Source organism: Pseudomonas sp. DWP2-2, assembly GCF_049897065.1.
Taxonomy (GTDB): Bacteria; Pseudomonadota; Gammaproteobacteria; order Pseudomonadales; family Pseudomonadaceae; genus Aquipseudomonas; species Aquipseudomonas paracarnis.
This window is the reverse complement of the sequence record NZ_JAFCVN010000013.1, coordinates 110,464-154,253: the sequence shown is the minus strand read 5'-3', so window position 1 is coordinate 154,253 and position 43,790 is coordinate 110,464. Positions and strand designations below refer to the sequence as shown.

The window sequence follows — 43,790 nt, the reverse complement described above, 5'->3', positions numbered from 1 at the left end:
CAACGCAAATGGGTGGTCAAGTGGGGTGCAATTTCGCAGTTTTTGAGTGTGAGCGCGTCAATCAGCGGTTAAAGGGGATTAAGGTCTGAGATGCAAGGCGGTGTAGTTCGGACGCTTACCATCCACAAGGCGAAGGGAAAGCAATTCGATGGCGTAATTTTGGTTCGGGAGGCAAGACGGAGCGGGGCGGTTGTGGAGTCATCGTTTATTTGGCGCGACGATCTTCCACCTTACCCTAAAAGTCGCAAAGTGCTTCGGGTTGCGCTGACGCGGGCGCGAACCCATGTGGTTATCTTAGATCCCCAGTGGCCACCTTGTCCCCTGCTTAAAGGCCATCGGTTATAAGCAATCGTTGATGGATACTGCCCGATCTGGCTCCGAAGCGTAGCCGGTAGTCAGGTTGACGTTCGGCCGCCGAAGACTGCGACGGGCCTGCTTTTAATGCAAGGCTAGTTCACAGAATCGCCCAAATAGCCTGTATAGGTCTCAGGTGCCGAAAGAGTTGGTAATGGTGGAGCCGTTGCTTTTGTTAGAGAAACTTCCTTCACTTTTGCTCGACTCGCTGCTCTCTCCTCCTTTCTTTTTGCTCGCTTTTGCGCTTCCTCAAACTCCTGCATGGGATTTTTGATGAAGTGCTGCTCGTACGTCCTCAAAAGCCCCTTGTCTTTGCTAGCGACCGCTTGTGCTAATACATATTCTGCATCACGAAGCTGAATTAGGAATTTATGGCTCTCAGCCTGCCTGGCGCTTACCAGAGATAAGGCTCGTTCAGAGAAGCGGCCACTGGTCCAAAGTTCAAACCTCAGATCCATTCCAGCCCACTCCGAATGTGTCTTAGCGAATGCCCTAAGCACAGGAATCCTTTTATCGAGCCATTTGTTTATTTCATCATCATCAAGTGTGGTGACTGGATGAATTCCTTTGCATTCGATGAAGACGACTTCGTGATTTCTTCGGACTGCCAATACGTCAATTTCGGCTTTATCGCCCAGCAAGTTTTTGACGATTCGGTTCATTTCCTGCTCATAACCAGGAAGGGTGAATTTAGCGATCTGGGCAACGGCGAACTCAAAAAGGCTACCTCTCAAGGTAGAGGCGGCACCTTCAATGCGAGAAAGGTCATCGAAAATTTTCTCCAATGCCTCGGGGTTTTGGGTCAGCTTTGCTGTATCCGTCAGTATCGCGCATAGGTTTTTTAAGGCTTTGGCTACGTCTCGACCAAACAGGCTTTCAGTCGTAGCCGGAATAATCCCCTCTTTTTTGAGTAACGCAAAAGCCTCTGCTTCGTACTCTTCCGCCACAAATATCTGAAGGCACTTACCCACTTTCGGCAGGCTTCTAAGTGTTATGCACTTGCGAACAAACGCGCCAATGTGTTCGAGAGAAACTCTGCCATTCAACGCTAAATCACAAACCAGAAAGCCAGGTTTTACGCCGACAATTGCTTGTCCTCGCATTGGGAATAAATACGACGGCCCTGCCAAATCCCAGTTAAACGTTCCGACCTTAGGCAGATTCGTGGTGTCTTCATCTTCTCGTGTCTCGACTGAGTCATAGCTGACCATGCCCAGATTCCGGGACCAGTCTTTAACTGCCAATAACGTGATTTTTTCCGCGATGAGTCGGCTCTTCATTTTTGCCCAGAGCGACGTTGCGTCCAGGATGTGTTCAACGTCGCATCGTATGATGCAGCTCTCTCCACCTGGAACCGTGATTTCTTTCACTAGGGTCGCTTTGATCAGTCTCTCAAGCAGGCTCTCGGATGAGATGTGTTTTTTCTGGGCTACCGGGGCTCCGCAGGCAATCAGAAAGTGGCCGCGAGGCATGATGTTGTCGCGCAACTCCAATGCGTTGAGAGCAGTGAAGTATGAGCTTCCAGTTTTCTTGAGTGCGACCATTAAGTTTTGAAAGAAAAAGGGGGAGCCGTAATTTTTCTCCAAATACAGGAATCGGGCTCTGTGTGGAAAAATGATATGGCTCAGCTTGCTCATTCCCTCGCAGCCTCGTTCAACCCGTTTCCTGGCAGCGGTCGCATTCAGACCGTGCCGTTGCTCAAGTAGCTTCGACAAGTCGCTGCTTAGCATTGGGCCATCGCGTTTGAGGATTTCTGCGATTGAGTTCGCTGCCATCATGATTCTCCTGGATGTCACACTGCGCTATTTATATCCCTTGTAAACAAGGTGCAGTAGCTGTTTCGCGGCCTTGCTCATTTGCAGAGGTAAAATAAGGCTTTCAAGCCTGGTCGATTCTGATTTTTGCCTGAAATGTCACAATGCGAAATATCAGTCACCCTAAGCGATCAAACGGGGGGCGACTTACATCGCGTAGACACCCTACTACTTTTTTCCCAATCAGAGCGAATTTCGATGTAGGTCTAAGAGCCTGGAGTAGAAGCCATGTGGGCTCATTCGGCGAAGTCGGTTTAATGAAAACAACGAAGATCAGGCCGGCTTGATACCCCATTCGCTGGGAGGAAGAGTCAAAAACGCAGAAGGTCTGCGGGGCGAAGCATACGTTTCCCGTCGAATGCCTCGTTTCAACTGCCAAAACCAGGGCTGCCCGTGAGCGTGCAGCAGTGAAAAGGATCAGGGGTATCTCCTAGTCCACATCCTCATCTTTGCCAGGGATCATTTCTACCCTTACATCGCGAACCGCTTTTGCAAGAAGGGCCTCGAAGCTCGTGCTTGGATCCCGATGCAGATAGCACTGGAGCACAAGTGACAGCGGGGAGATACCCATGATTTCAGCTAGATCGTCTATCACCTTCAGGCTAGGGGAGCGAAGTCCACGCTCCAGTAGGCTGATGTACTCCCTGCTAACCCTCGGTGGGAAGTCGTTCTGGGCCAAATTGGCCTGATGCCGCATATCCCTCAGAGCCAGCGCAAATGCGTCGTTTAGCTCGCGCATGCGGCTACTCCTGAAAAAGGAGTATGTAGCCACATTGAGCTAGCGTTCGCAGCGTACTATAGTACGCCGATAGTAAACGCTTGGAGAGATAATATGTTCGAAACCCACGCGCAAGCGCGATTGCAGAATCCGCTTTTCGCTTTGGAGGAAGGAACGCATCGTTGGGCCTACATCTCACAGACGGCGAATCATGAGTGGTTTTTCTTGACCTACGAAACGTTCGACGGGGAGTTTTCCTCGCAGCAGCAATTCATGATCCCTGCCGTCCGCCACCTATTGGGTTTGGCCTATAGGGATACACCCGAGGAATTTATTCGGGAAATTCAGCTTGTGTCCCCGCCATGGTTGAACGAGAAACGCAGGTGGTTGATGGAGCCGATTCGAGCGATCCATTCGGTCGGTGAGCAGTATTGCTACGAGCTGATGAATGGACAGATTTACCCGTCCGCGCTACTTCGGCATCCCAGAGAAACGTTGTGGTCCAAGGTAGATAGGGCAAATGAATAATTTCATTGAAAGACGCCTCGCTACTAATCACCGAACCCTTCTTTTTCAGCGAGACGGCCCTGAGACGGAAATGTTCGGGTTTGAATGCCTCGACGGTTGGTCGGATCTGATCGAAGGCAGTCTGCTGCTAATCCAGCGATATGCAGAGTTGAGAGCGCTCGACGTGAATATTTCACAAGCGAAAGAAAAGTTCGGTCAGCTCCGGATTTATCAACGTGGGGGCGACGCTAGCGTCGGTATGGCTCTAGAAATCACCGAACTGGTTTCGGGTTGCGTATGCGAGCTGTGCAGCATGCCTGGAGAAGTGATGGCGTTTGAAGGTTGGCTTCTTGCTCGGTGTGAGAAACATCGCGGGACACAGGCTTTAGAACAAATAGACCCTAGGATCGCTGACCAACATTACGTTGCCAGCTATGCGCGAACCGTAGCGTTAATTTTGTCATTCTTCGGAGCGAGCGCCGTACATTGGGTGCAACAGCCAAGCATTGCTTTTGCCGGTCGGCGGCCTTACGAAGTGCTCAATACGAGCGAGGGGTGCGAGGCGGTCTACACGCTTCTGAAGCGACTCGAATATGGCGTTGGGGTGTGATCCTCATGAATGTTATCGCCAACTCAAGAGTAGTGATGGCTGATCACCCAAATCTTGAAGAGCACCTGCGTCGCGAACTGGCGTGGGAGTTTGGTCAAGGGCTAGTCGACTTGAAACACGTACGGAGTCTCGTATCGTCTCCGCTGTTGATGTCGTTTTGCGTAAGAGCCTTCACTCATCCAATGCTTGCAAGCGCCGGGGACACGTATTTGGATACGCGAACGTTGCTCGCGGATTGGCCTCTGAAAACGCGTGCGATATCGTTATGCGAATTTACCCGGTTGGAGGGGATGTTGGCGTTTGTCGATGAATACAGCCTCAGCGATGCATCATTGATAAAGCTCCAAGTCTGGCCATATAGCCCGCAAAGCCTTGATGGTTTCGCGATGGCCATCGCTGTGGCGCTCAGCTACACGCCTTCCGAATTGATGCAGGAATCGAGAATTTCGCTGGCGATAGATGAGTTGGTCGGTGAATGGGGCTATTACGCCGATGGGTTCTGAAGGTTTCGAGGGATAGACGAACGTTGCTGGTGCAATGGGCAGGACAGATATGGAAAGCAAAACTCACGTCAGAATTCACGCCCGACTGATGCCATTTTTTCCCATGCCTCGTCTAGATTGTCCTCCGGAGTTTCTGCCAGCAGGCGTTCAAGCGAAAGCTTTGTACCTTGGGACGGACCATTAGAAACCTCGTGCCCGACGGTTATAGGTTGCTCTGCCAATGCATCTTCGATTGGAGTCAGCTGCTTTTTTCGTGTCATTTTTCTTGCTCCAAAACTCGTCCGTAAGAGTTTAGTGTTTGAGCGGAGGGGAGGGCGTCAAGGTGACAGGTGGCTGGATCCGCCTGCATTACCAATAGGGTTGCAGTCGAGTCCCCCCGATTTAACACTGCGCCTCCAGCAGCGCCTCACGTGTTCTCTTTTTGAGCCGTCGGTATCCGCCAGGTAGCCATGAAGCATAGGAACAGAAGCCCGCACATCACACCGATAAGTACCGAAGCTCCAAAGCTTTCCAAAACAAAAGCTGAGGCGATGGGGCCGCACGCTTGGGCAACAAGGACAGGCCTTGCGAGCAGTCCCATGCGTGCGCCATATCCTTGAGGTCCAAAAAGCGCCAATGGAAGAGTACCGCGAGCGATGGTGAGGATGCCGTTACCCGCACCGTAAAGTGCAATTGCTACGAAGGCCAGCCAAGGCAGGCCTGAGATCAGCAATCCAAGTCCGACGAAGCATAGCAACACTCCCGCTCGTGCGGACCAAGTTGGGTGGAGATTCCTTCCAATGGAAAACTCCGCAACCCGCGCCACCACTTGCGAGGGTCCGATCACCATGCCGAGCGCCAAGGCCATAGCGTTCGCGATCCCCAACTGCTTGAGAATATTGAGCAGGTGTACCGAGATACCAGATACCACCAGTGCCAGTGCCGTTAGCATGCCGCCAATCAAGAAAAACAGATAATTGGAGGTCTTTGGGCGAAGCGCAGCCCCCCCTAGTGATTTGGTTATAACGGGGTGGGGCGGTTGTTTTGTGCTTCCAGGAATCAACAGCGCATGAATAGGGAATCCGATTAGCAGATGAGTCGCAGCGATAGCAAAGCAGGCGCCCCTCCAACCGATCCAACTCTCCAGTCCCGCTATCACCGGCCAGCCTATGGTGCTTGCGAAGCCGCCTAAAAGGGTCAGTCCGGTAATGGAGGTTCGAGCCTCTTCGCCGAAAAGTCGTCCCAGGGTTGAGAAGGCTGCGTCGTATAGACCCGCCGCCATGGCGACGCCGATCAGCGTCCAGGCGAGGTAGTACGTGGCAAGGTTTCCCGCCAGCCCCATCAGTAACATGCCAAGAGCCAGGAGCAGTGAGCTGGCAGCCAGGATAGAGCGTCCGCCATGACGATCAATCTGACGACCAACTGCCGGCGAGGAAGCTCCCGCTATCAGCATTCCCCAAGACAGACCACCCACTGCGCTGGTAATGGACCACCCGGTTTCTTTGGCTATAGGAGTCGCAAGCACTGCCGGCAAGTAATAGGTCGTAGCCCAGGCAATAATCTGGGTGAAACCCATTGCCCATACGAGCCTGGAGCGATTGATCGGAGAATGAATCTGCTGTGGAAATGACACGACCGATGCGCTCATTTTTAGTTGTTAGTAACAACAAGCTAGCGCCTTCTTCTGGCTATCGTCAATCTAAGTTCGTTGTTGACGCCTCCGAGATTCGAGGATTACTGTTGCAGCTAACAACTAATTTGTGACGGTTATGACGAAGCTTAAAAACGATCAGCTGACTCAGGATTCCGAGGACTTGCATGAGGCGCTGAACCAGCTGGTTCGCGTCTATCAGTTCCGTGATCGCGACCGGATCTGCTGTTACGACGTATCGGTAACCCAATGCTATGCCGTCGAGACGCTTGTCAAAAGGGGCGCGCTGCGCCTTCAGGTCTTGGCGGAAGAAATGTTCTTGGACAAAAGCACGGCAAGCCGAGTGATCGATACCTTAGAGCGTAAAGGGTATGTGTCTCGCGTTGAGGATGATGAAGATCGACGTGCAGTCCGAATCCAGGCAACGGATTCTGGACGGGAGCTATACGAGAAAATCAGAGCTGACCTGATTGCTGAGGAGCGAGCGATGATCGAGAACATCTCGGCTGAAGCCAGGCAAGGAGCACTGAGTTTGCTTAGGCAGATTACGCGGGCCACGGAGATTCGCTGCGGGCTCGTGAGTGAGTGTTGCCCAGCCGTGAAGAGCAAGGATTGAAAGGGAAAACTTCCTTTTAGAAGCAATGTTGTTACTACCAACCGAGTGGGGCTCGAATAATGCTAACAATGCAAACGCTGATGCGATTTCGTTTAGCTGAACGCTTAGATGCTACCAAAATGGCAGCCATCTACAACCAAGGTATTGAGGATCGTAGCTCTACGTTTGAAACAACTCCTGTATGTGCATCAGACATGTTTGATCGCATTAACTCAGTAGAACGCTACCCGGTAGTGGTCATGGTTGATGTGGCTGATCAGGTTGTTGGATGGGCTGGACTCAGTAGTTATCGCACCCGAGCCTGTTACGACGGCGTTGCAGATTTCTCCATTTATGTAGATCGCGATGTTCGCGGCTACGGGTTCGGCAAACAGTTGCTTCAGGCATTGCTGGACGAAGCCGAAGCTCGCGGATTCTGGAAGGTTCTTTCGCGTATTTTTACCTTCAATCACGCCAGTCTTGCACTGTGTGAAGCCTGCGGTTTTCGTCAGGTGGGGGTGTATGAAAAGCACGCCTGCCTGGAAGGGCGCTGGCTTGACTGTACGATTGTCGAACGCCTGTTTCCGGTCAATCAGCCAGTCTGAAAAAGGAATGGACCATGGTGAACAACGATCTTCCCGTTGCCATAATCGGAGCAGGGCCGGTGGGCCTGGCGACAGCCGTTCACCTATTGGCCCGAGGGATCACACCGTTGATTTTCGACGCTGGTCCGAAAGCTGGGTCCAGCATCGAAGAATGGGCGCATGTGAAGATGTTTTCTCCGTGGCAGTTCAATGTGGACAAGGAGGCGGCCAAACTTTTGCTGGCCGATGGCTGGATTCCACCACCGGAGAACGAGTATCCAACGGGTCGTGAACTGCTGGACCGGTTTGTTCGACCTCTCGCAGACCTCGAACAGATCAAGCGTCACTTGCAGCTCAATACCCGTGTTCTGGCAGCCACTCGCATCGGTCAGGATGTGATGAAGACCCAGGGCAGATCGGCTGCCCCTTTTTTGCTACGCGTCGCAGGACCAACGGGTGAACAGGATGTGCTGGCCAGCGCTCTCATCGATGCCTCGGGCACGTACCTGACGCCGAACTGGATGGGTGCCCATGGTATCCCTGCCTTGGGCGAGATCGAGCATGCAGCGCACATCGCGTACGGCATCCCGGAGGTATTGAGTCGTGCCCGGAATCGCTATGCCAACAAAAGAGTGCTGGTAGTAGGTGGTGGTCACTCCGCGTTTAACACCCTCCAGGATCTGGTACGGCTGACTCAGGAGGCACCGCAAACCAAAGTGCTATGGGCAATCCGGGGTAATTCTCTTGAGCGCATTCTGGGCGGTGGTGCGAATGATCAATTGGAAGAGCGCGGAAAGCTCGGCCTGAAGATTCGCCAATTGCTGAATGACGGCGTGATCGAGCTGTTCAAAAGCGTCGCTATCGATCAGGTAGTAGGCAATGCCCAAGGGTTGGTCGTGAAGGCGGGAGGCCAGTTATTTCCACCTGTGGACGAAATCATTGTGGCGACTGGATTCCGCCCAGACCTGAGTCTGCTCGCCGAGCTGCGTATCTCACTTGACCCAACAACCCAAAGTGCAGTGTTGCTCGCTTCAATGATCGACCCCAACCAGCACAGCTGCGGTACGGTCAGGCCTCACGGCGCAGTAGAACTTTCCCATCCAGAGGAAGGTTTCTTCATTGTGAGGATGAAGAGCTATGGCCGGGCGCCTACGTTTTTGTTAATGACGGGGTATGAACAGGTACGGTCTGTTGTCGCGGCGTTGGCGGGTGATTGGGAGGCGGCCAAAAGGGTTGAGCTGATCCTTCCGGCAACTGGCATTTGCAACTCGGATTTCGATGAGGCTGATGATCGCCTTGAAGCTTCGGCTAGTCAGACATCTTGTTGCGCGACGGCGGGAACATTTCCTGAGGCCGCACCTCTTACCTCGCCGGGTTGTTGCAAAGCCTAGAGCACTGCCGCCTAACCCGCCCTCGACGTCCGGGGCAGGTTAGGGGCGCCCTTCTTATTTCTTCTGCTTGTCCAGGTAGTCCTTGAACCAAGGAACGACCTTTTTCTGCTTGCGCGACAGACTCATTACAAAAACCATATATACCGCCGCAGATATTTGTAGATAACTGGAAAGCGAGTTACGTGACTGACGCGGCAATATAGGGCTTTCATTGAAGCTGGACGGCGGAATCCAAACGTTTTTATGGATTACTGTGCCATTAGCTCTTTACCTGGTATACGGAAAATCATATATTCGTTATACCGTATATGAGCTGAGATTTCACAATGACCAGCAAAGCCCGTGTCCTGTTCGTCTGTACCGCCAATGCGGCCCGCTCTCCGTTGGCCCAAGCGTTGCTGAGGCATACCGATTCGGAGCATTTCGAGGCGTTCAGCGCCGGCACAACTCCGACTCAGGTCGATCCACGCACCTTCGAGGCACTCTCCCACATCGGTGTGAGCACGGAGGGATTACGTAGCAAGTCGATAGACGAGTTCCGTGGTGAGCGTTTCGATTACGTCATCACCTTGTGTGATAAAGCCGCAGCGGAATGCCTGTCCTTACCTGGAGCCGAGGAGGCATTGGCCTGGAGTTTTGACGACCCGGTTACCAGCACCAAACCCGATGCCTTCCGTCACACCCTTCACGAAATTCATGAGCGCATCAAGATGTTCGTCTTGGTCAAAAACAAACACTGAGAAAACGATATGGCTGACCATCTGACACCGACCACTGTTTTCAAATGCCTTGCTGACGACACTCGGGTCCGCACGATGATGCTCATCACCCGTGAAGGAGAGCTTTGTGTTTGCGAGCTGACCTGCGCGTTGAACGAGAGTCAGCCAAAAATCTCCAGGCACCTAGCGCAACTGCGTACTTGCGGCCTGTTGTCGGACCGTCGGCAAGGCCAATGGGTGTATTACCGACTGCACCCGAATCTTCCTGATTGGGTTCATCAAGTGCTGACCACCGTGCTGAAAAGCAACAAGCACTGGTTGAGCCCTGATGCCAAACGCCTTGATGAAATGGGTGACCGTCCTGAACGGGCAGCCGTGTGCTGTGAAAGCAAAATCGCCTGATTCCGCCTTCGACTACGAGATCGCTCGATGAAAATCCTGTTCCTGTGCACTGCCAATAGCTGCCGCAGCATCCTTTGTGAAGCAGTCTTCAATCACTTGGCGCCGGAAGGTATGAAAGCCTACAGCGCGGGCAGTCAGCCGAAAGGCGAAGTACATCCGCTGAGTCTCAAGACGTTAGAAAGCGCTGGTATTTCGACGGAGGGATTGATCAGTAAGTCCAGCGATGTCCATGTGAACTTGGCTCCTGATTTCGTCATCACGGTGTGCGACAAGGCTGCCGGTGAGGCCTGCCCGGTATTTTTCGGACCGGCCACGAAGGCGCACTGGGGGTTGGCTGACCCGTCGGAATACCACGGGACTCAAGAAGAGATCGGGGCGGCTTTTGAGGCCACTTTGGAGCAGATCAGAACCCGTATTGAAGCCTTTCTGGCTTTACCGCTTTCCCAGCTGAGTGCCGAACAGCTCAAGGCAGAGCTGGCCCTGATTGGCACGCTGTAATCACAGGAGCATTGATCATGAGTAAAAGCCGCCTTTCGTTCCTCGACCGTTATCTGACGCTGTGGATTTTTCTCGCCATGGCCTTGGGGATCGGTCTGGGGAGCCTGTTCGAAGGCTGGCCGCAGTGGCTCAACAGTCTTTCCGTGGGCACAACCAACATACCCATCGCTATCGGCTTGATCGTGATGATGTATCCGCCTCTGGCCAAGGTTCGTTATGAGGAACTGCCGGAGGTCTTCAAGGACAAGCGCATCCTCGTTTTGTCCTTGGTCCAGAACTGGGTCATCGGCCCGGTGTTGATGTTCGCACTGGCGATCATCTTCCTTCGGGACCAGCCGGAATACATGACCGGCCTGATCCTGATCGGCTTGGCTCGTTGCATCGCGATGGTGCTGGTCTGGAACCAGATCGCGGGTGGCAACAATCAGTACGTCGCCGGGCTGGTTGCGTTCAACAGCATCTTCCAGATCCTGTTTTTCAGTGTGTATGCCTGGATTTTCCTGGGGCTGTTGCCGCCGCTGTTCGGGCTGGAAGGCAGCGTGATTGAGACCAGCTTTGTCAGCATTGCCGAGTCGGTCCTGATCTACCTGGGTGTGCCGTTCCTGGCTGGCTTCCTGACTCGCAAAATCCTTATCGCCCGTAAAGGTGAAGTCTGGTTTAAGGAGCGCTTCATTCCCAAGATCAGCCCGCTGACGCTGGTGGCACTGCTGTTGACCATCGTGGCCATGTTCAGCCTCAAGGGCGACGTGGTGCTGCAATTACCATTGGATGTATTGCGCATCGCGATTCCTCTGACGATCTATTTCGTCGTGATGTTTTTCATCAGCTTCTGGTTGGGCAAGCTGCTCAAAGCTGATTACCCACGCACCACCGCACTGGCTTTCACCGCCGCAAGCAACAACTTTGAACTGGCGATTGCCGTGGCCATTGCCAACTTCGGCCTCGCTTCCCCAGTGGCCTTCGCCACGGTTATCGGCCCGCTGGTGGAAGTGCCGGTACTGATTTCTCTGGTCGGTGTTGCCCTTTGGTTGAAACGCCGCTGGTTCGATGAATCCAAGAGCGCCGTAGCGCAGGACAAAGACTATGTTTGATGACCACATCCCCCAGCTCGATACTGACCTGATTGATCTTCCTTCGACAGATAAGCTCGGTATCGAAAAGACCTCCATCCACAAACCGCGCATTTTGCTGCTGTACGGATCGACGCGTGAACGCTCTTTCAGTCGTTTGCTGGTCGAGGAAGCAGCTCGGTTGCTGGAGCACTTCGGCGCCGAGACGCGGATTTTCAACCCGTCAGGCTTACCGCTGCCAGATGACGCACCAGACGATCACCCGCGTGTGAAGGAACTGCGTGACTTGGTGTTGTGGTCCGAGGGGCAGGTCTGGTGCTCTCCAGAGCGTCACGGAAATATGAGCGCAGTTTTCAAAGCGCAGATTGATTGGGTGCCTCTCGCAATGGGCGCGGTACGCCCGACTCAAGGCAAAACCCTCGCCGTTATGCAGGTCTGCGGCGGCTCACAGTCGTTCAACGTCGTTAATCAGCTGCGAGTGCTGGGACGGTGGATGCGCATGTTCACCATTCCCAACCAATCGTCCGTACCGAAGGCCTACATGGAATTCGACGATAACGGCCGGATGAAACCTTCTCCATTCTACGACCGCGTCGTGGATGTGATGGAAGAGTTGGTGAAATTCACGCTGTTGCTTCGTGACCGTCAGGACTATCTGGTGGATCGTTATTCCGAGCGCAAAGAGTCAGCGGAAGAACTCATGAAACGTGTCAATCAGCGCTCCATCTGAGGATTTTTTACCGTGCTACAACACCCATATTCCGTACTGCCCTTGGCACAGTTCGATGGCCAATTGATTTTCACCCCGTGTCCAGGCACGAAGGGCACCCTGCCTTTCGAGGCGCTGCAAACCCTCAAAGATGCAGGGGCTTCAGTGTTGCTGACGCTGATGCCAACCGAGGAGCTGCTTCAGAACGAGATCGACCTTCTGCCCGAAGAATGTCAGCTGCTCGGCATCGAGTGGTTCCACTTGCCAGTAGAGGACGATCAGGCTCCAGGCGACGCATTTAAAACCGCATGGGAGCAGCACCATCCGCGACTCAAGCAACTACTGACCGAAGGGAAAACCATCGCCATTCATTGCAAGGGCGGCTCGGGCCGTACCGGGTTGGTCGCCGCTCAGTTGTTGATCGAAAGTGGTGTGCCATTCAGCGATGCCATTCGCGACGTTCAGTCGTTACGTCCACGCGCCATTCAGCATCCTGCCCATATCGAATACATCGGCCAGTTCGACACCCAGTCGAACTCCCACTGACTACAGATACAGAGCACAACAACATGACTATCAAAGTTGGCATCAATGGTTTTGGCCGGATCGGTCGCCTCGCTCTGCGAGCATCCTGGAGCTGGCCAGAGTTTGAGTTCGTACAGATCAACGATCCAGCGGGTGACGCGGCAACGCACGCGCATTTGATCAACTTCGACTCGGTGCATGGTCGTTGGCACAACGAAGCCAGTGCAGAAGGCGATCATGTGGTGATTGGCGGCAAGCGCATCAAGGTGACCGCGAACAAAGCGATTGCGGACACCGACTGGTCGGATTGCGATCTGGTGATCGAGGCCAGCGGCAAGATGAAAACCGTCGCTGTGCTTCAGGCTTACCTCGACCAAGGCGTAAAGCGTGTGGTGGTCTGCGCTCCGGTGAAGGAAAAAGGCGCGCTGAACGTCGTCATGGGCGTCAATCATCAGCTGTTCAATGCGGCGGAACATCGCATCGTCACCGCTGCTTCGTGCACCACCAACTGTCTGGCGCCAGTGGTGAAAGTCATCCACGAAAAGCTGGGCATTCGCCACGGTTCGATCACCACCATCCACGACCTGACCAACACCCAAAGCATTCTCGATCAGCCGCACAAGGATCTGCGCCGTGCGCGTGCTTCGGGGATGAGTTTGATTCCGACCAGCACCGGCTCGGCCACCGCCATCGCCGAAATTTTCCCAGAGCTGCGTGGGCGACTGAATGGTCACGCCGTACGCGTGCCGCTAGCCAACGCTTCGCTGACTGACTGTGTCTTTGAAGTCGAGCGCGCCACGACCGTCGAAGAAGTGAACCAGTTCCTCAAGGACGCTTCCGAGAACGAGCTGAAAGACATCCTCGGTTTCGAGACGCGTCCATTGGTGTCCATCGACTATCGCACAGATCCACGCTCATCGATCATCGATGCGCTGTCGACCATGGTCATCAACGGTACACAGGTCAAACTCTATGCCTGGTACGACAACGAGTGGGGCTATGCCAACCGCACCGTCGAACTGGCCAAAATGGTCGGTCTGGCAGTTTAAGGAGCGGTCATGAAAGCGTTGTCAGCCCTCGCGCCGGAAGTGCGGCAGTACCTACTCGTTACGGGCAACTACTGGGCCTTCACTCTCACCGATGGTGCTCTGCGCATGTTGGTGGTGCTGCACTTTCACGCATTGGGCTACAGCCCACTTCAAATCGCGGCGTTGTTTCTGTTCTACGAACTCTTTGGCGTGATCACCAACCTGGTGGGCGGTTATCTCGGTGCTCGGCTGGGTCTGAACCGAACCATGAACATCGGGCTGGGCATTCAGGTTGCGGCGCTGCTGATGCTGACCGTCCCGGTAGCCTGGTTAACCATCCCGTGGGTGATGGGCGCTCAGGCGCTGTCGGGGATTGCCAAAGACCTGAACAAGATGAGCGCCAAAAGCTCCATTAAGCTTCTGGTTCCGGATGGGCAACAGGGCAAGCTCTACAAGTGGGTGGCGATCCTCACTGGCTCGAAGAACGCACTCAAGGGCGTCGGTTTCTTTCTTGGCGGAGCCTTGCTGGCCTTGATCGGCTTCAAAGGCGCCTTGCTGTCCATGGCGGGTGTCCTGGCGCTGATCTGGATCAGCAGCTTGATTCTGTTGAAGAAGGACCTGGGCAAGGCCAAAGCCAAGCCAAAATTTCGCGACATCCTGTCCAAGAGCCGGGCGATCAATATCCTCTCAGCGGCCCGAATGTTCCTGTTCGGCGCCCGCGATGTCTGGTTTGTGGTGGCCTTGCCGGTGTACCTGAGCAGCGTCTTCGGCTGGGACTTCTGGGAGGTTGGCGGCTTCCTTGCGGCCTGGGTGATTGGCTACGGCATTGTGCAATCCTTCGCGCCTAACATCACCGGAAAGAAACATGGGCACGTACCGGATGGTCGTGCTGCATTTTTGTGGGCACTTGCACTGGCAGGTCTGCCGGCGGCAATCGCTCTCGGGCTGAACACTGGGCTGTCGCAGCAGATGGTGCTACTCGGCGGATTAATGGTCTTTGGCGCGCTGTTCGCGGTGAATTCGTCGCTGCACAGCTATCTGATCGTGTCCTACGCTAAGGAAGACGGCGTTTCGCTGGACGTGGGGTTTTATTACATGTCCAACGCTATGGGACGACTGATCGGCACGGTGCTCTCCGGTTGGGTGTATCAGCTGTATGGGCTGAGTGCGTGCTTGTGGATATCGAGCGCATTCGTGCTGTTCGCAGCTTTGATTTCGATAGCCCTGCCTCGGCATGCAAATCACTGAAATAGTCCCTTGGTCTATTTCTGGCAACACCAGATGCCGCCATTCTGCTGTCTTTACATTGTGACGAAATGCTTCGTCAGTTAACTGCGACTCGACAGCGATTCAATGATGCGACATTGCTCTATAACACCCCCCTGACAGCAAACGCTCAGTCGTGTCAGTTCGGCTTCTAAACCGCGTAAGTCTTGAATGCGCATTCGCACCTGTTCTAATTGACCTTGAACTTTCGCATCCACGGCGGCGCAGGAAGCATCGCGTCGATCAGCAAGGCCCAACAGGTCACGAATGTCATCCACGCTGAACCCCAGCGCTCGGCTGCGGCGAATAAACAACAACCGATTGCGCTCTTCGTCCGTGTAAAAGCGGTAGCCCGATGAAGACCTTCCAGCAGAAGGCAGCAGCCCCGACTGTTCGTAATAGCGGATGGTTACGGCTTTGGTATCGGTCAGCTTCGCCAAGGCACCGATCGTGTACGTGGGCGCATTCATTTCTCTTGACCTTATAGTTGCTAGAACCCTCATTGTACTCGCGCTAGGCGACAAGCAAATCCATGCTCAGCCTCCGAACGCTACATAGGGCTCTGATTCGATGACAACCACACATCAAGTACGTCGGTCCGAAGCATGGCCGCTTCTGCTCTGCGCATGGCTGCTTGCCCTTATAGCAACGCTTTCAGTGTTGTTTGTTGGGGAGATTATGGGGCAAGTGCCCTGTGTGCTCTGCTGGTTCCAACGTGCATTCATGTTCCCCCTCGTTCTGGTGCTGGGCGTAGCTTGCTACCTGTCGGACGCGGGTGTCTGGCGTTATGCGATGCCATTAGCCGTTATGGGCTGGTTCATCGCGCTGTATCACAATCTGCTGTATTTCGGACTGATCCCTGAAAGCATCAAGCCCTGTGGGGCCGGTCCATCCTGCTCTGGCGCGGACATGACTATCCTCAGTGGGGTTCCGTTGCCACTGTTATCGCTCGGTGTGTTCAGCATTCTGATCATTCTTTTTGCCTTCATCCGTCGGAGATTCACCGTATGAGCAGACGCACTGTCGTCCTCGCCATCAGCGTGCTAGCCATTGTTGGCTTTGCCGCCGCCGCTTTTTTTTTTAACCGCGCCGTCACGGTTCCTCAGGCCACGGCACCCGTGCCGCAAAACAGCGCGCTGGAACGGTTCAACTCTCCAAGTTTCGGCCCAGCCAACGCGCCGGTGACTATTGTCGAGTTCTTCGACCCATCGTGTGAAAGCTGCCGTGCTTTCTACCCTATCGTGAAAAAGATGATGTCCCAGCACCCTGCCGATACCCGCTTGGTGTTGCGCTATGTGAGGCTTCACGTAGGGTCAGAAGAAGCTATTCGCATTCTTGAGACTGCCCGTAAACAAGGCGTATTTGTGCCGGTACTTGAAGCAGTCCTGGCGGCCCAACCGCAGTGGCATGATGATGCGCGAGCTTCAGCCGCATGGGATGCAGCGGCTCAGGCAGGCCTGGACGTAAACAAGGCCCGTGAGGACATGATGTCGCCTGATATCACCGCCACGATAGAAAGAGATGCCGTTGATGCCAAAACCGTAGGCGTAAGCGGAACACCAACATTTTTCGTCAATGGCAAGCCACTGACCAATTTCGGTGCTCAGCAGCTCTATGATCTGATCTGGAGCGAGGTCAATCAGTCACGTTGAACAGGAATGGTCGCGCTGGGAAATGCTTCAAAGCATCGAATCAGCGCTTGACCTTATAGTGGCTATAGGGTGTTCACTCTCACCATGAATAGTGGAGAGCGTTCTCATGAAAACCTGTTGCGATGACAAGCAAGCACCCGAAAATCACACCGGCGTGGACGTTTTTGATCCTGTCGCGTCCAAGAGCTGCTGTGCGACTTCCGCAACATCGGGTGAGAGCGAGACAGTTCGAGATCAAGCCACCAGTTGCTGTTCTCCAAAGACCTTAGACGTGAATCCAGCGCTTTCAACGACCAAAAGTGCGGACTGCTGCTCTGCTGGTGGGAATCTCGGCAAGACAAGCTGCGCCACTACAGCTCCGACATTTTCTTTACATGCACTTTCCGAACCGATCAAGCCCGCCACTTCGGTTGTTAACGATGCGTGCTGTTCGCCGTCTGGAGTGGGTGGCCCAAGCGCGTGTGCACCCAAAGTGTTATCAGCCGCTGCCAGCGACACGACTCGCTTCAGTAGTTTCCGGATTGGACAAATGTGCTGTCCTACCGAGCAAGGGATGATTGAAGGCAAGCTTGCGAAGATGGGCGGAATTCAGAAACTGGAATTCAACATGATGAACCGCACTTTAGGTGTCTGGCACGAACTGCCGGACACCTTAGGTATTGAAGCGGTGGTGTCATCGCTTGGCATGCACGCTGAACCGCTGACTGCTGAGGGCAAGGTAGCGAACGCGGATACACCGCAAGCCCAGTCTGACGTTGCATCACCGCGTAAAAGCAGTTGGTGGCCACTAGCGCTGTCCGGTGTTGCAGCGGTAGGCGCGGAAGTCTTGCACTTCACCCAGTCAGCCCCGGAATGGGTGATTGCTGCCGTCGCCTTATTCGCCATCACACTCTGCGGGCCCACGACGTACAAGAAAGGTTGGATCTCGCTTAAAAACCTTAACCTGAACATCAATGCCTTGATGAGCATTGCGGTGACGGGAGCAGTGCTGATCGGACAGTGGCCAGAAGCGGCGATGGTCATGTTTTTGTTTACCGTTGCCGAATTGGTCGAGGCCAAGTCGCTGGATCGTGCGCGCAATGCGATCAAGGGTCTGATGGACTTGACCCCGGAGCGCGCAACCGTGCGCCAGTCAGACGGCAGCTGGCTGGAAGTCGATGTGAAAACCGTCGAGATCGGTTCCTTGGTTCGAGTACGCCCCGGCGAACGTATCGGCCTGGATGGCGATGTCGCCTCCGGCAACTCTACCGTCAACCAGGCACCTATCACGGGCGAGAGCCTGCCCATCGAGAAAACTGTCGATGATCCTGTGTATGCCGGCTCCATCAATGGGTCGGGGTCCTTCGAGTACCGCGTGACGGCTGAGGCTAGCAACACGACGCTGGCTCGGATCATTCATGCAGTTGAAGAAGCCCAAGGTTCGAGGGCCCCGATCCAACGGGTCGTCGATAAGTTCGCCAAGGTCTACACGCCGGCGGTGTTCTTCTTCGCCGTCGCTATTGCGGTAGTACCGCCACTGCTTATGGGCGGATTATGGACTGACTGGATCTATCGAGCGTTGGTGCTTCTGGTAGTAGCCTGTCCTTGCGCGCTGGTGATCTCGACCCCAGTCACCATTGTAAGTGGCCTGGCGGCGGCGGCGCGAAAGGGCATCCTGATCAAGGGGGGGGTGTACCTGGAAAACGGTCGCAAGATCACCCATCTGGCCCTGGATAAAACCGGGACAATTACCCACGGCAAACCTGTACAAACCGATTTCCTGCCCTTGGCTGATGGAGTTCCCGGAGATTATCGCATTGCCGCCGCGAGCCTTGCCCAACGCTCGGATCATCCGGTTTCGCAGGCCATTGCCAAACAAACGGCCCAGCAATCGTTGCATTTGCGCGAAGTGGAAAACTTTGAAGCGCTACTGGGTCGCGGCGTCCGCGGCGTAATTGAGGGCAAGCGCTACCAATTGGGTAACCACCGTTTGTTGGAAGAGTTGGGGTTCTGCACGCCGGACACCGAGGTAGCCCTGGACCACCTTGAGCGGCAAGGGAAAACTGTAGTCATTCTGTCCGATGACACACGGGCGCTGGCATTGTTTGCAGTCGCCGATACGGTAAAGGACACCAGCCGGGTCGCAATCGAGGAACTTCACGCATTAGGTGTGAAGACGTTGATGTTGACGGGTGACAACCCACATACCGCACAGGCGATCGCCACGCAGGTAGGCATCGACGAGGCCAAAGGCAACCTCCTGCCGATCGATAAGCTTAAAGCCATCGAAGCCTTGATCGAACATCATGGCACCGTCGGTATGGTGGGCGATGGCATAAACGATGCCCCGGCGCTTGCTCGATCCGATGTAGGCTTCGCCATGGGCGCTGCTGGCACCGACACGGCGATCGAGACCGCTGACGTGGCAATCATGGACGATGATTTGCGTAAAATTCCTGCATTTATTCGCCTATCCCGCCAGACCGGAGCGGTGCTTACGCAAAATATTGCGCTCGCGCTGGGCATTAAAGTCATCTTCTTAGCCGTCACGCTCACCGGCCATGCCACGATGTGGATGGCTGTATTCGCGGATATGGGGGTGAGCCTGTTAGTCGTCCTGAATGGCCTGCGCTTGCTGCGTAATTGAGATGGACTTGAACCACCAGTTGCGAGCGGCTATCGACGAATCCTTTCTGAATGCCAGGCATGCCTTGGGGGCAAATTCCCCTCAGCGGGCTTATCCGTGGCTGGAAAGGGCTCACGTCCTTACTCAGCGAATCCCTCCGCTCCATGCTTACAGCCATTGGCTAATGTTTCTGGCTGGTTGGGAGGAGAGGGACTTTCGAGAGATGCTTGGTCAAGCGGCGCGCATTCCGGCTGCTTTACTGTTCTCCAAGATTTGGGTGCCTGAGGGTAATAACGGCCGGGCAAGAGTCAGCGCCTTTCAACCGATGCCGCTATCAGATGAACTGAAACGGTTACTACGGGACAGCCAATGAACACCTACTCAATGACCACTCGTGCTCCGATGCCTGGGCTTTGGTGGGGAATCGCAGCTACCTTGGCGTTGATCGATCAGGGGCTGAAGTTCACTATCGAGCACCTCTATGAGCTGGGCACCTCGGTCGCCGTAAGCTCATTCTTCAACATAGTGCATGCCCGTAATACTGGCGCCGCGTTCAGCTTCTTGGCTGACGCTGGAGGCTGGCAGCGTTACTTTTTTGTTGTCATTGCGCTGGCCGTAGCATTGACGCTCATGGTGATACTTCGACGGCAACGTCCCTGGAGCGAAGCCTTGGGCTATTGTCTCGTCTTGGGTGGTGCCGTGGGAAATCTCATCGATCGATCTGTACGAGGTTTTGTCGTGGACTATCTGGATTTTCACTATCAAGTCTGGCACTGGCCAGCGTTCAATGTCGCGGATATCGCCATCGTTGGCGGAGTATCGCTTTTATTGATCACGGGCGTAATAAGCCCAGCTCCCTCAAGTAAGCGCTGACGATGGAGCGCCACCTTCCAGTTGGGTCCGTCAGGTGGTCTGGTCGCGCATGGCTAACGACTGGGCTGGCGGTCTTCGCTGGCCGTGCTGGTCATCAGGATTGGCATCACCATCAGGCTCATCAGATAACGATAGGTCTGGACGCGCCCATAACAGTTGAGTGCCTGCAAAGTCAGCACACCGAGTTCGCAGTGTTTATTCCTGCCGGAGTTCGGCATCGAATCAGCGGAGCCCTCATTGTTTCAATCTACTTAGATGTTTTGGCAGAAGAGGCTCAGGTTTTGCCGAAGAGTATGTGGCCGACTTCAATCGAGATCGCTCCTGCTGACGCCGCAGAAATTGCGAACTCCCTGACGGGAGGCACGGGAGACACTCGGTTCGCAGTGCGAAAAGCTCTACAGATAGGTGATGTACTTCCCGCCGAAGATCAGCGCCTCGCGGTAGTCAGCACGGCCATTTACCAGGGTAAGGTACGACGCGAAGAGTTGGCCACATTGGTCCACCTGTCCCCAACTCGATTCTCGCATTGGTTCGTGGAGCAGACGGGTTTGCCGCTGCGTAGCTATGCGAAGTGGCTAAGGCTGACCCAGGCAGTTCGGTATCTGGCGTGCGGGCAACCTATCACCACTGCCGCTCACGAGTCAGGATTCTCCGACTCTGCCCACTTCTCCAGAACCTTTCGCTCGCTGTTGGGTATAGATCCCTCATCGGCGCTCGCCGAGGTGAACCTGCACGAAGCGAGTGTCTCGCGAGCTTTGCGGCCTTAGCTACAGGCCGCTTGCCGATTCGAATAGTTAAGCTTTCAGCGCCAGGATTCGACGTGCGCCGTTCAGAACGATCAGGCCAACAACCGTACCAATCACCAAGTCTGGGTACGAAGACCCTGTCCACGCGACCAATGCCCCCGCAGCGATTACGCCAACGTTCGCAATCACATCGTTGGCTGAGAAAATCCAACTTGCTTTCATGTGGGCGCCACCTTCGCGGTGGCGATAGATCAGCCAAAGGCAAGTGACGTTCGCCACCAGCGCGACGGCGCCTATCCCCATCATCAACATTGACTCGGGTTCGCTGCCATAGAGAAAGCGTCGAGCAACTTCAAAAAGCACACCCAAGGCTAAAATGATCTGAAACATACCCGCCAAATGCGCCGCGCGTACCTGCATCCCCGCGCTGCGACCGACCGCATACAGAGCCAGCCCGTAAACGGCCGCATCAGCAAACATGTCCAGCGAGTCGGCAATCAGCCCAGTCGATTGAGCAATGAGGCCAGCACCCATTTCGGCGACAAACATCGCGCCATTGATGCCGAGCAAGATTTTTAGAGTGCCGGCTTCCTTTGAAGCATTCAGCTCTTCACTGGCACTGTTAGACGATATGGACTCAGGGCTGACGGGCTGCGTACCCAGGAGCGTTGCTCCCAAGCCAAGTGACTCCAGCTTGATAGCAATCTGATCTACGGGCCCTTCGTGAAATACACTTACCTGTCTACCGGATAGATCAAAAGATAATGAAGCAATCTCGTGCAAGCCATTCAGTGCGAGTCTGATCATCCTTTCTTCGGAAGGACAGTCCATTTTTGGCACCGAAAACTTACTGATCCAGGTCCCTTCATTCAATGGTTTTGCTGCTGCTTCTGGGCCAGTCGAAGCCGGGCCGCAGCCACAGGATTTGTCACAAGAACTAATGGACAGCTCCTCCAAATGCACTCAATCCTTTCGATTACAAACCTTCTAGCCGCTATAAGGTCAAGCGGGAATGCTGATTCCTCGATTGTAGCTCTTTCATTCAATTCAAACGCCAGCCTCTAACATATCGTCGTCGCTTCCTACAGGAGGTGAGAGATGATTGTTATTTTCCGATACGCCATACGCTGGATGAGCTATCCGCTCATATTTGGTGGCAGCGCTGCCTTCATGATCTGGGCGCTATACACCGGCATTCCGCCATGGCCGACTACACTCCTGATCGCCATGGTGAGCTTGTTCGCGATTGCCGGATTGGAACGAGTCCAACCTTTTCGTAGGTCTTGGCTCGAAGATCATCAAGACACCACCACCGACGTATTGCATATGCTGGTCAACCTTTCCGTCATTCAGTTCACTGCTGAAGTCGTCGCCAAGCTTGGCGATGCGGTGCCGGCATCAGTTCGTCTTTTTCCCAGCGAGAGTCCCCTCTGGTTACAGCTGGCTCTGGTCGCAACCGTCCTCGATTTAAGCCTGTATGTCATGCATCGCATCAGCCATCGGGTGCATTGGCTGTGGCGTATGCACATGATTCATCACAGCGCGGATAGACTGTATTGGATGAACGGGGAGCGCAGACATCCTCTACATGCGGCGCTAATGGCCGGGCCGGGATTGGTGGTTCTGCTCGCATCAGGGGCGCCGTCTTTGGTTGTCGCAACTTGGTTTAGCATCTTGACCGTCCACTTGGCCTTCCAGCATTCAAACCTGGATTACTCGCTGGGTTGGTTGCGCAACGTGATGGCAGTCGCGGAGACACATCGCTGGCACCATAAGCAAGAGTTCGAGGATGCCCAAGTAAATTTTGGGGAGTTCTTCCTTTTATGGGATCACCTATTTGGAACCTTTTATGATGGAGCAGACAAGCTCGGTGATGCACAGGTAGGGCTGCAAGAGCGGGACTATCCGACTGGGTATCGAGCGCAGCTGATCGCGCCGTTTAGGCGCAAGCTTCCCGAACGTACCGTCGGTAGTGATCACTCGGCGAATTAGGGGATGGGTAGTGCGAGCCCACCAAAGAGGATAAATTGTTCGGTGTGAACGCCTATGTTCTACACATAATGTCGGCTTAATTCCCTTCATGTGTTATCGCCTATGTCGGACTCCGACGCGAGTTGTTGGTGACACGAGTTCAATTGTAAGAGCCATTTGCAGCGACTACACTCCAGCCCATGACACGCTATCTGCGGTTTTGCCTCATCTTCATGATCAGCTTGGCGCTTCCCCTCAGCGGGATGGCGGGTGTTCAGGCACCGACAGAACCGTGTCCAATGAAGACGATGGGCATGGCGATGATGGACGACATGGGGATGGACTGCTGCAACGATATGAAAAGCCCTTCCGAGCACGGCAAACCTTGCAAGCCGGGCCAGGAATGCAAGACGGGCGGCATGTTGCAAGTCTCGATTCTCAAGCCTCCAATAACCGTGTTCAGCCCCGTAGTGCTTTCCTTCTCCAGCGATTCCCTACCCGTACAAACCCCATCCGGGGTATGGCGCCCCCCTCGCGTTTGAATCCTGTCCCACATTGAGCCTCATTCCCCATTAGCGGGATGGACTAGCTGCGCGCATGTTTTTTGACGCGAGCAGTGGATTTTCACAGGAATTTAAATATGAACTCCAAGTGCTATTGCACAGTTTGGTCCCTGGTGGCCGGTCTGGCGGCAAGCGTACTGGCTTTGCCGAGCTTCGCTGCCGCGTTGACACTCGATGAGGCGTTGCGGCTGGCCGAAAACAATGCACCGTCGCTGACCGCACAAGACGCCAAAATTCAGGCTGCCAGCAGTGCAGCCATCCCTGCCGGTGAGCTGCCTGACCCCAAGCTGCTGCTGGGTGTGCAAAACTTCCCGATTGGCGGTCCGGATCGCTGGAGCATCGACCAGGACTTCATGACCATGCAAATGGTCGGGGTCAGGCAAGAAATGCCCAACAGCAACAAACGCAAAGCGCGCATTGAAGTTGCCGATGCAGCTGTTGATCGCGCCGCTGCGGAGCGTCGAGTCGAACGTCTGAAAGTACGCCAGTCCACGGCTTTGGCCTGGATCAGCAGCTACTCGGTTGAGCGCAAAGATGTGCTGTTCCAAGACTTCTACAAAGAAAACCGCCTGCTGAGCGATACCGTCCGAGCCCAGATTGCCGGTGGCCGCGCTCAACCCGCTGATGCGGTGACACCCAAGCAGGAAGCGGTTCAACTGGCGGAGCAACAGGACAATCTGATTCTCCAAAGAGCACAGGCCCGAGCGGCCCTCAAACGCTGGATTGGTTCCGCAGCCAACGACAAGCCTGTGGGCAGCCTACCTGAATGGCCTGTCGAAGCCTCAAGCTACGCCCATAAACTGCAACACCATCCCGAGTTGGCCGCATTTGCGCCGATGACCCGTGAAGCGCAAGCCAAAGTTAATGAAGCGGTGTCGGAGAAACAGTCGGACTGGAGCTGGGAACTGGATTACCAGCGCCGAGGCCGTGAGTTCGGCGATATGGTCAGCGTGCAATTTTCCTGGGATCTGCCGCTGTTTCCTGACTCCCGCCAAAACCCCAAAATTGCAGCCAAACAGGCTGAACTCAGTCAGCTTGAAGCCGAGCGCGAAGCCCTATCTCGCGAGCACACCCAGCAACTGGAAAACGAACTCGCTGACTATGAGCGCCTGAATCGTGCTGTGCGCCGCAACCAGGAAAGCCTGTTGCCGCTGGCCAAGGAAAAGGTCGAACTCAGCATGGCCAGTTATCGCTCGGGCAAAGGCGATTTAAACGCCGTTGTTGCCGCCCGGCGTGAACTCATAGAGGCCCGCCTTAAACAGATCGACGTGGAAGAGCAGCAAGCGCTGACCAGTGCGCGTCTGTATTTTGCTTATGGGGAGTCCAGCCAATGATCCTTAAAAAAGGAAACGTGGCATTGCTGTTAGGCATCTCGCTGGCACTCGGTATTGCCGGTGGTTACTGGTTCGCGCATCAACGCATGAGTGGAGTACCAAATACAGCCTCGGAGCAGAGCCTCAATTCAACGGGTGAACGCAAAGCGCTCTATTGGTACGACCCCATGTACCCGCAGCAAAAGTTCGATAAGCCAGGTAAGTCCCCCTTCATGGACATGCAACTGGTCCCCCAATACGCCGGCGGCGCAGGGGACCGAGCGAGCGTCAGCATCGATCCAAGTCTGACCCAGAATCTTGGACTGCGTTTTGCGACTGTCACCCGTGGGATCTTTGATTCCAGCCTCGAAGTAACCGGTGTCTTGGTGTTCAACGAACGTGATGTCGCTGTGATTCAGGCACGCACCACAGGCTTTGTGGAGCGGGTCTATGCCCATGCTCCCGGTGATGTGCTCAAAGCCAACTCGGCGTTGGCGGATATCCTGGTGCCGGAATGGGCCGCTGCTCAGACAGAGTTCCTTGCCCTGAAACGCAACGGGGATGCCGCCCTGTTGGATGCGGCACGCCAGCGTCTACGGCTCACAGGGATGCCGGCAGCGCTGATTACTCAGGTAGAGCGTGGCGGTAAGGTTCAGCCGTACTTGACGCTTACCAGTCCCATTGCCGGTGTGCTGCAAGAGTTGAACGTACGTGCGGGTATGACCGTGGCGACCGGCGACACCCTTGCACGCGTTAATGGCTTGAGTAGTGTCTGGCTAGCGGCGGCCGTACCAGAATTGGATGCCGGATCGATCGCCGTGGGACAGGCAGTCGAAGCGCGTCTGCCAGCCTTCCCTGGGACAATACTCAAAGGCAATGTCAGCGCGATTTTGCCCGAGACCAATCCAGACAGCCGCACTCTTCGCGTACGAGTCGAGTTACCCAATCCGGACGGACGCCTCAGACCGGGTTTGACGGCGCAGGTACGCCTAAATCGTTCGACCGAGCAAAGTGTGTTGTGGGTGCCCAGCGAGGCCGTCATTCGCACGGGCCGACGTGCCTTGGTGATGCTCGCCGAAGATGCTGGCCGCTACCGTCCCGTGGCGGTGCAGCTCGGGCAGGAAAGCGATGGCAAGATAGCGATAGTGAAAGGTCTGGAAGAAGGCCAGAAGGTGGTTACCTCTGGCCAGTTCCTGCTCGACTCGGAGGCCAGCCTTAAGGGCATCGTTGCAAGCTCAGAGGAAGAGTCACCACCCAGCGCAGCAGCCTCCAGCTTTCATGAAGCGGATGGGCAGATCGTCGAGATCAACGACAAAGAAGTCACTCTCGCCCATGGCCCTTTCAAAACGCTGGGCATGCCCGGCATGACGATGACGTTCCCACTCTCCAACCCAGCGTTGATGCAGGGTCTGAAAACGGGCGATAAGGTTCGGGTCGCGGTGAGTCAGACCGACGATGGCTTGCGTGTTGAGCGCCTGGATAAATCGGGGAGCCAGCCATGATTGCTGCCCTGATTCGTTGGTCAGTGGCCAACCGATTCCTGGTGCTACTGGCGACGCTGTTCGTCACCGCTTGGGGCATCTGGTCGGTGCAGAGCACGCCCATCGATGCGCTACCTGATCTCTCCGATGTGCAGGTGATCATCCGCACCCCTTATCCGGGACAAGCGCCGCAGATTGTCGAAAACCAGGTGACCTACCCGTTGGCTACCACCATGCTCTCGGTGCCGGGAGCCAAGGCGGTACGTGGTTATTCCTTCTTTGGTGACAGCTTCGTGTACGTGCTGTTCGAAGACGGCACTGACTTGTACTGGGCCCGCTCGCGGGTGTTGGAATACCTGAGTCAGATACAAAGTCGGTTACCGGCCAGCGCCAAGCCGGCATTGGGGCCGGATGCGACGGGCGTGGGCTGGATCTATCAGTACGCACTGGTGGACCGCAGTGGCGGACATGATCTGGCGCAACTTCGCGCACTTCAGGACTGGTTCCTTAAGTTTGAACTCAAGACTCTACCCAACGTTGCGGAAGTGGCCACGGTGGGTGGCATGGTCAAGCAGTACCAAGTGCAGCTCGATCCGCTCAAACTGGCCAGCCTCGATATCACTCAGGCTGAGGTAACCGAGGCTATCGGCAAGGCCAATCAGGAAACTGGTGGCGCGGTGCTGGAGATGGCAGAGACCGAGTTCATCGTGCGTGCTTCCGGCTACTTGAAGACGCTCAATGACTTTCGGGCGATCCCGCTGAAGCTGGGCTCGGGCGGTGTGCCGGTGACCCTTGGCGATGTCGCCACGATTCAGTTGGGACCGGAAATGCGGCGTGGCATTACTGAACTCGACGGCGAAGGCGAGACTGTCGGCGGCGTGGTGATATTGCGCAGCGGCAAGAACGCTCGCGAGACCATTGCGGCAGTCAAAACCAAACTCGACGAACTGAAAAGCAGCCTGCCGGCCGGGGTCGAAATCGTCACCACCTATGACCGCAGCAAGCTGATCGACCGCGCTGTGGAAAATCTCAGCCACAAGCTCATCGAAGAGTTCATCGTCGTCGCGTTGGTGTGTGGGATCTTCCTCTGGCACCTGCGCTCATCCCTAGTGGCTATCATCTCCTTGCCTGTTGGTGTGTTGATTGCCTTCATCGTCATGCGTTACCAGGGCATCAACGCCAACATTATGTCCTTGGGCGGGATAGCCATCGCCATCGGCGCCATGGTCGACGCCGCCGTGGTGATGATCGAGAACGCCCACAAGAAGATTGAGGCGTGGCACGCGGCCAATCCGGGGGAAGAACTGAAGGGTGAGCGTCATTGGCACGTAATGACCGAAGCGGCGGCAGAGGTAGGCCCAGCGCTGTTCTTCTGTTTATTGATCATCACTCTGTCGTTCATTCCGGTTTTCACGCTGGAAGCTCAGGAAGGACGGCTGTTCGGCCCTTTGGCTTTCACCAAGACCTACGCCATGGCCGCAGCGGCGGGATTGTCAGTGACCTTGGTGCCGGTGCTGATGGGCTACTGGATTCGAGGACGAATTCCCAGTGAACAACAGAACCCGTTGAACCGGTGGTTGATTCGGATCTATCAGCCAGCCCTGGACACAGTCTTGCGTCGACCAAAGATCACGCTGCTGGTGGCGGTATTGGTTTTTGCCAGTGCGCTATGGCCAATGTCTCGCTTGGGTGGCGAGTTTCTCCCCCCGTTGGACGAGGGCGACCTGCTCTATATGCCTTCAGCTCTGCCGGGACTGTCGGCGCAGAAAGCGGCACAACTGCTGCAACAGACTGACCGCCTGATCAAGACCGTGCCAGAGGTCGAACACGTCTTCGGTAAGGCCGGACGTGCGGAAACCGCCACCGACCCGGCACCGCTGGAAATGTTCGAGACCACCATCCAGTTCAAGCCGCACGAGCAATGGCGTCCAGGCATGACCCAGGAAAAATTAGTGGAAGAACTGGATCGAGTGGTACGAGTCCCTGGGCTGACGAATATCTGGATACCACCGATTCGTAACCGTATCGACATGCTGGCTACGGGGATTAAGAGTCCCATCGGAGTGAAAGTTGCGGGCGCCAACCTGACGGAAATCGATGCGGCCACCCAGGCGGTTGAGCGAGTGGCCAAGGGCGTACCCGGTGTCAGTTCGGCTCTGGCCGAGCGACTGACCGGTGGTCGCTATATCGATGTCGATATCGACCGCAAAGCCGCCGCTCGCTACGGACTGAACATCGCCGATGTGCAGTCGATCGTGGCCGGCGCTATCGGCGGTGAAAATGTCGGTGAGACCATTGAAGGGCTCGCACGCTTCCCGATCAACGTGCGTTACCCACGGGAGTGGCGTGACTCGCTCGGTTCCTTGGAGCAATTGCCGATCTATACCCCGCTAGGTAACCAGATCACCCTAGGCACGGTGGCGAAAGTAAAAGTCACGGACGGTCCACCGATGCTCAAAAGCGAGAACGCACGACCCTCTGGTTGGGTGTATATCGACGTGCGTGGCCGGGACATTGCCTCAGTGGTCGCCGATCTACGCCGGGTCGTCAATGAGCAGGTCAAGTTGCAGCCCGGCATGAGTCTGAGTTACTCAGGGCAGTTCGAATTTCTAGAGCGGGCCAACGCACGACTCAAGCTGGTGGTGCCTGCCACGCTGTTGATCATCTTCGTGTTGCTCTACCTGACGTTTGCCCGCTTCGATGAGGCATTGCTGATCATGGCCACTCTGCCATTCGCTCTCACGGGTGGGGCATGGTTCCTCTATCTATTGGGATTCAACTTGTCAGTCGCGACCGGGGTCGGTTTTATCGCCTTGGCCGGTGTTTCCGCCGAATTTGGCGTAATCATGCTGCTCTACCTGAAGAACGCCTGGGCCGAACGTGAAGACCTCGGCGACAACACTGAGCACGGGCTGGTGGCGGCCATTCGTGAAGGCGCTGTGCAGCGCGTTCGACCCAAGGCCATGACCGTGGCGGTCATCATTGCCGGCCTGTTACCCATCTTGTTGGGCAGCGGTACTGGTAGCGAAGTGATGAGCCGTATCGCCGCGCCTATGGTTGGCGGCATGGTCACGGCACCCTTGCTTTCCCTGTTTGTCATTCCGGCAGCCTATCGCCTGATGCGTCGCCGGCACCTCTTAGTTGAACCTATCAACCATCAAGGAAAAATCGTATGAAACTGACCCTGATTGCAGTTGCAAGCACCGTCGTTACGCTGTCCCTTTCTGCCTTGGCAGAGGACATGCCGGGTATGAAAATGGACGGTATGGAGGGCATGCAGATGAAGCAAGACGCAAAGCAAGCTCCAGTAGCCAAAGCGGAGGGCACAATCAAGGCTATTAACTCCGAGAAGCACACTGTGACTATCGCGCATGGCGCTGTGCCGGCGGTGCAGTGGCCGCCTATGACCATGGCTTTTTCCGCCACGACGGACCAATTGACGGGGCTAAGCGCTGGAGATCAGGTGACTTTCGAATTCAGATCTGAGGGCGCGAAAGCCACGGTTGTGTCCATTAAAAAGGTGAAATAAGCACGAGACGGATTGGCCCTCCCACATGATGTAGGTACGAAGGGGGGCTCCGCGTCTGTTTGATTTTGGTGTTAACCAACCGCGATCAAGCTAAACCGGCGCGACTTGAAGCTGATCATCTGTTCGAACTCTTCCAACTATCTAGTAAGCGAAGAGCCATCCGAAATTGCGCAAAATACGACTTGTGTAAAGCACGATCTTTACACAAGTCTTCGCACGCTTTCCCATTCCAGGTTTTCTGCGAATCAAGACGGACTGTTCTTTACGTTTTTCTGTGAATGTCGTTATTTTTTTTGATTTTTACCAGTAAAATAAGGCGATATAGGGGTGATGGTCTGCTCTTATGTGAACTACCTTTCTAAGGTCCAAGACCGACCCTGAACAAACAAAACCCCCGATAGCGAAAGCATCGGGGTTTTTTTATGGTCGACGTGCAGGCGTCGCGCGCGGGGTGCCTTTGTACAGGCAGCACACCAACCCCAGCATTTGTTCTCATGGCTCACAAGATTTAGGCTGGCGCCACCTCTAACAAAGAAGGAAGGCTGTGATGACCTGGTCCGCCAAGCAGTACACGATGTTCGAACAGCAGCGCACTCGCCCCGTCCGTGACCTGGTTGCGGCAATTCCCAACACCGACGTGGGCACCGCAGTCGACCTGGGGTGCGGGCCGGGAAACTCCACTGAAGTGCTGGCCGAGCGTTTCCCCCAAGCGCACGTCACTGGCATGGACAGCTCCGATGACATGTTGGCAGACGCCCGCAAGCGCCTGCCCAGGTTGAACTTCGAGCTGGCGGACATCGGCGCCTGGCATTCTGCGCAACGCTTGGATGTGATTCTGGCCAATGCCTCGCTGCAATGGCTGCCCGACCACGCCACGCTCTACCCGCATTTGGTCCACCAACTGAACCTAGGCGGTACGCTGGCGGTGCAAACCCCGGACAATCTTGACGAGCCCGCCCATCGTCTTGCCCGAGAAGTCGCGGCCGATGGCCCATGGTCGGCAAAGATAGGGGCGGTCAAACACAATGAACGGCACACCGCCAGTTACTACTACGAACTGCTGAGCAAGCATTGCAGTACCGTGGACGTGTGGCGCACCACCTATCAACACCCCTTGGCGGACCACGCGGCGGTGGTGGAGTGGTTCAAGGCTTCGGCATTGCGGCCTTTTCTTGCGCCGTTGACGGACGATGAAAAAGCCGCCTTCCTGCAGCAATACCAGGCGCGAATTACCCAGGCTTATCCAGCCCTGGCCGATGGCACGGTGTTGTTGCCCTTTCCGCGGCTGTTCATCATTGCCACACGCTAAAGCGATCAGCCCAGGTGGCGGTCACGCAGCCGCTGCTTGGGCTTTCAGATATTCCTCTGCCGACACTACACCCGCATAGCCAAATGCCAGGGAGGCCATGTACGCCCCGTGCACCTGTGCCGCCGGAATCACCTGGCCGTTGAATTCCTGGTCGCGGGTCGCGCAGGCGTCATGGATCACCGTAACCTTGTAGCCCAAGTCCGCTGCCGCCCGCACCACGGCGTCAACGCACATATGGCTCATGCTACCCACCACCACCACCTCGGTGATGCTGCGCTGTTCCAGCAGTTCGCGCAGGTTGGTTTGGCGAAACGCATTCACGAAGTGTTTGAGCACCACCGGTTCATCGCCCTCGTTGAGCACCTTGGCATGCAAATGCGCGCCTTCGGAGCCCGGTGTGAAGAACGGTGCGTCGTCGCCAGCGAACTCATGCCGTACATGAATCACCGCATCGCCTGCCTGCCGAAACGCCTGGAGCACCTGCGCCGCCTTGTCCGCTGCGGCTTCCACGCCGTCGAGCGGCCACTTGCCCTGGGGGAAGTAGTCGTTCTGGATATCGATTAGGATGAGCGCCTGCTTGGCCATGTGTGTTGCCTCGTGATGGGTTGATGGGCCTAGTATCTTAGCTGGCGATCACACCGAGAATTGGCTGCACCGACAATAACAGGGGGAAAACTGACAATGGCCGCGCAACGCAGCACTGTCGAGCTGGGTGTGTTGATCTACCAGGGCGCGCAACTCGCCGCAGTCCACGGGCTGACCGACCTGTTCGGGGTCGCTAACCGCATCGCCGCCGAGCATGAATCTGCGCAGTTACCGCTGCTGCGGGTCAGCCACTGGCAGGTAGATGCCCACGGCACGCCCGCGCGCACGTTCGACAGCCCCCCAGGCCCCGAGCAACCGATGATGGCCGTGTTGGTGCCGCCCTCAATTGCAGAGTTCACCGAAGACCAGGCGCCGCCTGCGCTGCTGGAATGGCTGCGCCTGCAACATGCGGGCGGCACCGTGCTGGGCGGCGTGTGCATCGGCTCGATCATGCTGGCGCGCAGCGGCCTGTTGGATGGTCGCAGTGCCACCACCCACTGGTCCTCCGCGAAGTCTTTTGCGGCCTGTTACCCGGCGGTGCGACTGGAAGCGGATAAACCTATTGTCGATGACGGCGACCTGATCACCTCCGCTGGGCTGATGGCCTGGTCGGAGCTGGGCCTGCGCCTGGTCGATCGGCTTATGGGGCCGAGCATTGCAGCTGACACTGCGCGCTTTCTGGTGATCGAGCACAGCGCCAGTGCCAGCCAGTGCGGTAGCAACTTTGCGCCGATTCTCAGGCATGGTGATGGTGCGGTCCTCAAGGTCCAGCATTGGCTGCAGGCCAGTGGCGCGGTGGATGTGTCCGTGGCGGCGATGGCGCAGGAGGCGAACCTGGAGGAGCGCACGTTCTTGCGCCGCTTTCGCAACGCCACCGGGCTGAAACCCACCGAGTACTGTCAGCATCTGCGAGTCGGCAAGGCGCGGCAGATGCTGGAGTTCACCAACGGCACGATCGATCACATTGCCTGGACCGTGGGCTATCAGGACCCCAGCGCCTTTCGCGTCATCTTCAAGAAAATCACCGGCCTGTCCCCCAGCGATTACCGCAACCGCTTCGGGGTTTGAATCGTGCAGAACGCCGCAGGCTTCTCCCCGGGTCGTGCAGAATAAAACAGGCTAACGGCCATCACTTTTTGCGCAACTGATTGATTTAACAGCTCTTCCCTCAATCCCAGCGTTGGCCTGATCCATGCAACCTCACTGCTACACAAAGGTTGATAGAAAAGGGGACCGCATGACCCCCATAAGTCGCAAGAAGTTGGTGGTCGCCCACTCCATGCGAGAGGGTGCGCCCCTGCATGAAATCGAAACCAACCGCGCCCTCGCACGCTGGCTCGCGCAGATCCTGGGGCTCAAGTTCGGTGGCAGTTACGACCCGGCCCTGCATGCGGGTCGGGAGTTGTATCTGCTGCCCACGCAAACCCTGGTCGGGCCAGCCCAAGCGCGCCAGCTCAATATCAAGGGGCCACAAGATCTGTGGGGCGGCTATGTCGATCACGCGTTCATCTGCACCAAAGCCATCAGTCACGGGCTGCTGAGTCCCGAGGCCAAGGCGCCCGAAGGCTGGTCGCCGTCATTCTGCGAGCGTGTGCGTGACGTGGTGTTGGACGGTGTGAGTGTGTTCGCCCTTGAGGATGCACGGCCTGCCGCGACCCGCTTGCTCTACAGCGGCCCGATTCGTCTGAAACCCGTAAATGCCTGTGCAGGGCGGGGGCAGGAAGTTATCCACAGCCTGGATGAGTTCGACGCGATAGTGGCGCGCCCGGAAGCGGCCCGAATGTTCAATGAAGGTGTGGTGCTGGAACAAGACCTGCACGCGGTGGTCACCCACAGTGTGGGCCAGAGCTTTATCGGCGCTCACCTCTTCAGCTACTGCGGCGAGCAGCACCTGACGCAAGACGGGCAGGGGGAAGAGGTCTACGGCGGTTCCGATCTGCTGGTCGTCCCCGGTGATTACGCTGCCCTGCTCAAACTGGATCTGCCTGAAGACGTGCGTGAGGCCATCGAACAGGCGCTGGTTTTCGACCGTGCTGCGAATGAGGCCTACCCAGGCTTCTTCGCCTCGCGCCGCAACTACGACATCGCCCAAGGCCTGGACAGCACAGGCCAGCGCCGCAGTGGTGTGCTCGAACAATCCTGGCGCATGGGCGGGGCCAGCAGCGCGGAAGTCGCGGCGTTGCAGAGTTTTATCAACCATCCGGGCCTTAAAGCCATCCGTGTGTCCTCGGTAGAAACCTATGTAGACCAGGCGCTGCCGGCGGATGCCATCGAGGTATACCGAGGCCCGGCCGAAAACAGCGACTTTCTACTCAAGTATGTGACGGTCAAGACTTATGACGGCTAGAAGCGAGAGCATCACCATCGATATAGACGACGAACAGATGAGCGGGACATTCCTCAGTCCCAAGTCCAAAGTGCCCGGCGTGTTGTTCGTGCACGGCTGGGGCGGCAGCCAGGAGCGGGACCTGGAGCGGGCCAAAGGCATCGCAGGCCTTGGATGTGTATGCCTGACCTTCGACCTGCGTGGCCATGCTGGCACCGGCATCCCCTTGTGCCGCGTCACCCGCGAAGACAATCTGCGCGACCTGTTGGCCGCTTACGATCGCCTGCTGTCCCACCCGGCTATCGACACCTCGGCGGTGGCAGTGGTGGGCACCAGTTATGGCGGGTACCTCGCGGCGATCCTCACCTCATTGCGCCCGGTACGTTGGCTGGCGCTGCGAGTGCCGGCGCTGTACCGCGACCAGGAATGGCTCAAGCCCAAGCGCGACTTGGATAAAGCCGACCTGATGGATTACCGCGGCACCCTCGTGCACGCCGAAACCAACCGCGCCCTGCATGCCTGCGCGCAATTTACCGGCGATGTGCTGATTGTCGAGTCGGAAACCGACGACCATGTGCCCCACGCCACCATCATGAGTTACCGCGCAGCGTGCCAGCAGACCCATTCGCTGACCCACCGCATCATCGACGGCGCCGACCATTCCCTGAGCGACCCGGTGTCGCAGCAGGCGTACACCTCGATCCTGGTGGACTGGATTACCGAGATGGTGGTGGGGGAGCGGTTGAGCATCATTCAGGCCCGATAGTCGTTGCCCTTGTGATCGCTATCGCGGGCAAGCCTGGCACCACCTTGGAATGCATTCCCCTGTGGGAGCCGGGCTTGCCCGCGATAGCGATTCAACAATCACCACCGTCTCATCAGGCTGTTTTCTTAACCCGCAACGCCTTGGCCTTGGCCTCCACCCCCAAATACATCACCAGTGCAATCAACAACGGGCAGATAAAGTAAATCGCCCGATACGCGATCAGCCCCGCCAGCAAACTCCCCCGCGACGCCTCATGTTGCAACAGCGCAATGAACACCGCCTCCAACACCCCCAACCCGGCGGGGATGTGGGTGACCACTCCGGCAATCGCGCTGATCAACAGCACGCCCAGCACCAGTGGGTAATCCAGTTTGGCCGGCAGCAAGGTAAAGATCACCGCGGCCATCAATGACCAGTTCAACGCACCCAGGGCCAACTGCAAACAGGCCATGCGCAACGACGGCAAGTTGATCTCGATACCGCGAATCGACCACGCACGCTTTTTCGAAAACCGGCACGCCGCCAGGTAGCCCAGGCTCGCGATCACCAATAACACCCCGACGCCTTGCAAGGCGCCGCTGCTGAGCTTCCAGCCTGGCGGCAGGGTCACCAACCCGCTGCTGAACACCACCCCGGCCAACACCATATAGCCGAACCAATTGGTGGCCAGGCTCAGGCCGAGGATCTTGGCGATATTGCTGGTGCTCACGCCCAGGCGTGAATACAGCCGATAACGCATGGCGATGCCGCCGACCCAGGCGCTGAGGTTGAGGTTGAACGCGTAGCTGATGATGCCCACCGGTAATATCTGCTTCCAACGCAACGGCTGGCGAATGTAGGTGCGGCCGATCAAATCGAAGCAGGCATAGACGATAAAACTGCACAGCGTCAGCGCGCCGGCGATGAACAATGTGCGTAGCTTGAACTCGCTCAGGGTCTGGAACACTTCGCTCCAGTCGATGCGCCGGGCGAGCAGGGTAAACAACACGATCAGCAGCACGAAGAACGCAATCGTCAGCGGTTTCTTCCAGCGCTTGAACCCAGAGGCTTGCGCTTGGGGGCGGGCTTCAGACGTCATGGGGTGTGGTCTCAAAAGGCTTCAAACGCGGTTTGTGGGCCGGCAACCAACTGGCCAGGACCGGGAAATGGCGCATTACATGGAACACTAGGAAACCCACGGTCAGGCGCCAGAGCCACAGGCGCGGCTTGCGCTTTTCCGGCATGGTCTGGCAATGATTTCGGGCGAGGGCCTCCAGGCGTTCGTAGAGCTGCTGATTGAAAGCCCGGTCGCGAATCAGCACATTGGCTTCCAGGTTCAATGCCAGGCTCAGTGGGTCCAGGTTGCTCGAACCGACGGTGCTCCATTCGTCATCCACCAGCGCCACCTTGCCGTGCAGCGGGCGTTGGCAGTATTCGTGAATCACCACGCCATCCTTGAGCAAGTAGTCATAGAGCATGCGCGCAGCGAGTTTCGCCAACAGCACGTCCGGCTGGCCTTGCATGATCAACTGCACGTGCACGCCACGGCGCGCCGCGTTGCGGATCTCGCGAAGCAGGCGATAGCCGGGGAAGAAATACGCGTTGGCGATCACCACCCGCTGCCGGGCCTGGCTCAAGGCGTGGATATACGCGTCTTCGATGTCGTCACGATGCTGGATATTGTCGCGGTAAATCAGGCGTACCAGGCCGTCGCCTGGCTCGTTCGTCCAGGGTGAAGGCCGCTGTTGGCGCCGCCGCCAACCGCGACGGCTGCGCACCTGGCGGCCACTTTGGGCAAGAGCGAAATGGTGCAGGTCGGCCACGGCCGGGCCGATCACCTGCACGGCGTAATCCTGCTTGGCTTCGGGGCCGAAATCCGCCAAGTGGTCAGCAGAAAAATTGATCCCGCCGATAAACGCCACGCGGGCATCCACCACCACAATCTTGCGGTGCAGGCGGCGAAACCAGTTAGTGCGTATGCCGAAGGTCTTGGGCGCCGGGTCGAACATTTGCACCATCACCCCGGCTTCGGCCAACTCCCGCAGGAAGCCCGGGCTCAGCTCGCCGCAACCAAAACCGTCGAGGCTGACCACCACCTTTACCCCACGCTTGGCCGCCTCGATGAGGATGCTGTGCAGCTCAAAGCCGACCTTGTCTTCAAAAAGGATGAAGGTCTCCAGCAGGATCTCGCGCTCGGCGCTGCGCAATGCCTCGAACACGGCAGGAAAGTACGCCTCGCCGTTCTCCAGCAACACCACCTGGTTGCCGCTCTGCCAGCCGTAATCCAGATCTCGCGCCTTGCTGTCATCTGGCGGTTGGTCTGTGGCGATATGGTCTACCGCAACGTTCATAGCTCAACCTCCACCGACAGCGGCACATGGTCTGATAAATGGGACCAGGGACGAGTGGTGAGCACGCGAGGGTTGTGCACCGTCAGGTTGCGCACATAAATGCGGTCCAGCGGCAGCAACGGCAGGCGTGCCGGGAAGGTGCGCGCCGGTTTGCCGAGGGTGTGCATGAACACTTCCTGCAGGCCGCTTTGGCTCAGGTCGGCTTTTTGCCGCCAGTCGTTGAAATCGCCAGCGACCACCAACGGCGCATCGGCGGGAATCTCGCTGATACGTTGTTCCAGCAAGCGCAATTGTTGTTGGCGGTGCACCTCGCGCAAGCCCAGGTGGATGCAGATCGCGTGCACCTGCTGGCCGCTGCCCGGCAGGCGCAACACGCAATGCAGCAGGCCGCGGTTTTCATGGCCGCTTTGCGAAATATCGAGGTTGTCGTAGCGGATGATCTGGAATTTCGACAGCAGTGCATTGCCATGATCGCCATGGGGGTACACCGCATTGCGCCCATAGGCAAATTGCGGCCAGATGCTGTCGGCCAGGAATTCATACTGCGGCATTTTTGGCCAGTCGCTGTAGCGCTGGGGATGGCGTTCGTGAGTGCCATGGATCTCCTGCAAGAACACCATGTCTGCGCCCACGCTGCGCACCGCTTCACGCAGCTCGGGCAAGATGAAACGGCGATTCAGTGCGGTGAAACCCTTGTGGATATTAACCGTCAGCACCGTGAAACGGGTGATGGCGGTGGTCGGCGGGGTGGGGATCAGCTCTGGATGCGTCATGGCAATACTCCTGGTTCCGGCAGCCGGCCAGGTTCGGTGAGCAGGTGTTGGTCCAGCCCGAAACGTTGCAGCAATTGGCGTGCATCGAAGGGGGCGCGAACTTTGATGTCGTTGTCGAAAAAGCAGAACACGTCACGGTGTTTACGCCTGCGGGGTGTGTGGTGCGGGTCGACGAGGTGTGCATCGGCAGGTTGCTTGCCCTGGGCCCAGCGCTCAATGCGGTCACCCCAGCGCTGGAGCGCTTCGGCGCTATAACCGCTGGCGTATAACTGCTTGTCGCCGTGCAAGCGCAGGTACATGAAGTTGGCGGTCACGTCTTCCACGTACGGCCACTTGCCGGCGGTGTCCGCGACCACCAGCGCCACACCGTGCTTATCCAGCAGTTGGATGAACTCCGGCACGGCAAAAGTCTTGTTGCGAATCTCCACGGCATGGCGCAAAGGCTTCTTGGCATAGGCCTTCATGCTCGCCTTGCCGTTCAGGCGTGGCTCATGCTGGCGGGCGAGGGCGGCTGCCTGCTGGGTATCGGTAGGTAATTCAGCCAAAAAGGTTTCGAACAGCGTGGCGTCGAATTTGAAGCTGGGCGGAAACTGCCAGAGGATGGGGCCGAGTTTTTCTTTGAGTTCCAGCACGCCGGAAGCGAAGAAATTCGCCATCGGCTTGTGCACGTCCCGCAGGCGCAGGATATGCGTGATGAAACGGGGCGCCTTGACACTGAACAGGAAACCTTCGGGCGTATCGGCATACCACTCGGCGTAGCGCTTGGGGGTTTGCAGCGCGTAGAACGAGCCGTTGATTTCGATGCTGTTGACGGCGCGTGACGCAAACTGCAACTCGCGTTTCTGGGTCAGCCCTTCGGGGTAAAAGTCCCCGCGCCAGGGCGTGTAGCGCCAGCCGGAAATGCCGATGTGAATCGCCGCCATGTTTACTCCCGTGGATGGTGGGTGAGGTGACCTCCGTTATGGGATGACTGCGCTATTTGGCTGAAAGTTTCCACATTCCTACAGGCGGTAATAGGGGTGAAATGCGGGAGGGGCATTGCAAATGCAGGGAACGATAAAGGCCCCAGCTCGTCAGTTCCTTACACACCCTGCTGAAGGAGCCCGCTGTTTTGCTGAATTTAAAGACTGCATTACTGCTCGGCGCGCTGCTGCTCTGCGGCAATGGCGCATTGCAGGCCGCGGCCTCTGCGCCTGCTGCCGACACACCGGCCAAGCCGGAGCTGCTGGTGGAGGGCGGGTTGCTCGGGGCCATCAGCTCCAGCATCGACGACGTGCAGAACAAGCTCGATCTCGACCAGAACCTCATCGACGCCTGGCGCCTGCGTGCTGATCGCGCCGCAGACGAAGTAGGGCGCCTGGTAGACCAGACAGCCGCACGCTCGCCCTGGAGCGTGGCCGGCGATTTCCTGCTGTTGTCCGGCGTGTGGGCCGGTGCCTTTGCCCTGTTGACGATGCTTGGGCGCCTGGTTGTGCAACGATCGAGCCGCCGCCCGTTCCTTGCGCGGCGTCAACGGCTGCAAGGCTTGCTGAGCTATGTGGTGCCCTACACGATTCCAGCGCTGATCTGCCTGCCGCTGACCCTTTATGTCAGTCACTTTTTACCTGCGTCTGTCGGCCGAGCCCTGGCACTGTGTTTTGCCTACGCCACCAGCAGTGGCATCTTTTCCACCTCGCTGTTGCTGTGCGTCATTGTCATGTTCAACGTCGGGCACAAGCGGCCTGCCGTGCAGATCATTCGTGACTATTGCCCCAAGCCGCTGTTCCTGATCGGCTTTCTCGCGGCCCTCAGCGATGCGCTGACCAGCCCGCAAATCGCTCGTCAGTTGGGCGGCAATATCACCAGCAGCATCGCCGTGTTTACCGGCCTGTTTGCCGCAGTCATCTTTGGCGTGCTGGTGGTACGCCTGCGGCGGCCGGTGGCCCATTTGATCCGCAATCGGCCGTTGGCCCAGCGTCTCAAACATCCAGCATTGCAACAGTCGCTGCGGGTGTTTTCCGGGCTCTGGTACTGGCCGATTCTGTTGATGGTGCTGGTGTCGGCGGTCAACCTGATTGGTGCCGGTGACGACAACCAAGAGGCCCTGCGCTGCGCGCTGCTCACCACCTTGTTACTGATCGGCACGGTGTTTCTCAGCACCGTGCTGCAACACCTGTTCAAGTCCCGCAGCCAGGTATCGATCCAGCGCAGCAGTGCCTACAAGGAACGCTTCCTGAGTTTGCTGCACGCAATTTTGCGTATCGTCATGGCCATCGCGTTTATCGAGATACTCGGGCGTATCTGGGGCGTTTCGCTGTTCGAATTCGCCCAGCGCAACTCGGTGGGCCGGGCCATCAGTGATTCCCTCAGCAGTATCGGCCTGATCCTGTTGGTGACCTGGCTGTTCTGGGTGGTGCTCGACACTGCGATCCAGGAAGCCCTCAAACCACCGGTGAATAAACGTTCCAGTCGCCAGCCCAGTACCCGGGTCAAAACCATCCTGCCGCTGCTGCGCAATGCAGTGAAGATCATCCTGGTGGTGATCTGCGCGATCACCACCATGGCCAATCTGGGCATCAATGTCGCGCCGTTGCTGGCGGGCGCCGGGGTGGTGGGACTGGCGATCGGTTTCGGTTCCCAGCAACTGGTGCAGGACGTGATTACTGGCCTGTTCATCATTATCGAAGACACCCTGTCCATCGGCGATTGGGTGGTGCTCGACTCTGGTCACGCCGGCACCGTGGAGGGCCTGACCATCCGCACCCTGCGCCTGCGTGATGGCAAGGGGTTTGTGCATTCGGTGCCGTTCGGGCAGATCAAGGCGGTCACCAACCAGTCCCGTCAATTCGCCTATGCCTTCTTCTCGGTGCAGTTCACCTACGACACTGACGTGGACAGGGCCGTGGAGCTGATCCGCGAGGCCGGCCAGTCGATTCGCGACGATGTGTTCCTCAAGTACAACCTGCAAGGGCCGTTGGAGGTGTTCGGGGTGGACAAGATGGACCTCAATGGCGTGGTGCTCACGGCGCAGTTCCGCACGGTTTCGGGTGGCCAATACGCTGTCAGCCGTGCGTTTAATCAGCGCTTGAAAAAGCTTGTGGATAACTGTGATGAGGTGCATTTTGCGCAAACTTATCCACAGCAGGTGTTGTTGCCTAAGCGTGTGGCGCAGGAGCATGAGCAGGATGCGGTGTTGACGGAGCAGCCCAGGTCTCAATGATGAAGGTGGCTGTTCTGGCCCCATCGGGAGCAAGCCCCTCCCACATTGAGATTTGTGAGCACGTTTCAAGTGTGGGAGGGGGCTTGCTCCCGATGAGGCCCTCAAGGTCAGCGCCTGATCAACTTCTCCTGCACCGCTTGCTGATCCATCTCCAACAAAACCTGCTGCTTGCCCCCTACCATCACCGCCGCCGGCACCCCATCACGGTACACAACCCGATTACCGCTTACCGCTGGCACCTTGGCTCCCGGTAACAGCGTGCCGACAAGATTCAACGGATCCGCCCCACACACCGCAATTAAACTCCCATCATGGGGCCGCCGCCGCACCTCGCGCAGCAACGGTATCGCCTCCGGCAATGCAAACTGCTCTCCCGCCAACCCACTGACAAACCGCCCGCCACGGATCTCGCCTCGCGCCTCCAACCGATGGAAGGTGCGCAGCAACTCGCGCCAACTCGGTAACCAATCCGCCTCGCGCTCCAGCAGCCGCCAGAACACCACGCCATAGCGGCGCAGCAGGGTCATCGCCACATGCTCCAGGGTCTCGGCCGTATGCGCGCCGGCGGCGGTCGCCGAGCGGCGAACCAAGGCCCAACGCCCGGCGTCGTCCATACCGCCGACAAACGCCCCGCGCCCACGTCGACTGCTGCGCGCCTGGCGTTTGCTCGCGGGGGTGGTCAAGGCGCGCAGGCCGGCGAAGCTGTCAGCATTCACCAAGCCGGCGCCTACCAATTCCTGCAAGGCTGTCTCCAACTCGCTGGGCAGCAAATGGGCCTCGTGTACCAGTTCATCGAAAAACAGCGCGCCATGCTCGCGCAGGGCCAGGTGGACCTTCTGCGTCTTGGGCGACAAGGTGGTGCTGTCGGTAGGCTCGGTCAGCCCGCTCCACAACGCTACCTGGCTACGGGGGAGCAAAACCACCGGGGTGCTGCGCAATGCCGTGGCGCCGGCCTTGTTGCTCAGGCGCGTCCAGACCAGCTTGCCGCTGCGGCACAGGTCATCGAGCCAGGTCGATGAGTAATCCTTGATGCGGGCGCTGAGCAGGTCTGTGTCCCAGGCTGACGTGGCAGCGGCATAGCCTTCGAACTGGCCGACGATTTGCGGCAACACGGCGCTGCCCTGGCCGCGGGTGCTGTCGGACAGGTGTTGCCAATCGAACAGAAAGCGCATGAAATCCTGCAATGCCACCGGCTCGATTTCCCGGCGCAGGCGCTTGACCGTGTTGCGATGAATGCGCGCCAGCAAATGACGTTCGCACCATTGTTCTTCACCCACGCCGGGGCTGAAGTGACCTCGCAGCACATAGCCTTCTTGTTCCAGGCGTGCCAGGGCCTGGGTAAGCGCCACCACCGGTAATGCCAGGGGCGCTGCGATCTCGACCAGGGTCAGTGGGCCAAAACCACTCAGGCGCGCACGTAGCACTTCCACCAGCGCTTCATCAAAGGACCAGGGCTCATCGAACCCCGGCAGCAACGGCAGATCGTTGGGATACAGCGCCTGCAAACAATTCAAGCGCTCTACGGCGACCCACATTCCGTTGGGCAACTGATAGGTCCGCCCGGCCTTGCGCAAGGCCTGCAACCATTGGGCCCATTGCGGCGTAACTTCGCCCGCTGCGATGCACGCCAGGCTCATCAACGCTTCATGCATTTCATCCAGGCCATTGGGCGCCGGCCAGGCTTCTTCGCGTACACCGGCGATGGCGTCGGCATCCAGGGCGCCCAAGTCGTCGGTGCTCTGCGGGTCGCTCCAGCGTCGGTTGAGCACGGCCTGGGTGCGGCGCTCTTCCAGGGGGGCGTCGTCGAGGAAGGTATAGGGTTTAGCGCTGAGGATTTCTGCGGCCATGGGCGAGGGCGCGGGCAGGTCGCGGCTGATCAACCGCACGTCGCCGCGTTCCATGCGCCGCAGCAGCGCCAGCCAGGCGTCGCTGTCCATGGCCTCGTGCAGGCAGTCGTCGAGGGTTTGCTCCACCAGCGGGTGGTTGGGGATTTCGCGTTCGCCGGAGAGGTTTTCCAGGCAGGCGATCTGGTCGGGAAATACGCTGGCTATCAGGTCTTCGCTCTTCATGCGCTGGATCTGCGGCGCCACCTTGCGCCCGCCGGTATAACGCGGCAGCGCCAGGGCCACGCCGGCATTCCAGCGCCAGCGCACACCGAACAGTGGCGCATCCAGCACGGCCTGGATCAGGATGTGCTCGGCACTGTTGCTGTTGAGGTAACGCCACACCTCATCCAGCGCGAAGCTGTGACTGGTGGACAACGACAGCACGATGGCATTTTCACTGGCCGCCGCTTGCAACTCGAAATTGAAGGTACGGCAAAAGCGCTTGCGCAAGGCCAGGCCCCAGGCGCGGTTGATGCGGCTGCCAAACGGCGTGTGGATGATCAGTTGGGTGCCGCCGGACGCATCGAAAAACCGTTCCATGATCAATGTGTCCTGGGACGGCAAGGCGCTCAGGGCCTGGCGCGACCGGGCGAGGTAATCCAACAGTTGGTCGGCGCTGGCGACATTGAGACCCAGGGTGCCGGTAAGCCAGTCGAGGGCCGGTTGCAGGTCGCCGGGCGTGGCGCCGAGCAAGCTGTCCAATTGCCCTTGCAAGCGGGCCACGGCCACCGATAACTCGTTGCTGCGCCCGGGCGCTTCACCCAACCAGAACGGAATGGTCGGGGGTTGGCCCTGGGCGTCTTCGACCCGCACCTTGCCGGCTTCGACACGCAGGATGCGATAGGAGGTATTGCCGAGCTGGAAGATATCCCCGGCGATGCTTTCCACCGCAAAGTCTTCGTTGACGCTGCCGATATTCAGGCTTTGCGGCTCCAGCAACACGCTGTAGTCGGCGTTGTC

44 protein-coding genes (1 of these 44 running past the window's edge) are annotated in these 43,790 nt (G+C 57.1%); 32 read left to right on the top strand and 12 right to left on the bottom strand.

The annotated features are described in order from the left end of the window. Positions 1 to 90 precede the first annotated feature (90 nt). Positions 91 to 345: a hypothetical protein gene (locus ACP7CZ_RS23275; protein ID WP_365692412.1), complete on the top strand. Its 255-nt coding sequence runs from the start codon at positions 91 to 93 to the stop codon at positions 343 to 345. 104 nt (positions 346 to 449) lie between these two features. On the opposite strand, the gene ACP7CZ_RS23270 is transcribed toward ACP7CZ_RS23275, so the two are convergent. Next, the gene (locus tag ACP7CZ_RS23270; RefSeq protein ID WP_294363416.1) at positions 450 to 2,129 is read right to left on the bottom strand and encodes a hypothetical protein; all 1,680 of its coding nucleotides are present in this window, start codon (positions 2,127 to 2,129) and stop codon (positions 450 to 452) included. A gap of 469 nt (positions 2,130 to 2,598) precedes the next feature. Next, complete coding sequence (locus tag ACP7CZ_RS23265; protein WP_294167112.1) at positions 2,599 to 2,907, bottom strand: helix-turn-helix domain-containing protein; 309 nt, start codon at positions 2,905 to 2,907, stop codon at positions 2,599 to 2,601. 93 nt (positions 2,908 to 3,000) lie between these two features. Between ACP7CZ_RS23265 and ACP7CZ_RS23260 the strand changes: the two genes are divergently transcribed. The 3 genes from ACP7CZ_RS23260 to ACP7CZ_RS23250 are packed head-to-tail and all read left to right on the top strand — an operon-like array spanning position 3,001 to position 4,506. Next, on the top strand, positions 3,001 to 3,414 hold the full coding sequence (locus ACP7CZ_RS23260; protein ID WP_294167113.1) for a hypothetical protein: 414 nt from the start codon (positions 3,001 to 3,003) through the stop codon (positions 3,412 to 3,414). Then, the gene (locus ACP7CZ_RS23255; protein WP_294167114.1) at positions 3,407 to 4,003 is read left to right on the top strand and encodes an MbcA/ParS/Xre antitoxin family protein; all 597 of its coding nucleotides are present in this window, start codon (positions 3,407 to 3,409) and stop codon (positions 4,001 to 4,003) included. The genes ACP7CZ_RS23260 and ACP7CZ_RS23255 overlap by 8 nt, the downstream gene beginning before the upstream one ends. A 5-nt stretch (positions 4,004 to 4,008) precedes the next feature. Then, a complete protein-coding gene (locus ACP7CZ_RS23250) occupies positions 4,009 to 4,506 on the top strand; it encodes a hypothetical protein (RefSeq protein WP_294167115.1) in 498 nt (165 codons plus the stop codon). A 68-nt stretch (positions 4,507 to 4,574) separates the two neighbouring features. Here ACP7CZ_RS23250 and ACP7CZ_RS23245 read toward each other — a convergent pair whose 3' ends face one another. Together ACP7CZ_RS23245 and ACP7CZ_RS23240 are read right to left on the bottom strand one after the other, a co-directional pair. Further along, positions 4,575 to 4,766 carry a hypothetical protein gene (locus ACP7CZ_RS23245; RefSeq protein ID WP_294167117.1) on the bottom strand — a complete coding sequence of 64 codons (192 nt, stop codon included), beginning with the start codon at positions 4,764 to 4,766 and terminating at the stop codon, positions 4,575 to 4,577. 146 nt (positions 4,767 to 4,912) lie between these two features. Then, positions 4,913 to 6,133 (bottom strand): MFS transporter, encoded by a 1,221-nt coding sequence (locus ACP7CZ_RS23240; protein WP_426175204.1) that lies wholly within the window; start codon positions 6,131 to 6,133, stop codon positions 4,913 to 4,915. Between the two features lie 121 nt (positions 6,134 to 6,254). On the opposite strand from ACP7CZ_RS23240, the gene ACP7CZ_RS23235 reads away from it, so the two are divergent. The 11 genes from ACP7CZ_RS23235 to arsJ all read left to right on the top strand — a co-directional run bounded on the left by ACP7CZ_RS23235 (position 6,255) and on the right by arsJ (position 14,905). Next, positions 6,255 to 6,752, top strand: coding sequence for a MarR family winged helix-turn-helix transcriptional regulator (locus ACP7CZ_RS23235; protein ID WP_294167121.1), 498 nt, complete (start codon positions 6,255 to 6,257; stop codon positions 6,750 to 6,752). A gap of 80 nt (positions 6,753 to 6,832) precedes the next feature. Next, complete coding sequence (locus tag ACP7CZ_RS23230) at positions 6,833 to 7,336, top strand: arsinothricin resistance N-acetyltransferase ArsN1 family A (protein WP_294169290.1); 504 nt, start codon at positions 6,833 to 6,835, stop codon at positions 7,334 to 7,336. A gap of 14 nt (positions 7,337 to 7,350) precedes the next feature. Further along, on the top strand, positions 7,351 to 8,706 hold the full coding sequence (locus ACP7CZ_RS23225; RefSeq protein ID WP_294167124.1) for an FAD-dependent oxidoreductase: 1,356 nt from the start codon (positions 7,351 to 7,353) through the stop codon (positions 8,704 to 8,706). A gap of 326 nt (positions 8,707 to 9,032) precedes the next feature. Next, a complete protein-coding gene (locus ACP7CZ_RS23220) occupies positions 9,033 to 9,446 on the top strand; it encodes an arsenate reductase ArsC (protein WP_070415433.1) in 414 nt (137 codons plus the stop codon). Positions 9,447 to 9,455: 9 nt separating this feature from the next. Further along, positions 9,456 to 9,827, top strand: a complete 372-nt coding sequence (locus ACP7CZ_RS23215; protein ID WP_070415434.1) for a metalloregulator ArsR/SmtB family transcription factor — start codon at positions 9,456 to 9,458, stop codon at positions 9,825 to 9,827. A 27-nt stretch (positions 9,828 to 9,854) separates the two neighbouring features. Continuing rightward, on the top strand, positions 9,855 to 10,325 hold the full coding sequence (locus tag ACP7CZ_RS23210) for an arsenate reductase ArsC (RefSeq protein ID WP_070415435.1): 471 nt from the start codon (positions 9,855 to 9,857) through the stop codon (positions 10,323 to 10,325). Positions 10,326 to 10,342: 17 nt separating this feature from the next. Next, positions 10,343 to 11,416 (top strand): ACR3 family arsenite efflux transporter, encoded by a 1,074-nt coding sequence (gene arsB / locus ACP7CZ_RS23205; protein ID WP_294167127.1) that lies wholly within the window; start codon positions 10,343 to 10,345, stop codon positions 11,414 to 11,416. Then, complete coding sequence (arsH, locus tag ACP7CZ_RS23200) at positions 11,409 to 12,125, top strand: arsenical resistance protein ArsH (RefSeq protein ID WP_294167129.1); 717 nt, start codon at positions 11,409 to 11,411, stop codon at positions 12,123 to 12,125. Before arsB ends, arsH begins: the two co-directional genes overlap by 8 nt. A gap of 12 nt (positions 12,126 to 12,137) precedes the next feature. After that, positions 12,138 to 12,650, top strand: coding sequence for a tyrosine-protein phosphatase (locus ACP7CZ_RS23195; RefSeq protein WP_294167131.1), 513 nt, complete (start codon positions 12,138 to 12,140; stop codon positions 12,648 to 12,650). A gap of 23 nt (positions 12,651 to 12,673) precedes the next feature. Continuing rightward, a complete protein-coding gene (locus ACP7CZ_RS23190) occupies positions 12,674 to 13,678 on the top strand; it encodes an ArsJ-associated glyceraldehyde-3-phosphate dehydrogenase (RefSeq protein ID WP_294167134.1) in 1,005 nt (334 codons plus the stop codon). Positions 13,679 to 13,687: 9 nt separating this feature from the next. Then, a complete protein-coding gene (gene arsJ / locus ACP7CZ_RS23185) occupies positions 13,688 to 14,905 on the top strand; it encodes an organoarsenical effux MFS transporter ArsJ (RefSeq protein ID WP_294167137.1) in 1,218 nt (405 codons plus the stop codon). 80 nt (positions 14,906 to 14,985) lie between these two features. Here arsJ and ACP7CZ_RS23180 read toward each other — a convergent pair whose 3' ends face one another. Then, positions 14,986 to 15,393, bottom strand: coding sequence for a MerR family transcriptional regulator (locus tag ACP7CZ_RS23180; protein ID WP_294167139.1), 408 nt, complete (start codon positions 15,391 to 15,393; stop codon positions 14,986 to 14,988). A gap of 100 nt (positions 15,394 to 15,493) precedes the next feature. Between ACP7CZ_RS23180 and ACP7CZ_RS23175 the strand changes: the two genes are divergently transcribed. The 6 genes from ACP7CZ_RS23175 to ACP7CZ_RS23150 all read left to right on the top strand — a co-directional run bounded on the left by ACP7CZ_RS23175 (position 15,494) and on the right by ACP7CZ_RS23150 (position 20,820). Beyond that, positions 15,494 to 15,934, top strand: coding sequence for a disulfide bond formation protein B (locus tag ACP7CZ_RS23175; protein WP_294167143.1), 441 nt, complete (start codon positions 15,494 to 15,496; stop codon positions 15,932 to 15,934). Next, the gene (locus ACP7CZ_RS23170; protein WP_294167146.1) at positions 15,931 to 16,575 is read left to right on the top strand and encodes a DsbA family protein; all 645 of its coding nucleotides are present in this window, start codon (positions 15,931 to 15,933) and stop codon (positions 16,573 to 16,575) included. The genes ACP7CZ_RS23175 and ACP7CZ_RS23170 overlap by 4 nt, the downstream gene beginning before the upstream one ends. 553 nt (positions 16,576 to 17,128) lie before the next feature. After that, on the top strand, positions 17,129 to 19,201 hold the full coding sequence (locus tag ACP7CZ_RS23165) for a heavy metal translocating P-type ATPase (protein ID WP_426175197.1): 2,073 nt from the start codon (positions 17,129 to 17,131) through the stop codon (positions 19,199 to 19,201). A gap of 7 nt (positions 19,202 to 19,208) precedes the next feature. After that, complete coding sequence (locus ACP7CZ_RS23160; protein WP_294167149.1) at positions 19,209 to 19,553, top strand: DUF3703 domain-containing protein; 345 nt, start codon at positions 19,209 to 19,211, stop codon at positions 19,551 to 19,553. Beyond that, positions 19,550 to 20,053 (top strand): signal peptidase II, encoded by a 504-nt coding sequence (lspA, locus tag ACP7CZ_RS23155; RefSeq protein WP_294167152.1) that lies wholly within the window; start codon positions 19,550 to 19,552, stop codon positions 20,051 to 20,053. The genes ACP7CZ_RS23160 and lspA overlap by 4 nt, the downstream gene beginning before the upstream one ends. A gap of 2 nt (positions 20,054 to 20,055) precedes the next feature. Continuing rightward, entirely contained in the window at positions 20,056 to 20,820 is a 765-nt protein-coding gene (locus tag ACP7CZ_RS23150; protein WP_426175194.1) for an AraC family transcriptional regulator, read from the top strand. A 27-nt stretch (positions 20,821 to 20,847) separates the two neighbouring features. On the opposite strand, the gene ACP7CZ_RS23145 is transcribed toward ACP7CZ_RS23150, so the two are convergent. Further along, positions 20,848 to 21,741 carry a cation transporter gene (locus tag ACP7CZ_RS23145; protein ID WP_426175210.1) on the bottom strand — a complete coding sequence of 298 codons (894 nt, stop codon included), beginning with the start codon at positions 21,739 to 21,741 and terminating at the stop codon, positions 20,848 to 20,850. Between the two features lie 156 nt (positions 21,742 to 21,897). On the opposite strand from ACP7CZ_RS23145, the gene ACP7CZ_RS23140 reads away from it, so the two are divergent. The 7 genes from ACP7CZ_RS23140 to tam all read left to right on the top strand — a co-directional run bounded on the left by ACP7CZ_RS23140 (position 21,898) and on the right by tam (position 30,965). Continuing rightward, a complete protein-coding gene (locus ACP7CZ_RS23140; protein ID WP_294167165.1) occupies positions 21,898 to 22,791 on the top strand; it encodes a sterol desaturase family protein in 894 nt (297 codons plus the stop codon). Between the two features lie 179 nt (positions 22,792 to 22,970). Further along, positions 22,971 to 23,312: a hypothetical protein gene (locus tag ACP7CZ_RS23135; RefSeq protein ID WP_294167168.1), complete on the top strand. Its 342-nt coding sequence runs from the start codon at positions 22,971 to 22,973 to the stop codon at positions 23,310 to 23,312. Between the two features lie 98 nt (positions 23,313 to 23,410). Next, positions 23,411 to 24,667 carry a TolC family protein gene (locus tag ACP7CZ_RS23130; RefSeq protein ID WP_294167175.1) on the top strand — a complete coding sequence of 419 codons (1,257 nt, stop codon included), beginning with the start codon at positions 23,411 to 23,413 and terminating at the stop codon, positions 24,665 to 24,667. Beyond that, positions 24,664 to 26,148 carry an efflux RND transporter periplasmic adaptor subunit gene (locus tag ACP7CZ_RS23125; protein WP_294167178.1) on the top strand — a complete coding sequence of 495 codons (1,485 nt, stop codon included), beginning with the start codon at positions 24,664 to 24,666 and terminating at the stop codon, positions 26,146 to 26,148. Before ACP7CZ_RS23130 ends, ACP7CZ_RS23125 begins: the two co-directional genes overlap by 4 nt. Next, complete coding sequence (locus ACP7CZ_RS23120; protein ID WP_294167181.1) at positions 26,145 to 29,303, top strand: efflux RND transporter permease subunit; 3,159 nt, start codon at positions 26,145 to 26,147, stop codon at positions 29,301 to 29,303. Before ACP7CZ_RS23125 ends, ACP7CZ_RS23120 begins: the two co-directional genes overlap by 4 nt. After that, on the top strand, positions 29,300 to 29,656 hold the full coding sequence (locus ACP7CZ_RS23115; RefSeq protein WP_294167184.1) for a copper-binding protein: 357 nt from the start codon (positions 29,300 to 29,302) through the stop codon (positions 29,654 to 29,656). The genes ACP7CZ_RS23120 and ACP7CZ_RS23115 overlap by 4 nt, the downstream gene beginning before the upstream one ends. Positions 29,657 to 30,203: 547 nt before the next feature. After that, positions 30,204 to 30,965, top strand: a complete 762-nt coding sequence (tam, locus tag ACP7CZ_RS23110) for a trans-aconitate 2-methyltransferase (protein ID WP_054918195.1) — start codon at positions 30,204 to 30,206, stop codon at positions 30,963 to 30,965. Between the two features lie 21 nt (positions 30,966 to 30,986). Here the strand turns inward: tam and ACP7CZ_RS23105 are convergent, their stop codons facing one another. Then, complete coding sequence (locus tag ACP7CZ_RS23105) at positions 30,987 to 31,550, bottom strand: cysteine hydrolase family protein (protein ID WP_057975594.1); 564 nt, start codon at positions 31,548 to 31,550, stop codon at positions 30,987 to 30,989. A gap of 96 nt (positions 31,551 to 31,646) precedes the next feature. Here ACP7CZ_RS23105 and ACP7CZ_RS23100 point away from each other — a divergent pair, with 96 nt between their 5' ends. The 3 genes from ACP7CZ_RS23100 (at position 31,647) to ACP7CZ_RS23090 (ending at position 34,642) form a co-directional block, all read left to right on the top strand. Beyond that, positions 31,647 to 32,618, top strand: coding sequence for a GlxA family transcriptional regulator (locus tag ACP7CZ_RS23100; protein WP_294167195.1), 972 nt, complete (start codon positions 31,647 to 31,649; stop codon positions 32,616 to 32,618). A gap of 169 nt (positions 32,619 to 32,787) precedes the next feature. Further along, a complete protein-coding gene (locus ACP7CZ_RS23095; protein ID WP_197901046.1) occupies positions 32,788 to 33,897 on the top strand; it encodes a DUF3182 family protein in 1,110 nt (369 codons plus the stop codon). Next, positions 33,887 to 34,642 carry an alpha/beta hydrolase family protein gene (locus tag ACP7CZ_RS23090; RefSeq protein ID WP_294167198.1) on the top strand — a complete coding sequence of 252 codons (756 nt, stop codon included), beginning with the start codon at positions 33,887 to 33,889 and terminating at the stop codon, positions 34,640 to 34,642. The genes ACP7CZ_RS23095 and ACP7CZ_RS23090 overlap by 11 nt, the downstream gene beginning before the upstream one ends. A 112-nt stretch (positions 34,643 to 34,754) precedes the next feature. Here the strand turns inward: ACP7CZ_RS23090 and ACP7CZ_RS23085 are convergent, their stop codons facing one another. The 4 genes from ACP7CZ_RS23085 to ACP7CZ_RS23070 are packed head-to-tail and all read right to left on the bottom strand — an operon-like array spanning position 34,755 to position 38,668. Further along, on the bottom strand, positions 34,755 to 35,720 hold the full coding sequence (locus ACP7CZ_RS23085; RefSeq protein WP_198791681.1) for a lysylphosphatidylglycerol synthase domain-containing protein: 966 nt from the start codon (positions 35,718 to 35,720) through the stop codon (positions 34,755 to 34,757). After that, positions 35,710 to 36,972 (bottom strand): cardiolipin synthase ClsB, encoded by a 1,263-nt coding sequence (clsB, locus tag ACP7CZ_RS23080; protein WP_198791682.1) that lies wholly within the window; start codon positions 36,970 to 36,972, stop codon positions 35,710 to 35,712. Before clsB ends, ACP7CZ_RS23085 begins: the two co-directional genes overlap by 11 nt. After that, positions 36,969 to 37,745 (bottom strand): endonuclease/exonuclease/phosphatase family protein, encoded by a 777-nt coding sequence (locus tag ACP7CZ_RS23075; RefSeq protein WP_032895083.1) that lies wholly within the window; start codon positions 37,743 to 37,745, stop codon positions 36,969 to 36,971. Before ACP7CZ_RS23075 ends, clsB begins: the two co-directional genes overlap by 4 nt. After that, positions 37,742 to 38,668: a DUF72 domain-containing protein gene (locus tag ACP7CZ_RS23070; protein ID WP_054896945.1), complete on the bottom strand. Its 927-nt coding sequence runs from the start codon at positions 38,666 to 38,668 to the stop codon at positions 37,742 to 37,744. Before ACP7CZ_RS23070 ends, ACP7CZ_RS23075 begins: the two co-directional genes overlap by 4 nt. A gap of 188 nt (positions 38,669 to 38,856) precedes the next feature. On the opposite strand from ACP7CZ_RS23070, the gene ACP7CZ_RS23065 reads away from it, so the two are divergent. Then, positions 38,857 to 40,944, top strand: a complete 2,088-nt coding sequence (locus ACP7CZ_RS23065) for a mechanosensitive ion channel family protein (RefSeq protein WP_197900759.1) — start codon at positions 38,857 to 38,859, stop codon at positions 40,942 to 40,944. A 107-nt stretch (positions 40,945 to 41,051) separates the two neighbouring features. Here the strand turns inward: ACP7CZ_RS23065 and ACP7CZ_RS23060 are convergent, their stop codons facing one another. Continuing rightward, positions 41,052 to 43,790, bottom strand: partial view of a DEAD/DEAH box helicase gene (locus ACP7CZ_RS23060; protein WP_294167222.1) — the 3' portion only. Its footprint extends 1,509 nt past the window's final position; only the last 2,739 of its 4,248 coding nucleotides appear in the window; its start codon lies beyond the right edge, outside the window; it ends in the stop codon at positions 41,052 to 41,054.

Coding starts and splice junctions, on each gene's coding strand:
- lspA (WP_294167152.1), top strand. CDS start 19,550: ATGAACACCTACTCAATGACCACTCGTGCTCCGATGCCTGGGCTTTGG.
- ACP7CZ_RS23275 (WP_365692412.1), top strand. CDS start 91: ATGCAAGGCGGTGTAGTTCGGACGCTTACCATCCACAAGGCGAAGGGA.
- ACP7CZ_RS23215 (WP_070415434.1), top strand. CDS start 9,456: ATGGCTGACCATCTGACACCGACCACTGTTTTCAAATGCCTTGCTGAC.
- ACP7CZ_RS23220 (WP_070415433.1), top strand. CDS start 9,033: ATGACCAGCAAAGCCCGTGTCCTGTTCGTCTGTACCGCCAATGCGGCC.
- ACP7CZ_RS23130 (WP_294167175.1), top strand. CDS start 23,411: ATGAACTCCAAGTGCTATTGCACAGTTTGGTCCCTGGTGGCCGGTCTG.
- ACP7CZ_RS23245 (WP_294167117.1), bottom strand. CDS start 4,766: ATGACACGAAAAAAGCAGCTGACTCCAATCGAAGATGCATTGGCAGAG.
- ACP7CZ_RS23265 (WP_294167112.1), bottom strand. CDS start 2,907: ATGCGCGAGCTAAACGACGCATTTGCGCTGGCTCTGAGGGATATGCGG.
- ACP7CZ_RS23115 (WP_294167184.1), top strand. CDS start 29,300: ATGAAACTGACCCTGATTGCAGTTGCAAGCACCGTCGTTACGCTGTCC.
- ACP7CZ_RS23090 (WP_294167198.1), top strand. CDS start 33,887: ATGACGGCTAGAAGCGAGAGCATCACCATCGATATAGACGACGAACAG.
- ACP7CZ_RS23225 (WP_294167124.1), top strand. CDS start 7,351: ATGGTGAACAACGATCTTCCCGTTGCCATAATCGGAGCAGGGCCGGTG.
- ACP7CZ_RS23240 (WP_426175204.1), bottom strand. CDS start 6,133: ATGAGCGCATCGGTCGTGTCATTTCCACAGCAGATTCATTCTCCGATC.
- ACP7CZ_RS23210 (WP_070415435.1), top strand. CDS start 9,855: ATGAAAATCCTGTTCCTGTGCACTGCCAATAGCTGCCGCAGCATCCTT.
- ACP7CZ_RS23165 (WP_426175197.1), top strand. CDS start 17,129: ATGATTGAAGGCAAGCTTGCGAAGATGGGCGGAATTCAGAAACTGGAA.
- ACP7CZ_RS23170 (WP_294167146.1), top strand. CDS start 15,931: ATGAGCAGACGCACTGTCGTCCTCGCCATCAGCGTGCTAGCCATTGTT.
- arsJ (WP_294167137.1), top strand. CDS start 13,688: ATGAAAGCGTTGTCAGCCCTCGCGCCGGAAGTGCGGCAGTACCTACTC.
- ACP7CZ_RS23140 (WP_294167165.1), top strand. CDS start 21,898: ATGATTGTTATTTTCCGATACGCCATACGCTGGATGAGCTATCCGCTC.
- ACP7CZ_RS23135 (WP_294167168.1), top strand. CDS start 22,971: ATGACACGCTATCTGCGGTTTTGCCTCATCTTCATGATCAGCTTGGCG.
- ACP7CZ_RS23180 (WP_294167139.1), bottom strand. CDS start 15,393: ATGAATGCGCCCACGTACACGATCGGTGCCTTGGCGAAGCTGACCGAT.
- clsB (WP_198791682.1), bottom strand. CDS start 36,972: ATGAACGTTGCGGTAGACCATATCGCCACAGACCAACCGCCAGATGAC.
- ACP7CZ_RS23175 (WP_294167143.1), top strand. CDS start 15,494: ATGACAACCACACATCAAGTACGTCGGTCCGAAGCATGGCCGCTTCTG.
- tam (WP_054918195.1), top strand. CDS start 30,204: ATGACCTGGTCCGCCAAGCAGTACACGATGTTCGAACAGCAGCGCACT.
- ACP7CZ_RS23075 (WP_032895083.1), bottom strand. CDS start 37,745: ATGACGCATCCAGAGCTGATCCCCACCCCGCCGACCACCGCCATCACC.
- ACP7CZ_RS23095 (WP_197901046.1), top strand. CDS start 32,788: ATGACCCCCATAAGTCGCAAGAAGTTGGTGGTCGCCCACTCCATGCGA.
- ACP7CZ_RS23235 (WP_294167121.1), top strand. CDS start 6,255: ATGACGAAGCTTAAAAACGATCAGCTGACTCAGGATTCCGAGGACTTG.
- ACP7CZ_RS23125 (WP_294167178.1), top strand. CDS start 24,664: ATGATCCTTAAAAAAGGAAACGTGGCATTGCTGTTAGGCATCTCGCTG.
- ACP7CZ_RS23070 (WP_054896945.1), bottom strand. CDS start 38,668: ATGGCGGCGATTCACATCGGCATTTCCGGCTGGCGCTACACGCCCTGG.
- ACP7CZ_RS23105 (WP_057975594.1), bottom strand. CDS start 31,550: ATGGCCAAGCAGGCGCTCATCCTAATCGATATCCAGAACGACTACTTC.
- arsB (WP_294167127.1), top strand. CDS start 10,343: ATGAGTAAAAGCCGCCTTTCGTTCCTCGACCGTTATCTGACGCTGTGG.
- ACP7CZ_RS23250 (WP_294167115.1), top strand. CDS start 4,009: ATGAATGTTATCGCCAACTCAAGAGTAGTGATGGCTGATCACCCAAAT.
- ACP7CZ_RS23270 (WP_294363416.1), bottom strand. CDS start 2,129: ATGGCAGCGAACTCAATCGCAGAAATCCTCAAACGCGATGGCCCAATG.
- ACP7CZ_RS23230 (WP_294169290.1), top strand. CDS start 6,833: ATGCGATTTCGTTTAGCTGAACGCTTAGATGCTACCAAAATGGCAGCC.
- ACP7CZ_RS23150 (WP_426175194.1), top strand. CDS start 20,056: ATGGAGCGCCACCTTCCAGTTGGGTCCGTCAGGTGGTCTGGTCGCGCA.
- ACP7CZ_RS23100 (WP_294167195.1), top strand. CDS start 31,647: ATGGCCGCGCAACGCAGCACTGTCGAGCTGGGTGTGTTGATCTACCAG.
- ACP7CZ_RS23260 (WP_294167113.1), top strand. CDS start 3,001: ATGTTCGAAACCCACGCGCAAGCGCGATTGCAGAATCCGCTTTTCGCT.
- ACP7CZ_RS23120 (WP_294167181.1), top strand. CDS start 26,145: ATGATTGCTGCCCTGATTCGTTGGTCAGTGGCCAACCGATTCCTGGTG.
- arsH (WP_294167129.1), top strand. CDS start 11,409: ATGTTTGATGACCACATCCCCCAGCTCGATACTGACCTGATTGATCTT.
- ACP7CZ_RS23190 (WP_294167134.1), top strand. CDS start 12,674: ATGACTATCAAAGTTGGCATCAATGGTTTTGGCCGGATCGGTCGCCTC.
- ACP7CZ_RS23255 (WP_294167114.1), top strand. CDS start 3,407: ATGAATAATTTCATTGAAAGACGCCTCGCTACTAATCACCGAACCCTT.
- ACP7CZ_RS23085 (WP_198791681.1), bottom strand. CDS start 35,720: ATGACGTCTGAAGCCCGCCCCCAAGCGCAAGCCTCTGGGTTCAAGCGC.